This is a genomic window from Bacillus sp. MN7755, from assembly GCF_054771475.1.
Map to the genome: position 1 here is coordinate 173014 of NZ_BTRL01000013.1, position 56481 is coordinate 229494.

General features: G+C 33.9%; 68 protein-coding genes, 5 pseudogenes and 1 riboswitch (2 of these 74 cut by a window edge). Of the genes and pseudogenes, 65 read left to right on the forward strand and 8 right to left on the reverse strand.

What is annotated here, in order from left to right; all coding sequences use genetic code 11:
- Positions 1-486, forward strand: the 3' portion of a protein-coding gene (locus ACYVEC_RS15720) for a LysR substrate-binding domain-containing protein (protein ID WP_063224912.1). The gene continues 414 nt to the left of window position 1, outside the view; only the last 486 of its 900 coding nucleotides appear in the window; its start codon lies off the left edge, out of view; the stop codon is at positions 484-486.
- Between the two features lie 79 nt (positions 487-565).
- Here the strand turns inward: ACYVEC_RS15720 and ACYVEC_RS15725 are convergent, their stop codons facing one another.
- Positions 566-1555: an aldo/keto reductase family protein gene (locus tag ACYVEC_RS15725; RefSeq protein ID WP_063224913.1), complete on the reverse strand. Its 990-nt coding sequence runs from the start codon at positions 1553-1555 to the stop codon at positions 566-568.
- Positions 1556-2070: 515 nt separating this feature from the next.
- Here ACYVEC_RS15725 and abc-f point away from each other — a divergent pair.
- The 6 genes and pseudogenes from abc-f to ACYVEC_RS15755 all read left to right on the forward strand — a co-directional run bounded on the left by abc-f (position 2071) and on the right by ACYVEC_RS15755 (position 8961).
- The gene (gene abc-f, locus ACYVEC_RS15730; RefSeq protein ID WP_063224914.1) at positions 2071-3699 is read left to right on the forward strand and encodes a ribosomal protection-like ABC-F family protein; all 1629 of its coding nucleotides are present in this window, start codon (positions 2071-2073) and stop codon (positions 3697-3699) included.
- A gap of 20 nt (positions 3700-3719) precedes the next feature.
- The gene (locus tag ACYVEC_RS15735; protein ID WP_063224915.1) at positions 3720-4313 is read left to right on the forward strand and encodes a GNAT family N-acetyltransferase; all 594 of its coding nucleotides are present in this window, start codon (positions 3720-3722) and stop codon (positions 4311-4313) included.
- A 384-nt stretch (positions 4314-4697) separates the two neighbouring features.
- A pseudogene (locus ACYVEC_RS15740) lies at positions 4698-5241 on the forward strand (DUF3267 domain-containing protein).
- Positions 5242-5550: 309 nt separating this feature from the next.
- Positions 5551-6321, forward strand: coding sequence for an ABC transporter ATP-binding protein (locus ACYVEC_RS15745; protein ID WP_063224916.1), 771 nt, complete (start codon positions 5551-5553; stop codon positions 6319-6321).
- Positions 6296-8221 (forward strand): ABC transporter permease, encoded by a 1926-nt coding sequence (locus ACYVEC_RS15750; protein WP_199677729.1) that lies wholly within the window; start codon positions 6296-6298, stop codon positions 8219-8221. The genes ACYVEC_RS15745 and ACYVEC_RS15750 overlap by 26 nt, the downstream gene beginning before the upstream one ends.
- 68 nt (positions 8222-8289) lie before the next feature.
- Complete coding sequence (locus ACYVEC_RS15755) at positions 8290-8961, forward strand: lipoprotein BA_5634 family protein (protein ID WP_063224962.1); 672 nt, start codon at positions 8290-8292, stop codon at positions 8959-8961.
- 76 nt (positions 8962-9037) lie between these two features.
- Here ACYVEC_RS15755 and ACYVEC_RS15760 read toward each other — a convergent pair whose 3' ends face one another.
- Positions 9038-9379 (reverse strand): DUF3914 domain-containing protein, encoded by a 342-nt coding sequence (locus tag ACYVEC_RS15760; RefSeq protein WP_460507206.1) that lies wholly within the window; start codon positions 9377-9379, stop codon positions 9038-9040.
- 277 nt (positions 9380-9656) lie between these two features.
- Between ACYVEC_RS15760 and ACYVEC_RS15765 the strand changes: the two genes are divergently transcribed.
- The 10 genes and pseudogenes from ACYVEC_RS15765 to ACYVEC_RS15810 all read left to right on the forward strand — a co-directional run.
- The gene (locus ACYVEC_RS15765) at positions 9657-10898 is read left to right on the forward strand and encodes an esterase/lipase family protein (RefSeq protein ID WP_063224919.1); all 1242 of its coding nucleotides are present in this window, start codon (positions 9657-9659) and stop codon (positions 10896-10898) included.
- Positions 10899-10985: 87 nt separating this feature from the next.
- Positions 10986-12011: a homoserine dehydrogenase gene (locus tag ACYVEC_RS15770; RefSeq protein ID WP_063224920.1), complete on the forward strand. Its 1026-nt coding sequence runs from the start codon at positions 10986-10988 to the stop codon at positions 12009-12011.
- A gap of 89 nt (positions 12012-12100) precedes the next feature.
- Complete coding sequence (gene pdxR / locus ACYVEC_RS15775; protein ID WP_063224921.1) at positions 12101-13549, forward strand: MocR-like pyridoxine biosynthesis transcription factor PdxR; 1449 nt, start codon at positions 12101-12103, stop codon at positions 13547-13549.
- Between the two features lie 4 nt (positions 13550-13553).
- On the forward strand, positions 13554-14468 hold the full coding sequence (ddlB, locus tag ACYVEC_RS15780) for a D-alanine--D-alanine ligase (protein WP_063224963.1): 915 nt from the start codon (positions 13554-13556) through the stop codon (positions 14466-14468).
- Positions 14469-14540: 72 nt separating this feature from the next.
- Positions 14541-14646: riboswitch (TPP riboswitch) on the forward strand.
- Positions 14647-14769: 123 nt separating this feature from the next.
- Positions 14770-15459: a thiaminase II gene (gene tenA / locus ACYVEC_RS15785; RefSeq protein WP_063224922.1), complete on the forward strand. Its 690-nt coding sequence runs from the start codon at positions 14770-14772 to the stop codon at positions 15457-15459.
- A gap of 168 nt (positions 15460-15627) precedes the next feature.
- The gene (locus tag ACYVEC_RS15790) at positions 15628-15747 is read left to right on the forward strand and encodes an N-acetylmuramoyl-L-alanine amidase C-terminal domain-containing protein (protein WP_142332667.1); all 120 of its coding nucleotides are present in this window, start codon (positions 15628-15630) and stop codon (positions 15745-15747) included.
- A gap of 239 nt (positions 15748-15986) precedes the next feature.
- Entirely contained in the window at positions 15987-16307 is a 321-nt protein-coding gene (locus ACYVEC_RS15795) for a heterocycloanthracin/sonorensin family bacteriocin (protein ID WP_063224923.1), read from the forward strand.
- 17 nt (positions 16308-16324) lie between these two features.
- Positions 16325-16475 (forward strand): annotated as a pseudogene (locus ACYVEC_RS15800) (site-specific integrase); the annotation flags it as partial.
- A gap of 213 nt (positions 16476-16688) precedes the next feature.
- A complete protein-coding gene (locus ACYVEC_RS15805; protein ID WP_180230791.1) occupies positions 16689-17147 on the forward strand; it encodes a homoserine dehydrogenase in 459 nt (152 codons plus the stop codon).
- A gap of 307 nt (positions 17148-17454) precedes the next feature.
- Positions 17455-18123 (forward strand): annotated as a pseudogene (locus ACYVEC_RS15810) (pPIWI_RE module domain-containing protein); the annotation flags it as partial.
- Between the two features lie 71 nt (positions 18124-18194).
- Here the strand turns inward: ACYVEC_RS15810 and ACYVEC_RS15815 are convergent.
- The gene (locus ACYVEC_RS15815; RefSeq protein ID WP_431113435.1) at positions 18195-19304 is read right to left on the reverse strand and encodes a site-specific integrase; all 1110 of its coding nucleotides are present in this window, start codon (positions 19302-19304) and stop codon (positions 18195-18197) included.
- A 544-nt stretch (positions 19305-19848) separates the two neighbouring features.
- On the opposite strand from ACYVEC_RS15815, the gene ACYVEC_RS15820 reads away from it, so the two are divergent.
- The 3 genes from ACYVEC_RS15820 to ACYVEC_RS15830 all read left to right on the forward strand — a co-directional run bounded on the left by ACYVEC_RS15820 (position 19849) and on the right by ACYVEC_RS15830 (position 21468).
- Positions 19849-21000, forward strand: a complete 1152-nt coding sequence (locus ACYVEC_RS15820) for an AimR family lysis-lysogeny pheromone receptor (protein ID WP_431113436.1) — start codon at positions 19849-19851, stop codon at positions 20998-21000.
- A gap of 37 nt (positions 21001-21037) precedes the next feature.
- Complete coding sequence (locus ACYVEC_RS15825; RefSeq protein WP_000720288.1) at positions 21038-21184, forward strand: hypothetical protein; 147 nt, start codon at positions 21038-21040, stop codon at positions 21182-21184.
- A gap of 155 nt (positions 21185-21339) precedes the next feature.
- Positions 21340-21468 carry a hypothetical protein gene (locus ACYVEC_RS15830; protein WP_000836785.1) on the forward strand — a complete coding sequence of 43 codons (129 nt, stop codon included), beginning with the start codon at positions 21340-21342 and terminating at the stop codon, positions 21466-21468.
- A gap of 34 nt (positions 21469-21502) precedes the next feature.
- Here ACYVEC_RS15830 and ACYVEC_RS15835 read toward each other — a convergent pair whose 3' ends face one another.
- Positions 21503-21856, reverse strand: a complete 354-nt coding sequence (locus ACYVEC_RS15835) for a helix-turn-helix domain-containing protein (RefSeq protein WP_053564396.1) — start codon at positions 21854-21856, stop codon at positions 21503-21505.
- Between the two features lie 199 nt (positions 21857-22055).
- Here ACYVEC_RS15835 and ACYVEC_RS15840 point away from each other — a divergent pair, with 199 nt between their 5' ends.
- The 12 genes from ACYVEC_RS15840 to ACYVEC_RS15895 are packed head-to-tail and all read left to right on the forward strand — an operon-like array spanning position 22056 to position 26441.
- Positions 22056-22247 carry a helix-turn-helix domain-containing protein gene (locus ACYVEC_RS15840; protein ID WP_000854271.1) on the forward strand — a complete coding sequence of 64 codons (192 nt, stop codon included), beginning with the start codon at positions 22056-22058 and terminating at the stop codon, positions 22245-22247.
- A gap of 56 nt (positions 22248-22303) precedes the next feature.
- Complete coding sequence (locus tag ACYVEC_RS15845; RefSeq protein WP_229138006.1) at positions 22304-22570, forward strand: helix-turn-helix domain-containing protein; 267 nt, start codon at positions 22304-22306, stop codon at positions 22568-22570.
- Positions 22570-22734: a hypothetical protein gene (locus ACYVEC_RS15850; protein ID WP_088122880.1), complete on the forward strand. Its 165-nt coding sequence runs from the start codon at positions 22570-22572 to the stop codon at positions 22732-22734. The genes ACYVEC_RS15845 and ACYVEC_RS15850 overlap by 1 nt, the downstream gene beginning before the upstream one ends.
- A gap of 29 nt (positions 22735-22763) precedes the next feature.
- Complete coding sequence (locus tag ACYVEC_RS15855) at positions 22764-22940, forward strand: hypothetical protein (protein ID WP_071735813.1); 177 nt, start codon at positions 22764-22766, stop codon at positions 22938-22940.
- A gap of 6 nt (positions 22941-22946) precedes the next feature.
- The gene (locus tag ACYVEC_RS15860; RefSeq protein ID WP_431113437.1) at positions 22947-23831 is read left to right on the forward strand and encodes a DnaD domain-containing protein; all 885 of its coding nucleotides are present in this window, start codon (positions 22947-22949) and stop codon (positions 23829-23831) included.
- A complete protein-coding gene (locus tag ACYVEC_RS15865; RefSeq protein ID WP_087985226.1) occupies positions 23770-24645 on the forward strand; it encodes a P-loop NTPase family protein in 876 nt (291 codons plus the stop codon). The genes ACYVEC_RS15860 and ACYVEC_RS15865 overlap by 62 nt, the downstream gene beginning before the upstream one ends.
- Before the next feature lie 15 nt (positions 24646-24660).
- Positions 24661-24855, forward strand: a complete 195-nt coding sequence (locus ACYVEC_RS15870; RefSeq protein ID WP_431113438.1) for a hypothetical protein — start codon at positions 24661-24663, stop codon at positions 24853-24855.
- Positions 24856-24871: 16 nt separating this feature from the next.
- Positions 24872-25150 carry an AbrB/MazE/SpoVT family DNA-binding domain-containing protein gene (locus ACYVEC_RS15875; RefSeq protein WP_431113439.1) on the forward strand — a complete coding sequence of 93 codons (279 nt, stop codon included), beginning with the start codon at positions 24872-24874 and terminating at the stop codon, positions 25148-25150.
- Positions 25143-25502 (forward strand): cell division protein SepF, encoded by a 360-nt coding sequence (locus ACYVEC_RS15880; RefSeq protein ID WP_431113440.1) that lies wholly within the window; start codon positions 25143-25145, stop codon positions 25500-25502. The genes ACYVEC_RS15875 and ACYVEC_RS15880 overlap by 8 nt, the downstream gene beginning before the upstream one ends.
- An 18-nt stretch (positions 25503-25520) precedes the next feature.
- Complete coding sequence (locus ACYVEC_RS15885; protein ID WP_098649251.1) at positions 25521-25688, forward strand: DUF3954 domain-containing protein; 168 nt, start codon at positions 25521-25523, stop codon at positions 25686-25688.
- Positions 25689-25714: 26 nt separating this feature from the next.
- Entirely contained in the window at positions 25715-25966 is a 252-nt protein-coding gene (locus ACYVEC_RS15890; protein ID WP_098649252.1) for a helix-turn-helix domain containing protein, read from the forward strand.
- A 19-nt stretch (positions 25967-25985) separates the two neighbouring features.
- Positions 25986-26441, forward strand: coding sequence for a nucleoside triphosphate pyrophosphohydrolase family protein (locus ACYVEC_RS15895; protein WP_098649253.1), 456 nt, complete (start codon positions 25986-25988; stop codon positions 26439-26441).
- A gap of 72 nt (positions 26442-26513) precedes the next feature.
- Here ACYVEC_RS15895 and ACYVEC_RS15900 read toward each other — a convergent pair whose 3' ends face one another.
- The gene (locus ACYVEC_RS15900; RefSeq protein ID WP_063224936.1) at positions 26514-27044 is read right to left on the reverse strand and encodes a GNAT family N-acetyltransferase; all 531 of its coding nucleotides are present in this window, start codon (positions 27042-27044) and stop codon (positions 26514-26516) included.
- A gap of 299 nt (positions 27045-27343) precedes the next feature.
- Entirely contained in the window at positions 27344-27808 is a 465-nt protein-coding gene (locus ACYVEC_RS15905; RefSeq protein ID WP_106081245.1) for a hypothetical protein, read from the reverse strand.
- Positions 27809-28049: 241 nt separating this feature from the next.
- Here ACYVEC_RS15905 and ACYVEC_RS15910 point away from each other — a divergent pair, with 241 nt between their 5' ends.
- From ACYVEC_RS15910 to ACYVEC_RS15920, 3 genes and pseudogenes are all read left to right on the forward strand, one after another.
- Positions 28050-28223 (forward strand): hypothetical protein, encoded by a 174-nt coding sequence (locus ACYVEC_RS15910; RefSeq protein WP_431113441.1) that lies wholly within the window; start codon positions 28050-28052, stop codon positions 28221-28223.
- Positions 28220-28522, forward strand: a complete 303-nt coding sequence (locus ACYVEC_RS15915) for a hypothetical protein (RefSeq protein WP_431113442.1) — start codon at positions 28220-28222, stop codon at positions 28520-28522. Before ACYVEC_RS15910 ends, ACYVEC_RS15915 begins: the two co-directional genes overlap by 4 nt.
- A 964-nt stretch (positions 28523-29486) precedes the next feature.
- A pseudogene (locus ACYVEC_RS15920) lies at positions 29487-30003 on the forward strand (DNA cytosine methyltransferase).
- 790 nt (positions 30004-30793) lie between these two features.
- On the opposite strand, the gene ACYVEC_RS15925 reads toward ACYVEC_RS15920, so the two are convergent.
- On the reverse strand, positions 30794-30958 hold the full coding sequence (locus ACYVEC_RS15925) for a hypothetical protein (RefSeq protein WP_431113443.1): 165 nt from the start codon (positions 30956-30958) through the stop codon (positions 30794-30796).
- A gap of 128 nt (positions 30959-31086) precedes the next feature.
- Between ACYVEC_RS15925 and ACYVEC_RS15930 the strand changes: the two genes are divergently transcribed.
- The 29 genes and pseudogenes from ACYVEC_RS15930 (at position 31087) to ACYVEC_RS16070 (ending at position 54935) form a co-directional block, all read left to right on the forward strand.
- On the forward strand, positions 31087-31209 hold the full coding sequence (locus tag ACYVEC_RS15930) for a DUF3983 domain-containing protein (protein ID WP_081085923.1): 123 nt from the start codon (positions 31087-31089) through the stop codon (positions 31207-31209).
- 115 nt (positions 31210-31324) lie between these two features.
- Positions 31325-31495: a hypothetical protein gene (locus ACYVEC_RS15935; protein ID WP_098112097.1), complete on the forward strand. Its 171-nt coding sequence runs from the start codon at positions 31325-31327 to the stop codon at positions 31493-31495.
- Between the two features lie 27 nt (positions 31496-31522).
- On the forward strand, positions 31523-32005 hold the full coding sequence (locus ACYVEC_RS15940; RefSeq protein WP_431113444.1) for an ArpU family phage packaging/lysis transcriptional regulator: 483 nt from the start codon (positions 31523-31525) through the stop codon (positions 32003-32005).
- Complete coding sequence (locus ACYVEC_RS15945; RefSeq protein WP_431113445.1) at positions 32005-32547, forward strand: site-specific integrase; 543 nt, start codon at positions 32005-32007, stop codon at positions 32545-32547. The genes ACYVEC_RS15940 and ACYVEC_RS15945 overlap by 1 nt, the downstream gene beginning before the upstream one ends.
- A gap of 213 nt (positions 32548-32760) precedes the next feature.
- Positions 32761-33723, forward strand: a complete 963-nt coding sequence (locus ACYVEC_RS15950; protein WP_431113446.1) for a hypothetical protein — start codon at positions 32761-32763, stop codon at positions 33721-33723.
- Between the two features lie 363 nt (positions 33724-34086).
- On the forward strand, positions 34087-34230 hold the full coding sequence (locus ACYVEC_RS15955; RefSeq protein WP_431113447.1) for a hypothetical protein: 144 nt from the start codon (positions 34087-34089) through the stop codon (positions 34228-34230).
- Positions 34227-34439: a hypothetical protein gene (locus ACYVEC_RS15960; RefSeq protein WP_429704154.1), complete on the forward strand. Its 213-nt coding sequence runs from the start codon at positions 34227-34229 to the stop codon at positions 34437-34439. The genes ACYVEC_RS15955 and ACYVEC_RS15960 overlap by 4 nt, the downstream gene beginning before the upstream one ends.
- 132 nt (positions 34440-34571) lie before the next feature.
- Positions 34572-34826, forward strand: a complete 255-nt coding sequence (locus ACYVEC_RS15965; RefSeq protein ID WP_431113448.1) for a hypothetical protein — start codon at positions 34572-34574, stop codon at positions 34824-34826.
- The gene (locus ACYVEC_RS15970; RefSeq protein WP_460507230.1) at positions 34823-35176 is read left to right on the forward strand and encodes a hypothetical protein; all 354 of its coding nucleotides are present in this window, start codon (positions 34823-34825) and stop codon (positions 35174-35176) included. Before ACYVEC_RS15965 ends, ACYVEC_RS15970 begins: the two co-directional genes overlap by 4 nt.
- The gene (locus ACYVEC_RS15975; RefSeq protein ID WP_431113450.1) at positions 35166-35543 is read left to right on the forward strand and encodes an HNH endonuclease; all 378 of its coding nucleotides are present in this window, start codon (positions 35166-35168) and stop codon (positions 35541-35543) included. The genes ACYVEC_RS15970 and ACYVEC_RS15975 overlap by 11 nt, the downstream gene beginning before the upstream one ends.
- Positions 35544-35671: 128 nt before the next feature.
- Positions 35672-36175, forward strand: coding sequence for a phage terminase small subunit P27 family (locus tag ACYVEC_RS15980; RefSeq protein ID WP_431113451.1), 504 nt, complete (start codon positions 35672-35674; stop codon positions 36173-36175).
- Between the two features lies 1 nt (position 36176).
- The gene (locus ACYVEC_RS15985; RefSeq protein WP_431113452.1) at positions 36177-37871 is read left to right on the forward strand and encodes a terminase large subunit; all 1695 of its coding nucleotides are present in this window, start codon (positions 36177-36179) and stop codon (positions 37869-37871) included.
- Positions 37872-38059: 188 nt separating this feature from the next.
- A complete protein-coding gene (locus ACYVEC_RS15990; RefSeq protein WP_431113453.1) occupies positions 38060-39313 on the forward strand; it encodes a phage portal protein in 1254 nt (417 codons plus the stop codon).
- Positions 39300-40010 (forward strand): head maturation protease, ClpP-related, encoded by a 711-nt coding sequence (locus ACYVEC_RS15995; RefSeq protein WP_080468745.1) that lies wholly within the window; start codon positions 39300-39302, stop codon positions 40008-40010. Before ACYVEC_RS15990 ends, ACYVEC_RS15995 begins: the two co-directional genes overlap by 14 nt.
- 37 nt (positions 40011-40047) lie before the next feature.
- Positions 40048-41220: a phage major capsid protein gene (locus ACYVEC_RS16000; protein WP_460507237.1), complete on the forward strand. Its 1173-nt coding sequence runs from the start codon at positions 40048-40050 to the stop codon at positions 41218-41220.
- Positions 41221-41240: 20 nt separating this feature from the next.
- Complete coding sequence (locus ACYVEC_RS16005) at positions 41241-41519, forward strand: head-tail connector protein (protein WP_000244596.1); 279 nt, start codon at positions 41241-41243, stop codon at positions 41517-41519.
- A complete protein-coding gene (locus tag ACYVEC_RS16010) occupies positions 41516-41839 on the forward strand; it encodes a phage head closure protein (RefSeq protein ID WP_431113455.1) in 324 nt (107 codons plus the stop codon). The genes ACYVEC_RS16005 and ACYVEC_RS16010 overlap by 4 nt, the downstream gene beginning before the upstream one ends.
- Positions 41832-42266: an HK97-gp10 family putative phage morphogenesis protein gene (locus ACYVEC_RS16015; RefSeq protein WP_431113456.1), complete on the forward strand. Its 435-nt coding sequence runs from the start codon at positions 41832-41834 to the stop codon at positions 42264-42266. The genes ACYVEC_RS16010 and ACYVEC_RS16015 overlap by 8 nt, the downstream gene beginning before the upstream one ends.
- Complete coding sequence (gp17, locus tag ACYVEC_RS16020; RefSeq protein WP_460507242.1) at positions 42263-42622, forward strand: tail completion protein gp17; 360 nt, start codon at positions 42263-42265, stop codon at positions 42620-42622. The genes ACYVEC_RS16015 and gp17 overlap by 4 nt, the downstream gene beginning before the upstream one ends.
- Complete coding sequence (locus ACYVEC_RS16025; RefSeq protein WP_431113458.1) at positions 42623-43231, forward strand: major tail protein; 609 nt, start codon at positions 42623-42625, stop codon at positions 43229-43231.
- 48 nt (positions 43232-43279) lie between these two features.
- Complete coding sequence (gene gpG / locus ACYVEC_RS16030) at positions 43280-43594, forward strand: phage tail assembly chaperone G (RefSeq protein WP_431113459.1); 315 nt, start codon at positions 43280-43282, stop codon at positions 43592-43594.
- A gap of 29 nt (positions 43595-43623) precedes the next feature.
- On the forward strand, positions 43624-43800 hold the full coding sequence (locus ACYVEC_RS16035) for a hypothetical protein (protein WP_000344045.1): 177 nt from the start codon (positions 43624-43626) through the stop codon (positions 43798-43800).
- A gap of 15 nt (positions 43801-43815) precedes the next feature.
- Positions 43816-45096, forward strand: a pseudogene (locus ACYVEC_RS16040) (phage tail tape measure protein); the annotation flags it as partial.
- A 211-nt stretch (positions 45097-45307) separates the two neighbouring features.
- Positions 45308-47926: a phage tail tape measure protein gene (locus ACYVEC_RS16045; protein WP_460507247.1), complete on the forward strand. Its 2619-nt coding sequence runs from the start codon at positions 45308-45310 to the stop codon at positions 47924-47926.
- A gap of 5 nt (positions 47927-47931) precedes the next feature.
- Entirely contained in the window at positions 47932-49431 is a 1500-nt protein-coding gene (locus tag ACYVEC_RS16050; protein WP_431113461.1) for a distal tail protein Dit, read from the forward strand.
- Positions 49428-53360 carry a phage tail spike protein gene (locus ACYVEC_RS16055; RefSeq protein ID WP_431113462.1) on the forward strand — a complete coding sequence of 1311 codons (3933 nt, stop codon included), beginning with the start codon at positions 49428-49430 and terminating at the stop codon, positions 53358-53360. The genes ACYVEC_RS16050 and ACYVEC_RS16055 overlap by 4 nt, the downstream gene beginning before the upstream one ends.
- A gap of 38 nt (positions 53361-53398) precedes the next feature.
- On the forward strand, positions 53399-53635 hold the full coding sequence (locus tag ACYVEC_RS16060; protein ID WP_431113463.1) for a hemolysin XhlA family protein: 237 nt from the start codon (positions 53399-53401) through the stop codon (positions 53633-53635).
- Complete coding sequence (locus ACYVEC_RS16065; protein WP_431113464.1) at positions 53635-53874, forward strand: holin; 240 nt, start codon at positions 53635-53637, stop codon at positions 53872-53874. The genes ACYVEC_RS16060 and ACYVEC_RS16065 overlap by 1 nt, the downstream gene beginning before the upstream one ends.
- On the forward strand, positions 53871-54935 hold the full coding sequence (locus ACYVEC_RS16070) for an N-acetylmuramoyl-L-alanine amidase (RefSeq protein WP_431113465.1): 1065 nt from the start codon (positions 53871-53873) through the stop codon (positions 54933-54935). Before ACYVEC_RS16065 ends, ACYVEC_RS16070 begins: the two co-directional genes overlap by 4 nt.
- Before the next feature lie 257 nt (positions 54936-55192).
- Here the strand turns inward: ACYVEC_RS16070 and ACYVEC_RS16075 are convergent, their stop codons facing one another.
- Positions 55193-55618: a hypothetical protein gene (locus ACYVEC_RS16075; RefSeq protein ID WP_431113466.1), complete on the reverse strand. Its 426-nt coding sequence runs from the start codon at positions 55616-55618 to the stop codon at positions 55193-55195.
- Between the two features lie 714 nt (positions 55619-56332).
- Here ACYVEC_RS16075 and ACYVEC_RS16080 point away from each other — a divergent pair.
- Positions 56333-56481: the beginning of a hypothetical protein gene (locus ACYVEC_RS16080; RefSeq protein ID WP_431113467.1), read on the forward strand. It continues 895 nt past the right edge of the window; only the first 149 of its 1044 coding nucleotides appear in the window; the start codon lies at positions 56333-56335; its stop codon lies off the right edge, out of view.

The following is a 56481-nucleotide window of genomic DNA, read 5'->3' on the forward strand; positions in this document are numbered from 1 at the left end:
ATTCACATTGGATTTATTCGTTCTATGCAAAATAATGAAATATTATCTTCCGAAGTTTGTTCTGAGGAGCGCTTAAAATTGGTTTTACATCATGATCATCCGTTAGTTTCGTTACCTAATATTTCAATTAAAGCACTAGTGGATGAACCATTTGTTTTATTTCCTCGCCATTTCGGTACAAATTTTTATGATTTAATTATTAGTTACTTTTGGGAACATGGAGTAAGTCTAAATATTGTTCAAGAGGCGATTCAAATGCAAACGATTGTGAATTTAGTTGCAGCAGGTATGGGGATTTCTGTCGTTCCGTCATCTGTGGAAAGTTATAAAAAATCGGGAGTTATATATAAAGAAATTCAAGAGAACACACCAATAATAAATTTATATGCCGGATGGAGGCAAGATGAAAAGTCTGTCGTGTTAGAGAACTTCTTAGCAGTTGTTAGAGAGGTTTATTCGACTTCACAATGTGAACTTAAAAGATAAAAGCCCATCTTTATAGGATGGGCAGTGGGGAATTTGGAAAGGGAAGCTTCATAGTATATAGGTAGAACTTACTCATGTTTCAACCTGTTTTGCTAGGATCATACTCAGTGAAACCTTTTAGTACACTATCAATCTTATCCATAATTTCAGGTTGTAATGTAACACTAGAAGCAATTACGTTTTCTCTTATTTGTTCCGGATTTGAAGCGCCAATAATTGCAGATGAAACAGCTGGATTTTGTAATACCCAAGCAACTGCGAGTTGAGATAGGGTAAGGTTAATTTCTTGCGCGATAGGTTTAATTTCCTGGATAGCGGTAAGCACATCATCACTCATCCAACGTTGCACGAGTTTGTCAAAAAACGGTTTTCCAGCATCTGAGTTAGCACGAGATTGATTCGGTAATGGTTTACCAGGTTGATATTTTCCTGTGAGAATACCTTGTGCGAGTGGGGACCATACGATTTGGCCAAGTCCCTCACGTTGACATGTTGGAATCACATCAGTTTCAATAACTCGCCATAACATCGAATATTGAGGTTGGCTAGCAATAAGAGGGATTTTCAATTCTCGTGCAAGTGCTGCACCGCGGGTGATTTGTTCCGATGTCCATTCACTTACACCTAAATAAAGGACTTTACCTTGTCTTACAAGATTTGAGAAAGCTAACATTGTTTCTTCAAGAGGAGTTGTTGTATCGAATCGGTGTGCATAATAGACATCAATGTAGTCTGTATGTAGTCGTTGTAACGATGCATTACAATTTTCTATAATATGTTTTCGTGATAAACCTCGATCGTTTTTTCCAGGTCCGGTCGGATGGCATACTTTTGTACAAAGTTCTATACTCTCTCGGCGTATGCCCTTCAAAGATCGGCCGAGTACTTCTTCGGCTATCGTGTCTGAATAAACATCAGCAGTATCGAACGTTGTAATTCCGACATCTAGTGCGGCTTTTACACAATCATTTGCAGTATCTTCATTTACTTTTCCACCATGGTTTATCCAGTTCCCATATGCAATCTTGCTTACTGTTAATCCACTGTGTCCTAGTTTGCTAAATTCCATTGTAGAATCCCTCCTAAAAAATGATAACTTTATTATAAGAACTGAAATGTAGTATGTATAATATATAATTAATCATAAATTTATATAAAAATTATATAAGAGAGGGTGCTTAGAATTTTATTACTAGGGAAATCTAAAGGAAGTAGTACAACAAATGTAATTTATGCTTGTTTAATATGAAGTTAAGAAATGATAAATAGACCTATAAGAAAGTGATCTTTTTAGCAACACAAATAATTGCATTTACTCATACAGTACTATCATGGTACAATATGGTTATTAATGACGGAAAGGAATGATGGGTGGACGATGATTAACTAATCTTATTTTTAAATGTTGAAATGAAATGAATTTCAATTTATAAAAAATAGGATTAGTCTGCCCAATTCCAAACAACGGTTTTGCTATTTGATTTGCGTAATAGCTTATTTGGGTATAAATAATGTAATGACTAATCCTGCCAAATTTATTTGGGAGGATTTTTTTATTCTCCCTTAACGAAAGGGATCGGTATTATGAAAGAAATTTTAAAATTAAATGATGTTTATGTTGAAATAAAGGAAAATACTTTGTTAGAGAAAATGAATGTGACAGTAAAACAAGGGGATGTTATCGGATTAATCGGTAAAAATGGTGCTGGTAAATCAACGTTACTTCAATTAATAAATGGTAAAATTGAGCCATCAAAAGGCATTGTTGAATGGCAGCAAGTGAATATGACAACTGCATATGTAGAACAAGAAATAGAATCTTTTATTAGTAACGATGTGATTGCAAAAGAAGCAGAACTTCTTGCGAAATGGGGCGTGCCAACGAACGATTTTCATACTTTAAGTGGTGGTGAAAAGCTGAAAGTTCGGTTAGCAAAAGGATTTGCCGAAAATCCTAATGTCTTAATATTAGACGAACCGACAAACCATTTAGATGAGATGAGTACGGAATTTCTCATTAAGCAAATTAAAAATATGAAAGGTACAGTTATTGTCGTATCGCATGATCGATACTTTTTAGATGTTGTCGCGACTAGAATATGGTCAATTGAGGATAAGAAATTAATTGACCATAGCGGTAATTATACAAGTTATATGAAAGTACGTGAGCATAAAAGAATGACGCAGCAGCGTGAATATGAAAAACAACAAAAAAAGATAGAACAAGTAGAAACTCATATAAAAGAATTAAGTTCATGGTCACAAAAGGCACATGCGCAGTCTACAAAACAAGAAGGAGTTAAAGAATTTTATCGTGTAAAAGCGAAGCGCATGGATGCACAAGTGAAGTCAAAACGAAAGCGTCTTGAAAAAGAGCTAGAGAAAACGAAGGTAGAACGTGTGAAAGAGGAATATTCAGTTGAATTCTCTATTCAAGCGAGTAAAAAAGTAGGAAAACGCTTTTTAGAAGTAAAGCAATTAAAAAAAGAATTTCATGGAAAAACATTATTTGAAAACGTTAATTTTACAATTCAACATGGTGAGAAGGTTGCGATTGTTGGACCAAATGGTAGCGGGAAAACAACATTACTGAAGATGATTATGGGAGCGGAAACTGCTGAAGGAGAAGTATGGATTTCACCATCAGCAAACATCGGTTATTTAACACAAGAAGTATTTGATTTACCGCTGGAAAAAACACCAGAAGATTTATTTTTCAAAGAGACGTTTGAAGAAAGAGGAAAAGTCCAAAATTTAATGAAACATTTAGGATTCCAAGCCTCTCAATGGAAAGAGCCAATTGAACATATGAGTATGGGGGAACGAGTGAAGTGTAAGTTAATGTCTTATATTTTAGATGAAAAAGATGTACTCATTTTGGATGAGCCGACGAATCATCTTGATCTGCCTTCACGTGAACAACTTGAAAATACATTAGCTGAGTATAACGGAACACTCGTTATCGTTTCTCACGATCGATATTTTCTGGAGAAAACAACTAACACAAAACTCGTGTTTATAAACAATACGATAAAAAAGCAGCTTGAAGAACCTACGAAAACAAGAGATGAAATTGAAGAGCTACGTTTAACGTTAGAAACAGAGAGACAAGAAGTATTAGGTAAATTAAGCTTTTTAACTTCTAAAGACAAAGAATATAAAGAACTGGATGAACGGTTTATGGAACTTACGAAGCAGATTAAGGCGCTTTAACGTAAGTAAGGGGGATTAACATGGGAGAAGAGAGTTTGACTAATTTATTTAGAATAGATTGTGGAGATATATACCTGCAAGAGTTTACGGTCAAAGATGCAGAGAGTATTTATAAAATAGCAAATCAACCGGAAATAGAAAAATTTTTACCAGACTGGAAATCAACGAAAGAACAAAGGGTGGATTGGGTTGCAAATTATGAAATACCAGAAAATAAAGCGTTTCTTAATGCAGCGAGAACTACGACTAACATAGATGATCACATATTAAAACTAGGAATATTTAAGAAAACCACAAATGAATTTATTGGATGGTGCTGCACAGGTATGAAAGATGAACTCCCTGCACCGAACAGAGAAATTATGTATGCTATTTCAAGTGAGTATCAAAATAATGGTTATGCTACTAAAGCGACTAAAGGACTGATTGACTATTTGTTTGAAAAAACAAATGTAGATGTTCTTAACGCAATCGCTTTAATTAACAATATAGCATCAAATAAAGTTATTGAAAAATGCGGGTTTATTTATTTGAGTGAACAGGAGATAGAAAATCAACTATATAATCATTATCAATTAAGTAAATCCGAATGGATAAAAAATATTGCTCTGTAAAAGAAATTAAAACGAAATCATTAAAAAGCTTAGAGCTAAAACTCTAAGCTTTTTTACATTCAAATGTATCAGTTAAGCATATTAAAGAGTAGCTTCTGGATAAAGTTGCTTTTTACCAAAAACAGATGCATCAAGTTGTATGTGCGAGGACTATTATATAAGCATCATATCTAAAAAGGCATTTGGAAAATTTTGTCGAATATGTGTACCTATGAAAACAATAAATTCTTACTCAAATCATCCTACAAATGAATGACTTTAGGCTTTAGTAGAAGAATGTATGGCAAAAGTGCAGACGAGCAAAGGTTTGAATTTAAAATTAACGGTTGAGTGTTAGTGGATTACATGTTTTTAAATATGAAATTATTTAAATGAGGGAGGGGAATGTTTATTATAATTTGGTTTCGTCACTTACCACAGATAAGTATGGATTTGTCAGAATGGACTCCTTTTATACAAAATAATTGGCATCGAAAACATTATATGAAATTTGTATATGTACTTCAAATCATTATTTTTCTAGTACCGTATTATTTTGGAGCAAGTTTTACCCATATTAATATATTCTATCTCATCATCATAGGTATTTTTTGTCTTCATCATTCATGAATGTTTACACGTTATTGTTATAAATAAAAAGGGTGATATTAGCTTAACGTGTAGTGGAATATTTTTTTGGATAAACACAAATGCAATCCTATCCAAAACTAGATTTTGGGTCTTTATGAGCTTGCCTACTATTGTATTATCAGTTGTTCCTTCCATTTTATCGTTCTATGTAACAGGAAATATTAAATCAATCTTATTATTTATATGTTGGATAAACGCAATAATTTCCTCTTCAGATATATACAATTCATTTTTAATTGCGATTAAACTGAAGAACTCAATTTTTTGTCGAGGTTACTATAAAGTGAAAGAGAATTAAAAGGGTAACTCAAAAACATTTCAACTAAAGGGATTAGTTAAAAATATAAATTTAGTAAGTAAAAGACCGATAAAGTAATCGGTCTTTTTTCATTTATATAATAAAGAATTGATATACATTGTATTTCCTGGCACTATACAATTATTATAAGATAGTTATGGGTTAATTTTAGTTTGAAATTAGCTATATTGTCAGTTTTTTTTAGAAATCTTACAAGTGTGTAAGATAAATGAAAGATGAATCAATATGAGCTATAAGACAATTCATTTACACTCTACTATGAGAAGTGCAAATGAAGGGAGAATATACATGAAAATTTTACATGCAAAAAGTATTAGTAAAGTATATAAAGGGAAAGTGCCTTATAAAGCATTAGTAGATATTGATTTATCCATTCAAGAAGGCGAATTTGTAGGGATTATGGGGCCATCTGGTAGTGGGAAAACAACGTTATTGAATATGGTATCTACAATTGATTCTCCATCATCGGGAGAAATTTTAATTAATGGCACAAATCCTTTTCAATTATCATCAGAAGAATTAGCGTTATTCCGCAGAAAACAATTAGGATTTGTTTTTCAATCATTTAATCTTCTTAGTACACTTACTGTAAAAGAAAACATCGTATTACCGATGACTTTAGATGGTGTGTCTGTACAAGAAATGAACAAACGAGTGGAAGAAATTGCAGAGAAATTAAATATTACAGATATATTGAGTAAAAGAACGTTTGAAATATCAGGGGGACAAGCTCAAAGAACGGCAATCGCACGTGCTATTATTCATAAGCCACAATTATTACTTGCTGACGAACCAACAGGGAATTTAGACTCTAAATCTTCAAATGATGTAATGGAGATGCTTGATACTCTAAATAAAGAAGAAAAAGCGACGATGATGTTAGTTACACATGATCCGTATGCAGCGAGTTTTTGCAGTAGAGTAATATTTATTAAAGATGGTCAACTATATAATGAAATCTATTGCGGCGAAAGCAGGCAAGCGTTTTATCAAAAGATTATGGATGTCCTTTCTTTGTTAGGAGGGAAAAGGCATGACTTTTCGTCAGTTCGCATTTAATAATATTTTTCGTAATAAGCGTACATATGCAGGTCATTTTTTAAGTAGTACATTTTCTATTATGATTTTCTTTACGTATGCTCTTTTATTATTTCATCCTGATTTACAAGGGGAATTAAAATCAACAAGTGCAACAATAAGCGCGTATGGTACTATGGGATTTACAATTTCGCAAGGTTTGATTTTTGTATTTTCATTTTTCTTTATTCTATATTCAGTTAGTTCATTTTTAAAAACTCGTAAGAAAGAATTTGGCATATTAATGATGCAAGGTATGTCAATGAAACAGTTTAAGAAATTATTATTAATTGAAAATATGTTGATTGGATTTGGTTCAATTTGTATAGGGATTTTCATCGGACTCATATTTTCTAAACTAGTCTTATTGATAAGCGCAAGTGTATTAATGATTAATAATGGTTTACCTTTTTATACACCAGTGAAGGCTGTATTATTAACAGTTATCACTTTTCTTTTCTTATTTTTAATTGTTTCACTATTTACATTTAAAATGGTAAAAATAACGGAACTTGTGGAACTTATTCGAGCAGAGGAAAAGCCAAAACCTGAACCAAAATCTTCAATTTTATTATCGCTACTTTCTTTAAGTAGTATAGGATATGGATATTTCTCAGTATTTCGCTTCATTTCAAGTTCCAGTTTTACTACGCTTGGAATGGGTGTCCTACTAGTAATTATAGGAACGTACTTTTTATATACACAGTGTAGCGTTTATATATTACATCTTGCTAAAAGGAGAGAATCTTTCTTTTTAAAGAGAACAAATATATTAACGTTTTCTGAATTAATTTACCGTATGAAAGATAATGCAACGATGTTTTTTATAGTTTCTATTGTTTCAGCAGTTGCATTTACAGCGATTGGTACAACAGCTGCAATTGGAAGTAAAGATTTGGTAAGGATGACAAATCCGTATACATTTTTATATGGGGATTTTGAAAACGACAAAGCATTAAATAAAAATCTTTCTATTATTAAAAAACAACTTTCTGATGCTAACATTCCGTATCGAATGGCTTCAGCTTCATATATATACACAGAAAGTAATGTAATTGTAATGAAGTTAAGTGAATATAACGATCTTGCTAAAGCACTTGGGTATCAACAAGAAACGATTGAAAAAGAGGATGAAATTTTATTAATTCCTGGAGTCGTATCACAAAAACAAGAATTTAAAAATGGCGAGTATAAAAAAAGTATAGAAGTCATTCAAGGTGAATGGACAAAGACATTTCAAGTGAAAAAAGCTGTAGAAAATTTAGTTTTACCACATGATACTAGAAATATATATATCGCTGTTCAAGATCATGTATATGATGAAATACCTATTACTAGTGATCCAGATAATCTTGATATTCCATATCGTACTTACGGATTTGTTGTAGACGATTGGATAAAAACGAAGAGAATTTCAAACGAATTAATTAGTACATTTGCGGAAGAAGAAGGTAGTTTTCAGTTTCGAGCTTTAACTATAGATTTGTTAAGTGCAAAACAAACGAATGGATTATTACTTATGGCAAGTGTTTTAGTCGGAATCGTCTTCTTTACATTCGCTGCTAGTTTTATTTATTTCCGATTATATACTGATTTGGATCGTGATCAACAGCAATATAAAATGATTTCGAAAATGGGTTTAAGTAAACGAGAGCTAAAGAAAGTTGTAACGAGACAGTTATTATTAATGTTCTTCTTACCGATTATCATTGCAGTGATACATACTGTAGTCGCTTATATGGCATTACAACAATTAGTCGATTTTTCTATTATGAATAGTTCTATCGTAATTTTAATTTCATTTATTTGTATACAAGTTTTATATTTCTTTATAACCCGTTGGCGTTACCTGCAAAAGCTTTATAAGGTTATGGATGAATAGAGTTTATTAGCTTGTAAGACTATATGAAAGCATGTGAAAAAATCAACTGTATGATGAAAGGAAACGCGATGAAAAGAACTTTAACTATTTTTATGTTAACGATACTACTATTAATAAGTTTTAGTGCATGTTCTAAAAAGGAGAATCTATTTCCTGCAAACGGTATATTAATCATTGGAGATGAAAAAAAATTTTCACCAATTATTAATCGTTATCAGGAAATTACGAAAGCAAATGAAGTGTTTTCTGTGAAAACAGGTATTCATGGAAACGGACACGTATTAATTTTAAATGAGTCTACAGCACAAGCATTGATTAAAGCTAAAGTTTTTCGTGAACGAGACAATGGTTCTAATTTTATACCTGTAAATACGTTACCGAAATTCCCAAAAGGGGGTTCGCTACTGTTTGCACAAGACGACGAAATGACTTTGAAAAGTATTAAACTAGAAGGAAAAGAGATTCCTGTCATATACAATAGTGACGCTTGGATAGGTAACAAACGTATTTATCCAGCACAACAGTATGTGATTGTATCAAAAAACAATGTATATAAGGAAATAAAAGCAAATGAAACAAAAATGCATCTTCTTCAATTTAAAAAATCTATAGGTGACGAAAAACCTAAAATGTCGACAGATAATTCATTGGTTAATGAAAATATCAAAGTAAAAAAGCTAATTAAAGGTTTGGAAGGAGAAGTATCTTTTCAGTTTGTAACGATTGGAGAAAAATCTTAAAAAAGAGTTCGAGCTTGATAGAAACTTTATCAAGCTCGAACTCTTTTTAGTTTATAGACCATTCATATAAAAAAGATTACATTACGTCGTTTAATCGACTCTCGTTTGTTTCTTCAATCGCATTTGAATTTTGAACTGAATTATTTTGAGCTTCTTTTTCTTTACGAACTTTTTGTAGCATTTCAAGTATGATCCATAAAGGGACACCTTTATCTTTCAACATTTTCCATAAATTTAATTCGTTAAATTTATGCTCAGGTTGTTTCATTTCTTTTTCAGATGAACGAATATCGAACTTGATAGGATCATTTACTTTCTTACCTTCAAGTTTAGTAGAAGAGATAGTATTATGCTCAAGAGTAGATGGAGTTATTTTAGTAGGTTGAGATAATGTATGAATGTTTGATCCGATTTGCATGATTTTTCCTCCTTTTCAAGCAATGAAATTAGTTTTCTTATGGTTTTTAAATCTATTTAACATGAGGAAACTATATCTAATTATAAATTCAAATAAACAGATTTACAAGCTGTATTGTAAAAAGTAAATGCTTACTTGAATTAATATTTATCAACATTTGTATATGTTTTCAATATATACAAGGAATATAAAATAATTTACATTATGTTTAAGTTATTAAAGCAGGCTGTGAATTTTTTTAAAGAAAAATGTAAACGTTTTATTAGGGGGAGAAAGTATGGGGAAGTTATTTTTAAAAATATGTTTTTTTACATTAATGACTGTAGGTTTATTCTCAGCGAAAATTATATACGCTGAAGAGGGTCACCAAAATAATTATCCGATCATATTAGTGAATGGATTTGCTGGATGGGGTAGAGAAGAAATGCTTGGCGTAAAATATTGGGGCGGTGTTCATGATATACAGGAGGATTTAAAAAGAAATGGTTATACTGTACATACCGCAGCTGTTGGACCTGTTTCTAGTAACTGGGACCGTGCATGTGAATTGTATGCCCAAATTAACGGTGGAACAGTAGACTATGGTGCCGCACATGCCGAGAAACATGGACATAATCGTTTTGGCAGAACATATAGTGGCTTTGCACCGAATTGGAGTGAAACAAATAAAGTTCATTTAGTTGGGCATAGCATGGGTGGACAAACGACTAGAGCATTAGTACAGCTATTAAAAGAAGGTAGTTTTGAAGAAAAGAATTATGTGAAAAATCACCCGAACATCAAAATATCACCACTATTTGAAGGTGAGAAATCATATGTTCATAGTGTTACAACATTAGCAACCCCTCACAATGGTACAACACTTGCGGATGGTAGTCTTCTGCTACCGTTCGTTAAAGATTTACTCATTACAGCTGCAAGTTTTGGAGGAAACAATAATTTATCGTTATATGATTTCAAATTGGATCAATGGGGTATAAAGAAGAATGCTGGAGAGTCTTTTTTCCAATATACTGATCGCATTATAAATAGTTCACTTTGGAAAAATACAAAAGATATAAGTCAATGGGATTTAAGTACAGATGGTGCAAAGGAGTTAAATAATTGGGTAAAGACGCAACCGGATGTGTATTACTTATCCTATAGTGGACATGCATCACAAGCAGCACCTATAACAGGTTTACATTTACCTCATATAACGATGAATAAAGTGTTAATGGGGAATGCATTTTTCTTAGGTTCTTATGCGAGATATGAAGAAAACCGTCCATTAATTGATACTTCTTGGTGGCAAAATGATGGTGTAGTAAATACAAATTCTATGATTGCACCTTCTTCTAATACAGCTGTAAATAATAATGAGTCTTTACAGGTTGGAAAATGGAATCATATCGAAACGAAAGCAAATTGGGACCATCTCGACATGGTAGGATTAAGTATTTCAGACACGTTAGGTTTTTCTAGCATTCCAGAGTTTTATAGAACAATTGCTGAAAAGCTATCACGTTTACCGAAATAGGTAATAATAAAGCGCTCTCGATGGAATTCGAGAGCGCTTTATATTATATTGAAAGAGGGATTTGGTAGAAAAATATGGGGGGATATTATGAAAATTCAAGTTGTATTATCAGGATATGGAACAGTAGGCAGAGAGTTTATAAAATTATTAAATGAAAAATATTCATATATATATGAAACATATGGGATTCAATTAGTTGTAAGTGGCGTATTAGGGAGAAATATTGCAATACATAATGAAGATGGCTTATCTATTCACCATTTATTGATGTATGGTGGCGGTACCGCTGCAATTGAAAAATATTTAGACTATTATCCGAATGAACGTGCAACAAATGGGATAAATGGTACTGTATTAGTAGAATCAACTGTTACAAACCTTAAAGATGGAAATCCAGGAAAACAATATATAAAACAAGCGATTGAGAAACATATGGATGTAGTTGCAATTTCAAAAGGCGCACTCGTTACAAACTGGAGAGAAATAAATGAAGCAGCAAAGCAGGCAAATGTACGAATTCGATATAGCGGTGCAACTGCTGCGGCATTACCGACACTCGATATTGGTCAATTTAGTTTAGCTGGTTGCCATATTGAAAAAATAGAAGGAATATTAAACGGGACAACAAATTATATTCTTTCGAAAATGAATGAGGAAGATGTTACGTTTGAAGAAGCACTGAAAGAAGCCCAAAGTAAGGGAATTGCTGAAACAAACCCAATATTAGATGTAAGTGGTTCTGATAGTGCGTGTAAATTGTTACTTTTAACAAACAGTTTAATGGGAACAGAGAAGACGCTTACAGATATACATATAAAAGGAATTGAACATGTTACAAAACAACAAATTCGAAATGCGAAGGAACAAAATAAATATATTAAATTAATAGCTTCAGCAAATAAGGATAAGGATGGTAACGTGGTTCTTCATGTAGAACCGTCCGAAATAGACAGAGATCATCCACTAGCAAAAGTAAATGGTACAGAAAAAGGGATTACGTTCTTTACAGATACGATGGGCCAAGTTACTACAATTGGTGGTGCATCAAATCCACGTGGAGCCGCAGCAGCAGCGTTAAAAGATGTAATTAACTTGTACCGAAAAGATTTATAAGAGCGTACCGCCCTTTATAAAAAATACATATGTAGTGGACCTTTTGAGAATGAAATAAATGTGTAAAAATAATTGCAGGGGGGAAGAAATTGTTTAAAGATTTTAAAGTTGTGAAAGATCGTCCCGTTTATATTCAATTGAAAGATTATTTAAAAAAGATGATTATGAAAGGGCATTTGCTCGGAGATCAAAAAATACCTTCAACAAGGGAACTAAGTGAATTATTAAGTGTGAGCAGAAATACTGTACTCGCTGCTTATGCAGATTTGGAGCAAGAAGGGCTCATTTATGCAGTTAAAGGAAAAGGGAATTTTGTTGCGAAGGTTGATATAAGCAACACTTCGTCTGTTGAAATAGATTGGAAAAATAAACTTAATACAGTTACCCTATTAGCGGATGAATTAGATTTAATGAAACATGGTGTTCGCTGGGAAAAAGGAATGATTGTTTTTAACAGCATCGCTCCGGATGAAAAGCTATTTGATGTGGAAAATTTCAAAAGAGCTTTTCTTACTCGTATGTCCATTGAAGGTGATGTCGTATTAAACTACGGATACGCAAAAGGTTATAGACCGTTAATGAATTATCTACTTCATTATATGGAAATGAAAGGTGTAGATATTTCGAACAAAGATATTTTAATTACAAATGGATTTACCGAAGGATTAGACATAGTACTATCCTCATTATCGAAAAAATCAGGTCGAGTTATTTGTGAGAATCCAACTCACCATGCTGCGTTGAAGCTGTTCCGCTTACATGGCCTTGAAGTTCATGGTATTGATATGAATGAGGATGGCCTTGATACGAATCAAGTTGAAAAAAGCTTGCGTGAAAAAGAGTTTGATTTTGCATATTTAATTCCTTCCTATCATAATCCAACCGGTATTGTTACAAGTTCAGAGAAAAGAACGGAACTGATGAGATTATTTTCAAAATATAAGGTTCCTATTATAGAAGATGGATTTAATGAGGAACTACGTTATTCAGGTTCACATTTAGCACCATTATTAACTTTTGCTGGCGCTGGTAATAATGTGATTTATATTAGTAGCTTTTCGAAGGTACTTTTCCCTGGTTTACGTGTAGGATGGATCATTGCAGATAAAGAGCTGATCCATCATTTAGAAAGTGTAAAAAGAGCAAGAACAATTCATACATCTACTTTAGATCAAGCTGTTCTGTTTCAATATTTACATGAAGGATATTTTGAAAAATATTTAAAAAAGGCAAGATCTGTTTATAAGAAAAAATATGAGTTAGCTGTTGGGGCGTGTAACGAGTACATTCCGTTTCAAAGGATGACCGGTGATGGTGGACTTCATTTATTTATAGAGTTAGATGAAAAAATTCATGCCCGAACTCTTTTGCAAAAGTGTTATGAGCAAGGAGTTACATTTTCTCCTGGAGATGTTTTTTACTCTGATGGAGGAGGAGCGAATACTTTTCGATTAGGATTTTCACGTCTGAAAGAAGAAGAAATAGTTCGGGGAATTAAAATAATCGGTGATACAATAAAAAATGAAATTTGGAGTTGAGGAAATGAGAATTGGCGTTATTATGGGAGGAGTATCCTCTGAAAAACAAGTATCAATTATGACTGGAAATGAAATGATTGCACATTTAGATAAAAGTAAGTATGACATAGTTCCAATTACGTTAAACGAAAAAATGGATTTAATCGAAAAAGCGAAAGACATTGATTTTGCGCTGCTCGCATTACACGGAAAATACGGAGAAGACGGGACTGTTCAAGGAACGCTTGAAAGTTTAGGTATTCCTTATAGCGGGAGCAATATGTTATCTAGCGGTATATGTATGGACAAAAATATTTCGAAAAAGATTTTACGTTATGAAGGAATAGAAACACCAGATTGGATTGAACTTACAAAAATGGAGGATCTAAATCTTGATGAGTTAGATAAGTTAGGATTTCCGTTAGTCGTAAAACCAAACTCTGGTGGGTCAAGTGTTGGAGTAAAGATTGTCTATAATAAAGACGAATTAATTTCAATGCTGGAAACTGTGTTTGAATGGGATTCTGAAGTAGTAATAGAGAAGTATATAAAAGGTGACGAGATTACATGTTCCATTTTTGATGGAAAACAGTTACCCATCATTTCAATTCGACACGCGGCGGAGTTCTTTGATTACAATGCGAAATATGATGATGCTGGTACTATTGAAGAAGTTATTGAACTTCCAGTTGAATTGAAAGAACGTGTAAACAAAGCGTCACTGGCTTGCTATAAAGCATTAAAATGTAGTGTTTATGCAAGGGTTGATATGATGGTGAAAGACGGTATTCCATATGTAATGGAAGTTAACACATTACCAGGGATGACACAAGCAAGTCTACTACCAAAAAGTGCAGATGCAGCGGGAATTAATTATAGCAAACTATTAGATATGATTATTGAAACTTCATTAAGAGTAAGGGAAGAAGAAGGGTTTTAAGTAGCAGTATCATGAATACTTTTGACAGTAACATGAAGTATGTTATGATGAATACAATACGAAAATTAAATATTTATCCACTAGGGGGGCCTATTATAGGCTGAGATCAAATGGGGATTTGAGACTCTTAGTACCTGATCTGGTTAATGCCAGCGTAGGGAAGTGGGAAAGACATTGTTATTTCATGAATAAATACTGTCAATTTCACTTTCTTTACGCCTGTAAAGAAAGTTTTTTTATTTTAAAGCGTTAATAACTGTGGATAAATACTTATATTAAATTAATTATTGGAGGAATTCACATGACTTTTTCACAATCGTTACGTAAAGAAGTAGATTCAATTTGGGAAGCTAGTTTTCAGCATCCTTTTGTAAAAAAACTTGGTGAAGGAACATTAGATTTAGCTAGTTTTCGCTATTACGTGCTTCAAGATTCATATTATTTAAGTCACTTTGCTAGAGTACAAACTTTAGGAGCTGCAAAAGCACTGGAATTAGAAACGACAGCTCGTATGGCACACCATGCCCAAAATACATATGAGGCGGAATTATCATTACATGAGAATTTTGCGAAGAAACTAGGGATAACACAAGAAGAAAAAGATAATTTTATCCCTGCTCCAACTGCATACGCATATACTTCACATATGTATCGTGCTGCGTATGAAGGACATTTAGGCGATATCATTGCAGCAATTTTACCTTGCTATTGGCTGTATTATGAAATTGGTGAGCGTTTAAAAGAGTGTCAGCCAGAAGAGCCGATTTATAACGAATGGATTTCTGCTTATGGATCTGATTGGTTCCGAACATTAGTTGAAGAGCAAATTACACGATTAGATGCAATAGCTGAAAAAGTAACAGAGGCAGACCGAAATCGAATGAAACAACATTTTATTATTAGTAGCCAATATGAATATTCATTTTGGGAAATGGCTTATACTTTAGAAAAGTGGCCAGTGAATACAGAAGTAAAAGATGTAATTGGATAAAGAATAGAAGTAATGTTATAGATAGGTATGGATAATACCTATCTATAACATTTTTTCTTGTCAGATTTGTGTAAAGTCGATAGTGCTGCGGATATGGCGAAATGGCATATCGATAAGTTAGTTAATTTAATTTTCTACGCATTAACTGGATAAACTTCTGCCACATGTATTAAACAATCAAATGGATTAACATATTTCGTTACTGTTCCAACTTCAGATGCACAACGTAATGGAATGAATTTCTACCTTGAACGTACAGGATACGGCATTATGGTTATTGAGAAATAAATTGAGCTTAGTAAGCATGAAGATATGACGCTAGAATTCAAATTTTATAATTTCTATTTATAAAAATGAGCCCATAGTAAAAATAGGTATATGAACAAGGTGCATCATCTAGTGATAAGTCATACTTTGTTGGTGTATGTATTTAACTTAGTTTATAGCGCTATTTCTACTTAGATGTAACGAACAAAAATATAGGAAAGCATCGATGGGGTTGTATTTTATAAACGGAGGTCATGAAAATGAATCAGTTTCAACAAGAACTACAAGCGCTAAGCCTTAATGATTACCGGTCTGGAAATATTGTGTATTGGGACCAGCAAAACCAATATCCATATTATTACTATATTGAAGATGCTGCTCGTCGCTGTGGCGGCTGTGGTCGTTGCGGAGGTTGTGGCGGTCGCTGTGGTGGGTTTCGTTGTGGTGGATTCCGTTGTATTGGTTGCTTCGGTTGTTTTGGTTGTGGAAATTGTGGCGGCTGTGGCGGTTGTGGTGGTTGCTCTAATTGTTTTAATGGTACTTCTGATACTACTGGTACTATTGTAACATATGAATATTAACTACATTTATCAATTAAAAAACATTAGCTTTATACATGTACATGCCGACAAAGAATATAGCCATCGCTAATGGATATATTCAATCATTCAAGTGAAAGAGTAACAATAAGATATATTGGTATAAATCAAGATGAGATAGATAAAGCAATGACTAGATTTAAAATCTAATCATTGCTTTTTTCTTATGGTTTTACCATCAAATGTCTGTCTAATTTAAGGAGTGATTTCTTCTAGTTAGTGTATAGCTAATGAAATTATTACAACTGTGTAGGGTTAATCGATAGTAAATTAAGATGCTTGAGTGTATTTTAAATAGGATTAAAAAGTACTGTTTATCTATAGAATAATGGGTAAATAATATTTAATAGGAAGTGTATTAAAATGATTGAATTTAAATCTATTATCCATTCGTACAAACTAAAGAGAAAAATAGCTAAGGATTTATACGGAAAAAGAGATGAATTGACGATGTTATTAAATGAACTTAATAACATTAAATGTACTGTAACATCTGAAAAAAAGAAAAATAATCTATTATCTCGTTTAGAATTAATTTATCAAAATATGAAATTAGATAAACTGTATCCTCTTCCAGTTGCTTTTAATAGTAAATTATTGGAGCGATTAGAAAAAGAATCTCTACATACTATTAAGGATGGTGTAACATGTCTTTACTTAATGTTAGATATAAATTATGAGAAAATAAAACAATACGGATCGAATACAAGTAGGTCAGTTGTTCCATTATCGCAGTCTTCCATTTGTCTTGCTGATTGTGTTTGTTTAACAGGATTTGTATTAGGTTTACTAGGAGCAATATCTATATGTTCAATTACATAATGGTTGATATTTGTAAGGAGAGCACCGACTTAAGGTGTTCTTTTTTAGTTTTATTGTAAAGTTATTGTAAATGATAAATACAATACATTATATGTATTGTATAATTCTAATGTATAAAACTAACGATTTTGGAGGTGCTGTATATGATAATTACTTTTAATTTTAAAAGAGTCGTTTTGGTAATGTTTTATTGGGATAAATAGTTTTTACTTTTATTTTGAATACTTGGTTTAAATTGAATAGATTAAGTAATTATTTTTCTAGTTTTTTGTGATCAAGAAAAATGAAGAAAGGAAGTAATCATTTTATGGGAAAATTAAAGTTGTTATCATTTGAAAATATAGTAGAACCTCTTTTAAACGAAAGCGTATCATTTATATATTTCCCTATTGAATGGCTCGATATTGTAGAGATACATTATAAAACATTTTTATTAACGAGTAAGTTGAAACGATTGAATGAAAGATTATATGATATGTTTTCTGATATATTATTTATTCAGCATAATCCATATGTATTAAATGAAAATACACCATGGATTGTATCGAAAGAACCTATTAGAAAAGAACAACTCGATTATATTTTTCAAAGTTGGTATGAGGTTATTCATGATTGGAAACCTAATAAATTAATAGAATCGCCAAAATATGAATGGCATTACGATTTAATTTCTAATTTAACAGTACTACATGATAATGAAATATATGCTAAGTGGGTGCCAGCTTTAATTTCACATATTTTTTGTGAACGTCCTATACAATTAGAAAACATAAACGAAGAAGAGATATCTTTTTCTCCACTTAGATCACAAAATATTTGTGAGGCTATGTCAGAGCCTATTAAAGATGAAAATACACAAGATTATTTCGCCTACGTATATCGGTTCGAGTATATAACGCGTGGAGGAGAGAACATTCCATTATTAAATGTTTCAATAGGAATTCGGAGATTTTATCAAGAATATAAGATGATAGATCAAACAAACCTTGATATAACAACGTTTGTTTGACCTATTTTTATGAATTGCAAACATTTTGCAAACATAAGTTATCCAAAGATGCTTTTACCAAAGTTTTTAACGGCTTCTTCTTGCATGTTCGGTAAAACATGAGAATAAACACTCAATGTCATTGAAATGTCTGTATGACCTAGTCTTTCACTGATAATTTTAGGATTAACTCCTTGCTTCAATAATATAGTTGCGTGTGTATGTCTTAGATCATGGAATTTAATTTCTTTTACGCCTGCGTTGTGTATAGCTCTAATAAAATTCTTTCTAAAATTTGCTTTTTTTATAATCATTCCAAACTCATTACAATTAATTAAATCAAAATCTTGATAAGAAGAACCAAGCCTTAATTTCTCTTGATTAATTAAAACCTTATGCTTTTTTAAGGATTCTATAGTTTCTTTAGGTACAGGAATGGTGCGTTTTGACGAATTTGTTTTTGCTGTTTTTTTGATTTTATTGTCATGGCCAGATGTTTGGTTTATTGTAACGGTATGTTTTTCAAAATCAACGTCCTGCCATCGTAAGCCTAGAACTTCACCCATACGCATACCTGTAGTTATTGCAAGAAGATACCCAATGTGATATCGTGATTCTTGTGAATGCAAAAGAAACTTTTTTACTTCTTCCTCTGTCCAAGTTTGGATAGAGGTTCTTTCTTTTTTAGGTATCTCAGCAAAATCAGCTGGATTTCGAGAAATAATATTTTGTTTTACAGCGAGATTTAAAGCGCTCTTTAAAATTCTGTGCATAAGCAGAACAGAATTGTTTGCAATACCTCTATCTATCGCGGTTTTATAGCACTTTTGAATGTGCATAACATTTAATTTATGGAGTGCCACCATTCCAATACTAGGTATAACATGTTGGTTGATAAAGGCCCTATAGCCGACAAATGTACTCCTTTCTATACTCATACTTTTAATTTCTAACCAGTGATTTAGGTAGTCTTCTAAGGTAACTTTAGACGGCTCTATAAAAGTTCCTTCATTCAACTCTGTAATCTTCTTCGCAACATCAGCCTGTGCTTCTTTTTTTGTCTTATATCCAGAAAACCATTTCTGTCTTCTTTTTCCTGTCTCTGGATCAGGTCCGATATCAATAACAATACAATACTTATTTCCTCTTTTTCGAATATGTCCTTTCACTTAAAACACTCCTTCATTTGTTTTGAATCATGTTGTATAAGTCTAGTTGTAATTTTGCTGCTATGAAAATTACATGTTTGGACATATCAGCGATGGATATATTTTACCATATAAAAATAAATTCAGTTATAGGGTAGAGTTTTCATTTGTTGTTAAAAAATATTGAAATATCTACTCTAGTTATCAAATGCAATATTGCATATTTTATTGGGGGTCTAAAAAACAAGACGTATATTAATATTTTCAACTTTCTCAAGTATTTTCAGAATATGAGAGAATAGATGTTTGGGTTATTTGTGATAGAATATTCTTAATAATATAATTTGACGGAACGAAAAAGACCCATAGCGTGTGTAATTGTGCTGGGAACACTTTTACACCGTTTGCCCTAATTGTAGTAGGGAAAACATTTGCCATGAGCCTTTCAGTTACGACTATGCGTAACATATACGGCTAGTATAACACAGCCTTTAGATGTAATTCATCATTAAGGTGCGTTTTCAAGATAGGGAAGTGTGTCTTGTTCCAATAAGGGGGACAAAACATGTGGAAAGCTCTAAATCAAATTGAAAAAGAGTTATGTGCAGCTGGAATAAGGAAAAATAAACTAGCAAATTATTGGGGAGTTAAGCCAAGTACTGTTACGAAAATTTTTAAAGGTAATACAGACATGAGTTTTGGCTTTCTTTCCAAAACAGTCATCCTATTAAACAAAGGCATACAGGTTCAAGAAAATCTATTAATGGATTATATATATGTAACGAAACCAAAATCAGAAAACTTACGTGAGGCAATGGAAGATTTAGCTTTAAGAGGAAAGTTTAATCTATTAATTAATATTATAAATAGTGAATCACAATCAAAGGTAGCAGAAAATAGAGAATTTGCTAATGTGTATCGAATTATATATAAACGATATATAGGTGAAATTGATGCTGCACAGTACCATAAGGCATTAAACTTGGAAAGTAAATCAATAAGAACAATAGAGATGGAAGTGTTAATTGAAATTTTATTATGTCAAGCGCAATATCAATCGGGTAACTTTACTTCTTTAATTGAGCGATTAAAATCTCTTGAAATAAAAATAAATAAAATAAGTAATAGGTATATTCGAGAATGTTATAAATTACGATATAAAGAAGCAATTGCCGTTACTTCGTTGCAGGGTGGTGAAGTCATTGAAGCAAGGCATGTTAGTATGGAATTATTAGATAATCTTGAGTGGGATAACTTTTTTTCTTTTCCAAAAGTAAATGCATATTTAAAGTTAGGTGAATCGTATATTTTTTCAGCCAATGAATATGAGAGATCAAAATATTATTTGGAAAAGACTTTAGAAGTGATAGGAGATAGTAAGACTAATGGAATTGAGAAAAAAAGAAAAATGGTACAACATACATTATCATTTCTAAAGATTCATCATGATAAAGAAATTAGTAGCTTAGATGTTGTTCATTCAGGTGAACTAGCATATTTAAAGATTAAACAAGGTAACAAAATGGAGGCGAGAAAACTATTAAATCGATTAAAAGAGAAGAATGGAAGTTTAACAGACATACAGACTGCATATTTAGCTTTAACATATGAAGGTACTAAAAAAGAAGAGTTAATGAAACGATCTCTTTTGATGTGTCAAAAGTCAGGGAATATATTTTATTCGAATTTACCAAAAATACACTTGGGTTTAATTTGAATAATTGGTATAATTGTCTTCGGAAAGAGGTGAAATAATGAAAAAAATAATTAAAATTATTCCTGCACTATTAATAGCTGCTACATTATTCATTAACACTGATTCTATAAAAGAAAAACCTAGTACAAATGATTCAAAACCTACAGTTCAACAAATGATGGTTGACCCTGGTGGCGGTTGGTAAAATACATAATAAAAGTTTATATATATTACAAATGACATCGTCTTAATTGACGATGTCATTTGTAGTTTTGGGAGAAATTTCTTTTTTCGCTAAAAAAAGAAAAAAGAAATTTTTGTAAAAAAAATACAAAAACACAAAGAGGGAGATAGAAGAAGATGAAGAGCAAAGAAGGAGAAGTTAATCTAATTAAACAAGCTTTATTACTTTTGCAAAAAGAGGATGATCCGAAAGAGGCATTATTTTCTATCTGTTTGAGTGAAACAAAAAAAGAAAAAGTTATGTAAAAAGACTATCTAACTTTTTGATAGTCTTTTTACACTACATATTTCCTTTAGATTTCTCGTAATTCACAAACATCTCTAATTGTTCTAATGCTTTTTTTCGTTGTTCTTCGGGTAAGTCATTAATGATTTGAAGAATTTCGTGTGCTTCTTTTGTTAGCTGTAAATCTTGGCCCGCTGTTAAATCTGGTGAATCAGATAAACCTAACAAATAATCTGTTGTTACTTTTAAATAATTTGCTATCTTCTGAAGTGTACGTGTACCGGGTGCTTTTTTCCCTTCGACATAATTATAAACAGAAACATGACTAACACCAATTACATCAGCTAACTGTTGTTGGGTGATGCTCTTCTTTTCAATTAATGATTTTAACCTCTCATGACTAAACATAATAAAAAACACCCCAAGTTTATTTTATATGAAATTATTTTTTTAAATCACTATTATGGTGTCACACTGTCATTATATATTAACTATCAGTTAAGTGGAAAGGTAATTTTTTTTAAAAAAGTTTTGGGAAACACTTGAACTTAACCTAAAGTTAAGTTAATATGTAAATAACAACAAAAACGGAAGAGAGGAGTTGTTTATGAAAACTCTAAAACAGCTACGTGTAGAACAGGGATATACATGTAGGGAAGTAGCTGAAGCCGTGGGTATTACTGAGGTTTATTATTGGTATATTGAAAACGGGAAGCGTCGACCTTATTATGACTTAATTGTGAAAATTGCTGAGTTTTTTAAAGTGAAGCTAGATGCAATTAAAATTTTTTGCCCATAACTTAACTTTAGGTTAAGTTATGTTTGGTTAAGTAAATTAGAAAGGAGCAAAACAAAATGGGATTAGATCAAATCATTAAAGAGTCAATCCGCGAAGTTGTTCGAGAAGAAATTCAAGCAGCTTTAGCTTCATTCCAACAACAATCACAACCAAACAAGGTAATGCGAGTGAAGGAAGCAGCAGCTTTCTTAAACATAGCGGTTTGTAGGGTGTATGAATTAGCAAATCATCCTAAGTTTCCAGTGATACGAGAAGGGCGTAAACTACTTTTTCTACAAAAAGATTTGGAAGCATGGTTAGAAGCACAAAAGGAGGTGATCTAGTGGAAGATACAACATCATTAGCAGTATTCGCAATGTTTATCGCGTGCAGTGCATCGCTACTTTACATTACTTACGAACCAATAAAACGATGGGCTTGGAGTGACGTAAAACAAAATAAAAAGACCCATGGCAGTGGGTCCTTTAAGAAAAACAAGTTGTTATAAGTATACCACGGAAAGTAGGGGAATAGTACATGGATTTAATTGAATATCAAGTGCTATTACCTAATAAATTCTGGGACTTAGCAGAGAGCAAGGATGAATTAAAAAAGATGATTAAACGGTATTTCAAAGTTGGTTATCCGCATTATGAAATTCAACGAATTATCCAAAGTGGACAAGCATATGTGGCGGTTTGTACAAGGAGGTAAATATTTATGTCAAACATAGTAACTGAAATTGGTGGGTTAAATTTCAAAGGTAATGTGGTAGATCATGAATGGTTTAATTACATCACTTTTAGTAATGGTAAACCTCATATTGTAGCGATTATGGTTTTGAGTGAAATTGTTTATTGGTATCGCCCTACAGTTATTCGAGATGAAATAGATGGGAAAGTAACTTACAAGAAAAAATTCAAAGCAGACAAGTTACAAAAAAATTATCAACAGTTAGCCGATACTTTTGGATTTACAAAATTACAAGTGAAAAGAGCATGTGATTTATTAACGGATATGCTACTAATAAAAATCGAGTTTAGGACTATCAACGCTGATGGAAAGATTTTGAATAACGTAATGTTTGTGGAGCCTGTACCAACAGAAATAAAGAAAATTTCTAGTATGTATCAACAAATAGAGGAAGGCCCTGGTTACTTAGAAGTAAATAGGGTGGTTACTTCTAAATCAAGACTCTCCTCACTTACAAGTAAGGAGTCTCCTAATTTCAAAGTAAAGACAAATACAGAGATTACTACAAAGATTACTACAGAGAATGTAAGTAGTAGTATCTTTTCTTTCTATGAAAATAATTTCGGTATTTTAAATTCATTCATAACTGAAAGTATCTCGCAATGGGTAAACGATACAAGCGAAGAACTTGTACAAGCAGCTATGGAACGTGCTTTGAAACAGCAGAAGAAATGGAATTATGCTGAGGGCATTTTAAAACAGTGGGTTAACAAAAACATTCGTACTTTAGCTGATGTGAATGCAGCAGAAATAGATTTTAAAAACAAAGGTAAAAAAGGAGCGAAAAGAAATGGCAACACCAATGAAAAAACTGGCGGAATCCCTGGAATCGAAGGTGACTTACCATTCTGATCAATGTATGAATCACTCTTATGAAATAGGCGGACAAAAAATCATTAAGCCAGTTCAAATGATTGAATACAAAGGACAAGTTGTTTGCCCTAGATGTGTAGTGGAACAAAACAACAAAGTTTTAGAGGAACAGGCTAATGCTCATTATAAAAAGATTAATCGTTTGCAGAAGTTTAACATGCTGGAAAAGGCTAGTGTTATTACAAATAAGAAAATTCCCCTTTCAAGATTATCTGATTACAGAATTGGGTGTGATGAGACGAACAGTCACAAGAAAGCTGTAGAAGAAACTTTGAAGGATTTAAAGAACGGAGAAACTAGAAAAGTTGTATTTACAGGAAATCAAGGGACGGCAAAAAGTTTCCTAGCATACAGCATGCTTCATGAATTAAATCAATATTTCTGGGATATCAGTCAGGAAGAAGAAAATTATCATCTTATGAAAAGTTGCTTGTACGTTGAATTAGAAGCAATAACAAGGATGATTATGGATTCTTTCGATGATAAGAGCAGTAAATATACACTTCAATATTTCGTTCAATTAATTGGACAAGCTGATTTTGTAGTATTAGATGATCTTGGGGCAGAAAGCGGTTCAACAGATTCAAATAGACAAGCCTCTGATTTCATACAACGTCTGTTATATGCGGTCTCAAATGCTAGACAGGGAATGAGTACATTTACTACAACAAACTTTACTGGAAAACAACTTTTTAATAAATACGATGCTAAAACGGTTAGTCGTTTATTAGGTGATTCAAAGGTATTAAAATTTACGACAGCTGATCAAAGGCTTGCTAATTTAGGTTTCTAATAAGGAGGAATAAGCATGTGTGTATTATGTCATGATACAGGAATTATTCGTAAAGAAACTTATCCGGGTGTAATTGAAACGAACGGTTGTAATTGTGAAGTAGCAAAGCAACAGCAAGAAGAAAACGATAAGCGTTGGCAAGCATGGTTAATAAAATTTGAATCAATGAAACGAGAGTTACAACGTAATAAACAACAAAAAGTTAGTTAACAAGGGGGAGCAAGCTATGAAAAATACAGGTGTTGCAAGAAAAGTAGACGAGCTAGGTCGTGTAGTAATTCCAGTTGAGTTAAGAAGAACTTTGGGGATTGCTGAAGGAACAGCATTAGACTTTCATGTTGATGGGGAAAATGTTGTTTTAAGAAAACAAGAAAAGTCATGCTTTGTAACTGGTGAAGTATCTGATTCCAACATCGAATTGTTAGGTGGCCGAATGTTTTTGAGCAAGGATGGTGCAAGTGAGTTATTGGACCTTCTTGAAAAGAGCGTGAAGGTACATGCCTAAGCAACTAAATATTTTCGATGTAGATCCAGCAATTTGTGAGTTCGATGTAATGAAAGCCAATGTTAAAAAAGGAACTGGACGTAATACATACGCGGATGTACGCGTCCAAGTTCCAAAGAATGCAAAGAGTACGGATGAGTTACCACGCACAACTAAACAAGATGATCGTTATGACATCTTTGAACAATATGTAATGGCAATTTGGAGATTCCAACGGGCTGTAGATAAGTTTTTTAATTGGGATACAGCTGAAGAATTGTGTAAGGCAGCAAGGGATAAAAAAGAAATAATTCCGGTAAGGGTTTATTTAGGAAGTGGCTTTAAACCTGATGTTGTCGAGTACATGCGGTAGTAAAAAGGAGAGGGACATATGAAAAAAATAGAAATTGATGTTAGCAGCAACAAGCTTTTAATAGTAAAGGACGGAAAAGTTACAGTAGTTAAACCACCAGAAAGTGGATTTGGTGAGCAAGTAGCTGTTTGGGTTAACGGGAAAATTAAACGTGTGGATACTAAGTTTACTGAAATAATAGAATAATCCTTTTTAAGAAAGTAGGTTCAATTATGAGTGTAGCGAGAAATCATGAAGCGATGAAGGAATCACGGTTGAAGGTATATATCGCTTTAGAAGAAGCTAACTTCATTTGGGATGAAAGAGATGTAATTCGTTTTCGTGAAATGTGGAGTCAAGGTATGAGCTTGCCAAAGATGGCAAAAGCGTTAAAGAGGCACCAAGCGGAGGTTGCGCTCCTTGTAATAGATCAGGCTGATAAGTATTTAATTGAAAATCGTCCGATAGGATTAGGAATTTGCTAAATAGGAAGGGGAAAACAAAATGAACGTTATGGAAAATGGTGTATTGGAAGCAACTAAATTAGTTAGTGAATCAAAGGGAGGACAAGCTGTAATGAATATCAATCAAATTTGTGAATTAGATCAATATCAGGAAGCAACATTACGTACATGGAATACAAATAATGATTTCGGTGGACGTGTTTTAAATGCAGCATTAGGGCTTACGGGTGAAGCTGGCGAGGTTGCTGATATCGTAAAAAAAGCTATCTTTCATGGTCATGGATTTGATCCGGCTCATTGTCCAGGAGAAGAGAACGGGAATACTCATAAATTGGCTTTAGAGTTAGGAGATATCTTGTATTACATTTCAATCATGTCCCACGAAATGGGATATACCTTAGAAGATATTGCACAAATGAACATTTCTAAACTAGCAAAAAGATATCCAGATGGGTTTAGCAGGGAAGCAAGTCAAAAACGTGTTGATGTGAAGTAAGACCAAATTTGAATTTTGTATAAAAATTAAAGAAGCCTATACTTCAATATAGTATAGGCCGAGTGACTAAAATTAATCGGTAATTAATTTCGAATAAATATTTAAATCGATAAGCTTGCCGGCTGATTTTTCGCTTTTTCTTAGAGTCCCTTCAAAAGTGAATTGTGATTTTTGTAATACTTTTATGGAGTTCACATTTTCAGGTTCAACTTTTGCTTCGACACGATTTAGTTTCAGATGTGTAAAAGCGTAATCTAATAGGGCAGAAATCGCTTCAGGGGCATAACCTTTACCCCAAAATGTTTTCGAAATATCATAACCAATCTCTGTTTTTGAGTTTTCGAAATCCAAGGAATTATAGCCGCATGAACCGATAATTTGATTAGATTCTTTTTCAATAATAGTAAAACGGAGAGCTTTGTTATTTTGAGCAAGTTCATTAAGAAAATGAATCATATCTTTCGCTTGGTTTTCATCAGTGAAATTACTTATGTTCATGAATTTTGTAACGTCAGGATCAGACCATATTTTAAACATGCTTAATGAATCAGATTCCTTCATTTGTCTTAAATGTAATCTTTGTGTCTGTAATTCTGTAATCAATACTTTTACCTCCATTATGTTGTTGTGATGGGTAGATTAAAAATATTGATATCTGCGCATAATTCAGTCCCTTCTAGATTAGTTAACTTTTATTATATAAGAAATTACTAAATTGAACAAAAGCGTTATTTTATTATAGATAAATAGATGACTCAGCAATTGTGCTAGCCGAGTCACCTAGTACTATCGAACCAAATAATGTTTTTTTCTATATGTAGTTATATTGAGTTCCTAGAGGCTAGCCCCCAAAAAAACAGTTAAAGGACAAAGAAAATCATTTTAGAGAGTTTTAGATTTTATTATGTTAATGCTACAACAGCAAGAGTTAAGCCCAACGTATTTAATGGACTAGAATATGGTCCTACATTAACAGTAAGTGTACTTGGTAAACCTGGAGGTGTAGTAAAAATTGCGGGTGCTGATACAGAAGTAAATCCTGCAGTATATCCTAGAGAAGTACCTGAACCAATGAGTGCATTATTATTAAGATACATAGTGATACCTGCAGAACTACCTCCTGGCTGAATAATAACTTGCACTTCATAGATTGCCAAATAGGTTCTTCCACCTTCAAGTAAAACAGTTGTTGGTGGTGTGAATGAGATTGCCGTTCCATTAGAATTTACCACGGTATCTAGTGGAATCGCAGAATTTACAGAAACTATTGTTGGGGTAGTTTGAACAACATTTAAACTGTTAGCCGTGGGGGATGGACAAGTGCAAGGTTTGTGAATGTTAGAGTTATTATCATTTTGGTAATTCACAAATAATCAAGCTCCTTTGTGTAAGATAATTTTTTATCCTATATAAAACGTAGCTTTTTTATATCTAAGTTGTTTTTAATAAGTTTTTAAAGATAAGTCGGATATTGTTTGTCAGTCAACTCTTAAAAGTATTTGATATTCTGGGATTTCAAAGTGCATCTGATAAATATATATGAATGTTTTTTTAAGGACATTACTGTAAGTTAGGAAACATAATAAAATAGTTATTTTGGAGAAAAGGGTGGATCGATTGAATTATACAAATAACTTCGGAAAGTTAATTAGAAGAATTCAAGTTGAACTTATTTCAGGGTTAACAACGCATGAGATTTATGAATCGTTAGCAAATGAGGGGCATTGGTCGTCGGATAGTCTACATGAGGCAATGAAATTAGCAATGGAGGGATTACGATGAAAGTTTTTAAAATGAATGATTGTGATTGGGTTTGTGCTGAAACGGAAGAGCAAGCAAAAGAGTTTTACAAAAATGAGTGCGGATTAGAAGATGATGAAGTCAATGAGTATTTCGAAGGAGAGGTAAGTTTAAATACCATGATGCATGTAGATGCAGATGACTTGCCAGAAGAAGAACTTACTAAATGTCAGCAGATGACTAAGTACGGCGATACATTGTTGGTCTTAAAACCATTCAAATGGGTAATTGAACATGAAAAAATTACAAGTCCTTGTGTTATAGCTTCAACAGAATACTGAACAAAATTCTTATTTTAATGAAAAGAGCAGCTAGCAAAAGCTAACTGCAATGAGAACATTACAACCATTAATTTAAGGAGTACAAAATCTTATGGTTGATTATAGTATGGACAAAAATATCAAGTTTATGTAACAAAAATTAAAATCGAGCAGTTAATGCAAATAACTGCTCGATTCGATACAACCTGGGTAAGAAGCAGATTGTATTGTGATTAGTATTAGCGGAATATTGAATTTTATTCAGTTCCTTAACAAAATCCTTATTTTAAAGCTAAAGAGCGCCTTGTAGTGCGCTCCTTATGCCAACTAATTATAAATGTTTATGTTTGTTCTTAGATTTCTTACTTGGAGGAATAAAATGCTCTCAAACAAAGTTTAGATAGACAATACAGCCAATAATTAAAATATAAAACACCGCACAAAAGAAGATTAAAATGTATTTGAATGTCTTGTTCATATTAGTACCGTCCTAAAAGAGGAATATTTGAATTTTAATAGGGTGTGTAAAAAAGGTGCATTTATACAAGGAAAGGGTAGCTAGCAAAAGTAAAACAAAATCTCTATTTGAAAAAACGAACAAAAAGCACTACCAGATCCAGTGAAAGTTCGTGATTTAATACAAAATCGTTATTTTAAATGGTTTAGCCCCTTGAAGGGCGCTCCAAGGGGCTAAGATTCGAGAATTTTTAAACTCTTGTTTAATTACATGAAAACTCCCTAAAGAGTATCTATGGAATTTTAACACTTAACTGATTATTTTTACAGATATATATGGAAACTCGAATGTTAATAAAAGAAACCCCGTTTATTCACGGGGCTTCTAAGGGTAAGTGCCAAGTAATGACGTACTCGACTAAATAACAATATCATGAATTTTTTGGTAAAAATACTGGTAAATGTGTCCAAATGGATGAGGGCATTATTTTTACCAAAAACGCTATTTTATAACAAAGGGGAATAGGAAATGAAAATGTTAGATCTATGTTCGGGAATTGCAGGAATAAGCATGGCAGCGGATTGGGCTGGAATTGATACAGCAGCCTTTTGCGAAATAGAAGAGTTCAATCAAAAGGTACTTAGAAAGAACTATCCTAACATTCCTATTTTCCCGGATTTATATAAACTTACGAAACAATCATTAATAGATGGAGGTGTTGACGTTGATTCAATTGGAGTTATTTCAGCAGGATATCCCTGTCAGGGAGAAAGTCTTGTTGGTAAGCGAAGAGGTGCAGAAGACGAAAGATGGTTATGGCCAGAAGTCTTCCGACTCATTAGAGAACTCGGACCCACTTGGTTTGTTGGAGAAAATGTTGCTGGACACGTCTTGGGAAGAAAATCAACCCGCAATTTGTGGAATGGATGATGGGACTGCCACGAGACTGGACGAAGATAGATTGAGATTTTTAGGGAATGCGGTTGTTCCTCAACAGATCTATCCGGTATTTGAAGGGATAGCAAAGATTGAAGGTTTATTATAAAAATTTCATTTTATTATAAATAAAAGAGCGCCATGTAACAGCGCTCTTTGACCAAGACTCATTGTAAATCTATGACTTGTGAGTGTTCTCGAAATTAATATATGATTCAACAATTATTTGGTGTAGGGAATATTAAAAAAAGAGCACTTCGGAAAGTGCCCTTCTGTAACGACTATCCACTCTAAAAAGAAAGGATGCAATATATCATATGAAGTTACGTTTGTTTAATTGTGTGTCTTTTGTATAAAAATTTCGTTTTATAGAAATAAGGAAACTAAAAAAGAGCACCATGCATCAGTGCTCTTTAAGATAGGAGGTAACACTTTGAGCTGGATAGTTAGGTTAAAAGTATATGATGTAGAAAAGAAATAAGACCTAAATTTTATTATTAACTCAATATAAAAGAGCAATTAGCTTTTGCTAATTGCTCGGCCCAAGGTAATAGCCATAGAGTGGGTATTAGTAAAATTGGCTATTCACGAGCCTGTTTACAGTGTAACCAAGATTATTAAATGTATTCCCTCTTTAAAAACCTTATTCAAACAGTGTTATTTAAAGAGGGAGTGGAGTAATGAAAAAGAATACTTTTCCTTTAAACATGAAATGATTTTTTAATTCTCAGTATTATATGAGTGTTAAGACAAAAATGTGTAATTAAAAGAGCAGCTAGCAAAAGCTAACTGCTCTCCAGAAAAACGTTAAGAAGGAAGTTCAGAACTCAAGTGTATTTATAGTATGAACGGAATATTGAGTTTTATTCAGGAGAGGAAGAGATTATTTACTATGTAAATTACATCAACTTATTTGTTAATAAATATGTAAATCCTATGAGAATCAAAAAATTGAACAAAATCAAAAAGATACTTTTTTGAGGCTTTTTAAACTCTTTTATCAAAGTAGCAAATGCACCAACTACTACAATGATATAAATAATGATTCTTAATGTATCGGGCATATTTAACACTCCTATTAATTACTAAATTGTATTATACAGGAATTCGTTTGTGTGTTAAGGAGTAAAAAGAAGATTTAAGGAAGATTTAAACAAAATAATCCTTTTAATAGAAAGTGAGGTTAGGAGAAATGTCTAAATTAAAGAAAAAGAAAACTAGAAAAGCTATTGCTCGACGTGCGAAATCCTTCGAAAAACATAGAGTTAAAAATGCTTGGAGAAACATTTTTGTACAAGCCGGTATTTTAAAGTGAAAAGAAATTGAATATAGTCCGGCTAGAAAACTAGAGGACACCAATTCATTAAAGCGGCAAATAAAGCTGTTTTGAGAATGGTGTCCTTTTTATTTTGAAAAGGGAGATGAGGAGAATGAAGGTGTTAAGAGATCAATTACGTGAATGGAAAAAGCAATCCAAGAAAGGAAAGAAGAAAAATAAGAAAAAACAAAAAGAGAAATTAAGCACTCGTGATATTGAAGATTTAATGGGCATGCATAGACCTTGTTATGAACGAAGACGTGGAGCAATAAGACAAAAGTAATCTAAAAATAAAAAGGAGTGGTCTTACATGACTGAACAATTATCATTTTTACCAAAAATCGATAGAGTAGCAACACAAAAAGAATTAGAAGGTGTTCTTGAAAATGTACGTTTATATAGACAGTTTGGAATGATGCGCGAAGAAATGAAAGTCACTCCTTCTTATGAAATTAGATATCACGGACCTACTAATGATGTAGGAAAGCCCTTGGAAGATGTAGCGATGGCTAACATACAACAAAGTAAACGAGAAGAGTGGATTAAGCAAACGTCATTTCGTATTGACCAGTTCCTTAGTCGTTTGGGTAATGGTCGTGCAGGAAAGGATCAAAGAAACATAATCATTAAACGTTATTTGGAAGATGAAGATGTATGTGATTATATGGTCTATAACGAAATTGGCATGAGTGAGCGTACTTATCGACGCGTTAAAGCTAGAGTGTTTTATAAACTTGCTTTTGCTCTTAGATTAGAAGTTTATGAGACAGAAGAAACTGGAGGTAATGAATAATGAATTTTGTTCAGCCGATACGTGATCCAGAGCAAATACAACAGCTAAAAGATTATTTTAAGGAAAAGAGCTTACGTAATTACATTCTCTTCATTATGGGAATCAATACAGGCCTGAGAATCTCGGACATTTTGAAATTGAAGGTAGTGGATGTCAAAGGCAGTCATATATCTATGAGGGAAAAGAAAACAGGGAAACAGAAACGAATACAAATTACTGCAGCACTGAAAAGAGAACTTAAATGGTTTATTGAAGAAAGAGAAGATAATGAGTACCTATTGCAAAGTAGACAAGGTAGGAATCGTCCTATTGGTCGTAGTATGGCATATAAGATACTAAGCGGAGCAGCGGCAGAGTTTGGATTAGATGAAATAGGAACGCATACGCTGAGAAAGACATACGGCTATCATATGTACATGCAAACGAAAAACATAGCATTACTCATGGAAATATTCAATCACTCGTCAGAGAAGGTCACATTACGTTATATAGGGGTAAACCAAGATGCAATGGATAAAGCAATGACTAGGTTTAAAATCTAAGCATTGCTTTTTCTTTTGAAAACTATACAGTTACTCATAAATTTCGTACTGTGTAACTCAAAAGGGAAAGTATTGTAAAGTCAATGATATCAAGGGATTTGGTGAAGGGGTCAGTTACACACAATATAAGATATGGGTAACTAATAAATAAATAAATATATTTAACAATTTATTAAAATGTTAAAATAATAGATGAGGAGAGGAGGAGTATTAATGGGAATTGATAATGAAAATACGAATGGACAAAAAAGAGAAGAAGAAAAAACGACTTGTTTAAAATTTGAGTTTAATAATAAAGTAAATAATATTGTTGAGTCAGAAAAGAAGTTTTTTGAAGTTAAGGAATGGGGAAATATAGCAGTAGAAACTCAAAAAAAGATGGCGGAAGCAGTAAAATTAAGGAATGATATAATTAAAAAGGATTTTCAAACTATAAATAAAGTAGCTAAGGAACTGCATTCCGCAGCTAATCAATCATTTCTAGTGCTTTCGGAAATAATTGGTGAATTAATAAATGATATTGATTGGGAAACGGTAAATCGAGAATTAGAAGATGATGCAAGGAATGTAGAGAAGTTTTTAAAAAAGAATGAACAAGATTTTTGGTGTATAGATATGGAACTATTTGCTCTTATAGAAGATAAAGAGTTAAAGCTTGAAGGAGTTCCAAAATATATTGAGGAAAACCTTGAGGTTTACATATCAGAAATCAATAAAGAACCAATTTATAAATTTCATGCTAGCCTTATTAACGAAGCTTATGAAGCGTATAAAGCTGGACTATATAAATTGTGTACTTTTCCACTATTTGCGACATTTGAATATATAATTACATCTTGGTATAGAGGGAATATAACTGAAGACAAACAAAGAGTTGAACAAACAAAGTATGTAAAGGGTTTAAGGTCAAATGTTCATCCTAAAAAGTTAAAAAATTTGGAAGAAGATCCGATGTTAAAAGTTTTTTCGTTGTCAGTTATTCGAGTGTATAGAGAAATGTTTGACACTCGATATACAAGTTCTAAATTGAATAGAAATACAATTGCTCATGGTCTTCATGATTATGATTCGCTAAGTAAAAACGACGTACTAAAACTTTTTCAAATACTTAAGGCAGCTACAGTTTTAAAATTCTTTAATAAAAATAAATTACCTATTAAAAATGTGGCAGAGTAGTGACCGCATTTTGGCAGTAAATGTGCCGTTTGTTTTGGATTCAGCGTGATATATTTGTATTGTGAGAAGTGGCGGAAAACACAACTCATAAAGATTCCTGTATAAACTATATGTTGTCTAAACGGTTTCGTAATAACGGCAAATAAAATCCGAAACCAGCAGATGGTAATGATTGAAGGATACTGTTATTAGGGAGAGCTTTTGCTCTTCTTCCAGTTACTTAATATTGTTGATGCATATCAGCAGATCATCATTAAGTGATTGGAATAAGGATGAAACTTCACGTACCGAAATTAAAGTACAAATTAATAGTCTATAAAAAAAGCATCCATTCGGGTGCTTTTTATTTTGGAGGGATGAAGAGTGAGTCAATATCTTGAGGTAATAATTGATAACTTAGAAAAGAAAGTATCAGTTCAACAAGAAAACATCTACAAATTAGAAAGTAATATGCGGCAATTAGAAGAATGCGTAAGAGCTTTAAATGAAAAGGTGGATAGAAAATGAAGCTAACTAAACAAGAACAAGCGGTTGCAATTGGTACATTCATTTCAATGTTAGGACAGGATCTTGTAAATGAACATATCGATAAACAAAAACTAGAGAGTGCTATTCCATTCTTTAACGAGTTGGAAGATAATACAACACCAAAGCAAAAGAGGGAAGCGACGATCAGTTTGCTCGATAAAACAATGGATGAATTCTTAAAACAATAGCCACAAAAAAGGAAAAGTAACTCGCATGGGGGCGAATCACTTTTCCAGATGGCAATGTTAATTTCATTATAGCAATTTGTATTTATTTGTAAATGTATAATCGAAATATTCTTTCAAATGAGGTGAGGATAGATGCAAGTCTATTGTTCTAATTGTAATAAAGATTACGATATGAAACCACAAATAGAGCAACTTCCAAAAAGAATTGAGAAGTGCTTCTATATTTGTCCTCATTGTAATCACGAACATGTTGCTGCATATGTGAACGATAAGATTCGTAAGCATCAATCAGATATAGCAAAGTATCATGAACGGATTAATAAAAAGAATCTTGCTATCGAGGATGAGATGAAACGGTTGAGAAAGAGGGTGGAGGGAAGTAAATGATGATGATATTAGCCTATCTTATTATTGGTTTACTTTATAGTTCCATTACAATGTATCCAGTTGCGAGAGACGTTGGACAACGAAAGAAACATGATGGTTTATATATAGTAAGTACATTTATTATTTCTATTGCATTTGCCATTTGTCTCGGTCCTTTCTGGATTATTCTTGTTGGGTTTAATGTAGCAAAGTTGTTTTATAAATGGAAGAATAGAAACCAAATGAAGTGTGAATGTTTTAATTGCGGTTATAAATCAATAATAGATATAGTAACAGGTGATGACAAACGTTGTTCTAAATGCAATGGTATAACAATACCTAAAGCGTCAGGTGGTACATATGCCAAGTAAAGCATTCAAGCCTTGTAAGTCGTTAGGTTGCAATGAATTGACACGGGATAAGTATTGCGCTAAGCATATCGAAAAGGAAAAAGAAAAAGTAAGATATTACGACAAACATATTCGAAACAAAAGCTCACGTTCATTCTACAACTCAAGACTGTGGAAGAATATGCGTGAGCTTATTTATCGTAGAGATCATGGTCTATGTGTTCAATGTAGAAGCAAGGACATCATTAAGATAGGTGATGTAGTCGATCACATCATACCTATTCGTGTTGATTGGTCAAAACGATTAGAACCATCTAATTTACAAACACTTTGTCATGCTTGCCACAATAAGAAAACAAAAGAAGATGAAAAGAAAAACAAAAAATAATTCGAAAGAAAAAATTCATAAATACCCCCCACCATGAAAAAGCAAAAGGCGACTCCCTGGAGACCGCCTCCTAGTTTTCCGTGTAAAAAGTTCGTTTTATTCTATAAAAGGGGGTTCAGCCGAGGGAGGTGGTTCTCATAGGAAGGAAAGCGAAGCCGATTCATTTGCATTTATTAGAAGGTAATACAAATCGATTGACAAAAGATGAAATTGAGCAGCGATTAAAAGCCGAAAAACAGTTACAAGCAAAAAAGGACAAGGTAAAGCCACCAACGTGGTTAGATTCAGTTGCAAAGAAAGAATTTAGAAGAATTGCTGGTGCATTACTAGAGCTAGACGTTATCACAAACATAGATGTGAATGCATTAGCAACGTATTGCGATGCTTATTCTGACTATGTTGAATGCACCAAAATTATCCGAGAAGAAGGACTTCTTGTTGAATATACCAACAAGGCAGCTGAAACCAATAAAGTTCCACATCCACTACTTACAAAGAAGAAGCAATTGCATGAACAAATGAAGGCTTTGGCTGTTGAGTTTGGTCTTACACCAAGTGCAAGAGCGAAAATTGTCATTCCGAATATAAAACAAGGACCGAAAACAAATGTAGAAAAGGAGTTTGACGTATAACATGATTAGACAATGGATGTTGGATTACTGTGATGATGTACTAAATGGTGAAGTTGTTGCTTGTCAGAAGCATAAACAGGCTTGTAAACGATTTTTAAGAGATATTGAGCGTGAAGGGTCTGAAGATTTCCCATATATTTTTAAGGAAGAAAAAGCACTTCGTTTCCTAAAGTGGATGTCTCTTTTTAAACATACAAAAGGAAAATTAGCAGGTCAGAGAATTGAACCACATTCGATACAAATTTTTGTATTTAGCAATATTTACGGATGGGTTCATCGTAATACGGGATTAAGGCGATTTAAAAAGGCATATTGGCAAGTTGGACGTAAAAACGCAAAGTCTCAATCTTTAGCGTGTGTAGGTTCTTATGAAGCAATGGCATTTGGTGAAAATATGTCGGAAGTATACATTGGAGCTACGAAAACGGAACAAAGTAAAATTGTTTGGAATGAAATTAAAGCACAAATGAATGGATGTGAAGATTTAAAAGGAAAGTTTAATATTGCGTATGGGAAAATTGAACACCTTAAAACTGATTCTTTTATTTCAGCACTATCAAAAGATGCTGGGAAATCTGGTGATGGACTGAATGTTCAGTGCGGAATTATTGATGAATATCATGCACATCCTACTTCTGAAATTTATGATGTTTTGGTGTCAGGTTCGGGTGCTCGTCCGAATCCACTTATGATGATTATAACGACAGCTGGTTTTAATTTGAGTCATCCTTGCTATCGTGTGGAGTATCAATATGTTTCTAAGATTTTGGACCCTAATATTGATATTGAAAACGAAGAATATTTTGTCATGGTTAATGAATTAGATAAAGATGATGAGATTACGAATTCAGAAGTGTGGGAGAAAGCAAATCCAATTCTATGTAGTTATGAAGAAGGACGTACTTTCTTAAAAGGAGAACTTCAATCAGCCCTTGATGTACCTGAGAAAATGCGTAATTATCTCACGAAAAACATGAATAGATGGGTAGATATGAAAGAAAATGGCTACATGGATATGCAAAAATGGAAAGAGTGCAAAGAAACTGTGGAATTATCCGAATTAAAAGGGTTGGAATGCACAGTAGGTGTCGATTTATCAGCAAAAATTGACTTAACAAGTGTAGATTTTGAATTTAAAAAGGATGATACGTATATCGTAATTAGTCATAGTTTTATGCCGGAAGATACGTTGCATGAGAAAAGAAAGACAGATAAAGTTCCGTATGATCTTTGGATACAACAAGGGTGGATTACAACAACACCTGGTGCGGTAGTTGATTATGAATATATTAAAAAACATATTAAAACCATGGAAAAAGAGAATAAATTCAAAATAAAAGAAATATGTGCTGACCCTTGGAATGCAACGCAATTCATGCAAGACATGGAAGCGGAAGGATATACAGTGGTGGAAATACGTCAAGGAATGGCGACTTTATCAGGTCCTACAAAGGATTTTCGTGAACAAGTGTATCAGAAAAAAGTCATCCATAATAACAACCCTGTATTAAATTGGGCTGTTAGCAATGCTATAACAAAACAGGATGCTAACGAAAACATTATGTTGGACAAGTCAAAAACAACAGAAAGAATTGACCCAATTGCATCTGTTATTAACTCACATGTTCGATGCATGCTCAATTCTGGTGAAATGGACTTAAATTCATATATTTTAAGTCAAGATTTCTCATTTTAGGGGGAATGACATGCGATTCTTTATGTTTTTTATAAGTATTTTAGAAGATGTTCTATTAATTTCAGGATTGTCCATTATTGTAGGGACGACTTTTTTTATTAATCCGATTTATGGATGGTATCTGTTAGGAATTATTCTCACAATGTTGGGGGTGGTAATGATAAGAAGTTAGAAAGGAGGTGAAACCTTTGATTTTTCGGCAGTTATTTAGAAATCAGGATACGACAGATTTAAAAAATCCTTCTCCCTGGTTTAAAAGTTTATTTGGCTATCAAGCCGCAAGCGGTGAAAAGGTAACAGTAGAGTCATCTTTAGGTGTTCCGACGGTTTATCGATGTATTAACATCCTTGCAAATAGTGTTGCGATGCTTCCTTTTCAAACGTTTAAAAAGACAGCGAAGGGAAGAGAACGGGATAAGGCGCATCAAGTGTCGGTTGTTTTGGAAAGACGCCCCAATCCTTACCAAAGCCCATTTAAATTTAAACATCTAATCGAAACACATCGCAATACATGGGGAAATGCTTATATAAATATTCATTGGGGTGTGGATGGAAGACCAAAAGAATTGTGGGTATTGAATCCGGCTGTTACAACCCCCAATGTGGACCTGAAGACAAATAAATTATGGTACTTTACTAGTTTGCCAGACGGTACACCTGTAAAAATACCTGATGATGACATTATTCATCTTACTACATTGTCTACTGATGGTTTAAAGGGGAAACCACCTATCCAAATTGCAAGAGAATCAATAGGTAGCTCACAGGCGGCACAAAAGTTTAAAGGTAAGTTCTTTACAAACGGTGCAGCGCATAGTGGGATATTAAAAACGCAACAAGCACTTGGCAAAGAGGCGAAAGATGTACTTCGTGATGCATGGGAAGAGGCAAATACAGGATTAAATAATGCTCAAAGGATTGCAATTTTAGATGCTGGTTTAGAATTTGAAAAGGTTGGAATGCCTTTGAAAGATGCTCAATTTATTGAAGGTATGAAATTTGATAAAGGTGAGATTGCGAACATCTTTAATATTCCTTTGCACATGATTAATGAGTTAGATCGTGCTACTTTCTCCAATATTGAGCAACAAGCGCTGGATTTTATTCAAAATACATTGAGTCCAATTCTTATTCAATATGAGGAAGAGTTTTCTTATAAAGCATTTTCATTTAATGAGCAAAAACGATATTACTTAAAGTTTAATCTAACAAGTTTATTACGTGCTGATTCTAAATCAAGAGCAGAATTCTACAAAATTATGTTAGATGCTGGTGCTTTCTCAATCAATAAAGTGCTAGAACTAGAGGATATGGATGGGATTGGGGAATACGGTGATAAACATCGTGTTGATTTAAATCATGTATCTATTGAAATTGCGGATGAATATCAATTAGCGAAAGCAAATGGAGGGGCACTACAGAAGGGAGGTGAGGACGATTAAAGACGTATTTACTATTAAAAATCAAACGGAATCATCAGCAGACTTATTTATTTATGGTGACATCATAAATAATACAGGTTGGAAATGGGATGATTCTGACATTATGCCTGATGATGTAAAAAATATCTTAGGGCAATTGGATGATAAAAGTAACCTTAATATCTATGTAAATAGTGGTGGTGGTTCTGTATTTGCTGGTTTAGCCATTTATAACATGTTAAAGCGCAATAAAGCACAAAAAACTGTTTATGTGGATGGTGTTGCAGCTTCTATTGCTTCTGTAATCGCCCTAGCTGGTGATCGTGTTGTTGTTCCTTCTAATGCATTCTTAATGATTCATAAGCCTTGGACATATGCAGCTGGAAATGCAATTGATTTCCGAAAAGCAGCAGAGGACCTTGATAATATCGAATCAGGAATCATGAATGTATACAAAGAGAACTTAAAAGAAGGTATTGAAATTGAAGAAATTCAGCAATTAGTAGATGCTGAGACTTGGTTAAGTGGTGAAGAAGCTGAAAAATACTTCAATATAGAAGTTGTGGAGGCAAAAGAAGTCGCAGCTTGTAGTAGTGATTACTTTGATAAATATCAAAAAACACCAAATAAGATTGTAGCAAAAGCACCTTCTATTCCAAAGAATGATCTGAATGAACAATTAAAAATACAAAATGCACTAGACCTGTTAGAACTATAGGTCTATTTTTTGTGCCAATACAAGGAGGAAATACCGAATGGATAAACATGAACAAGAGTTACGTCAAAAAGTTGCTGATTTAAAAGCAAAGGCAGAAGAGTTCAACAATAGCGGCAAATATGAAGATGCAAAGGCAAAAATTGAAGAAGCAAGAAATGCAAAAAATGAACTGGATAACTATCGAGCGATGAAGCAAATTCAAGTTCCTGACCCTGTAAATTCACAAGCAGGAGTATTACCTCCAGCATCAGTTCAAAATGAAGATAAGTCCTATAAAGAAGTATTTATGAAAGCTATTCGCGGTCAAAATTTAAACCATGAAGAAGCAAGCGTTATGCAGGAATACAAAGCGGCCTTATCTGAGAATACAGGTAAAGATGGCGGTTATATTGTTCCAGAAGATATTACGACAACTATTAATCAGCTAAAACAAACGGTAGATAACCTAGAGCAATATGTAAATGTACAACCTGTCACAACAAATAAAGGTGCTCGTACGTTAGAAAAACGCGCAGCATCAACACCATTTGCGCCGTTATCTGAATATGGGAAACCGAATGCGATGCAAGAAATTGCTTCTCCTGAATTTGATCGTTTATCTTATGCTATTGAAGATTACGCAGGCTTCTTACCGGTGCCAAATGATTTATTAGATGATACAGATCAAGCTTTAGAAGAATATTTACGTCAATGGATTGCTAAAAAATCTATCGCTACTCGTAACTACCTAATTTTGCAAGAACTTAACAAATTGACCAAGGTAGATTTTGTGGATTACAAAGGCATTAAAACAGCATTAAATGTTACATTGGACCCAGCTTTTGCAACCGGAGCTAATATTTTCACTAACCAAGATGGATTCAATTACTTGGATCAATTAGAAGATAAAAATGGTCGTCCGCTTCTTCAACCAGACCCAACAAATCCAACACGTAGTTTATTGTCAGGAAAACCGGTTATTACTTTATCAAATAAGACAATTGCTACAGATAAAGATGGGAAAGCGCCTTTCATTGTTGGTAATTTAAAAGAAGCCATTATTCTTTGGGATAGAAAACAATTATCTATCGACATGACTACAGAAGGTGGAAATGCTTGGAGAACAAATACTTCTGAATTCCGAGCGATTGAGCGTGAGGACGTTACATCATGGGATACAGAAGCAGTTGTGTATGGACAAATTACGGTTGCACCTAAAACAGGAGCTTAATAAAGTAGGAGGTGTCCTTCTTGGTACTAACATTAGAGGAAGCGAAAAAGTATCTTCGTGTGGATGGTGATGAGGAGGACGATCTCATTACATCTTTCGTAATAGCAGCTGAAATGTATATTAAGAATGCCACAAGTAAAAATGTAAATTTAAAAAGCGAGCTTGCTAAATTAGCAGCTCGTATTTTAATTGCTCATTGGCATGAAAATCGGGAAGCGGTTGGAAAAGCTGAACAACTAGCATTTAGTTTGCAGTCAATATTAGTCCAATTGCAATATTGTGTAGGTGATTCCACATGAATCCAGGTAAATTAGATAAACGTCTTACATTCCAAATAAAAGGCGATGATGCAAGGGGCCCAGACGGTGATCCAATAGAAGGTTATAAGGATTCTTTTACTGTATGGGGCTCTTTTACTTTCTTAAAGGGACGAAAATACTTTGAAGCAGCGGTAGCTAATAGCGAAATCCAAGGCGAAACAGAAATTCGATATCGTGCTGATGTGAACGCTGATATGAAGATTAAGTACAAGAACGTAATTTATGACATTATTTCAGCTGTTCCAACTGAAAAACATACATTATCAATCATGTGGAAGCGTGGTGGAATGAATGGCTGATGGTGTGGATTTATTAGGGTTTGATCGTTTGATTTCCGAATTAGAACAAATGGGTCTACGTGGGGAAAAGATTGAAGATAAAGCCCTTGCAGCAGGTGGTGAGCCTATTCGAAAAGCTATTTCTGAAATAGCACCAAGAAGTGATAGCCCTAAAAAAGCAACAAAAAGCGAACCTTGGCGTACAGGACAACATTTGGCTGATAATATTCGTGTTACAAAAGCAAAAATGGAAGGCGGCATAAAAACTATCAAGATTGGGATAGATAAAGCAGATCGTTCTCCATATTTTTATGGGAAATTCTTAGAATGGGGAACTTCTAGAATGCCAGCTCAGCCATTTATAGAACCAGGATTTAATTCTTCAAAACAAGCAGCAATTCGTGCTATGACAGACATACTGAAGAATGAAATGAGGTTGAATTTATGATAAACTTACGCCCCAAAATTGTACAAGCTCTTGAAAAAAATCAGGAGCTTGTTTCTTTATTAGGTGGAAAACGTATTTATTATCGTAAAGCCAAAAATGCTGAAGAGTTTCCACGGATTACATTTTTTGAATTAGACAATAGACCAGATGGATTTGCAGATAATGAAGAAAGTGAAAGTGAAATCACATTCCAAATCGATATTTGGTCAAAGGGTAGTACAACAGCAATCCATCAAAAAGTGAATGAAATTATGAAAGGTATTGGTTTTTTACGTTATAAGGTTGCTGATTTATATGAAGATGATACACAAATTTTTCATTACGCGATGCGATTCGCGAAAGGAGTGGAGTTATAAATGGCTGGTGAAATTATAAAAATTAGTTCGACTGTCGGTGTAGATAGTCTTGTTTATGCAAAATTATTGAAAGATGATGCAACAGGTGTCAACTACGACACAGTAAAGGAAATGGAAGGCGCAGTAAAGATTAAAACTTCTAAAAAGGTAGCTTCCGAAATTATGTGGAGTGATAATAAGAAATCGGAAATTGCTGAGTCTGATGGAGAAGTAGAGGTAGAAATTGAACTTCGTAGTATCTCGCTATCAACAAAAGCAGATATTGAAGGCTATCCAGAAGTTAAGGATGGTGTATTAGACGAAAAACGTGAGGGTGAAAAGCCATATTTAGCAATCGGATGGCGATTCTTAAAGGCTAATGGAAAATATCGATATGTTTGGTTATTAAAAGGGAAGCTTTCACAAGAGGAAGAAGAAGGTGAAACTAAGAAGGATAAACCAAACTTCCAAACAACGAAACTGAAAGGTTCATTTATTGAGCGTGATTTTGATGATAGACCCAAATTTACAGCAGATGCCGATGAACCTACATTTACAAAAGCTGTGGGAGATAATTGGTTTAAAAAGGTGTATGAGAAGCCTGTGGAACAACCACCTGCAGGAAAGTAAGAGGGAGCAAAAGCTCTCTCTTTTTTATTAAATAAGGAGGAATAAATTATGAAATTAACTTTACGAATCAATAAGGAAAAGAAAACTTTTAATTTGCCGGAGTTCATTCCAGCTCGTTTAATCCGTCAAGCACCTGAGCTGGCTGAAATTCCAAATAATCCTGGTCCAGAAGATATGGATAAAATGGTTCGATTCGTTGTGAAAGTGTACGACGGCCAATTTACATTAGATCAATATTGGGATGGTGTGGATGCTCGTAAATTCTTATCGACAACTTCAGATGTAATTAACGCAATTATAAATGAAACTGTGGAAGCGGCTGGGGGTAGTACTGGATCTGGAGAAGAAAACCCAAACGCGTAGAGGGAGGAGGGCTAACGTTCAGTGAGTTTATGGACGAGCTCTACCTCTCTTTATTACGTCAAGGGTATAAACATCATCATATCGATAATGAAATGGATATTTGGCATTATTTAAAGCTAAATCAAAAGAATCGTGAACAAGGTGATTCAAATAGGGAAAATGCAAGCTCTAATGAAATAGAAGTTCCGGCAGAAAACATTATTTAATGAGGGGGTGAGACTATGGCAAATGAAATGAATAATTTGGTCGTTAGGCTTTCACTTGATAATGTAAACTTCCGACAAGGTATCGCGAATTCAGGACGTGCAGTCAGAACATTACAGAACGAATTAAAATCTGTAAGTACAGGTATGGGTGGTTTTGCTAACGCTAGTCAACAAACGCAAGCGAAAATGAATACACTCAGTAGGCTCATCGATGCGCAAAAAGAGAAAGTTAAAGCATTACGACAAGCCTATGATCAAAATAAGGCTAAATTAGGTGAAAATGATGCAGCAACCCAGCGATACGCTTCACAAGTTAATAAAGGAGTTGCTGATTTAAATAGATTTGAAAATGAATTAAAGCAAGTAAACCGTCAAGCTGAACAAAAAGGGATGGATAAGTTAAACAACTCTTTAAAATCTCTACAGGCTGAATTTCAGTCTATTACAACAGGCATGGGCGGTTTTTCTAATGCGACAGAACAAACACGAGCTAAAGTAGATGTTTTATCCCGTATGGTAGATAAACAAAAAGAGAAGATTAGGGAACTTCAACAAGCCTATAATCGTGCTAAAACAGAAGAAGGCGAAGCGAGTCAATCAGCACAAAGATACGCTGAACAAATTCATCGGGCAACAGCTGAACTGAATCGATTTGAAACTGGATTACAGCAGTCAAATCGTGAATTAGAACAGCAAGGCAATCGTCTATTGAACTTTGGTAATCGCATGGAGACATTAGGTAATCATTTGCAAAATGCTGGTATGCAAATTGGTATGGTATTTGGTGGTATGACTTACGCAATAGGTCGGGGCTTAAAATCAGCAATCACTGAATCGATGAATTTTGAGCAACAGATGGCCAATGTAAAAGCTGTTTCTGGATCTACTGGAGCAGAAATGAAAAAGTTAAGTGAATTGGCTGTTAATATGGGGGAAACAACAAAATACTCCAGTGTTCAAGCAGGTCAAGGTATCGAGGAATTAATAAAGGCTGGTGTTAGCTTACAAGATATTATTAACGGCGGATTGGCAGGTGCCCTTAACTTAGCGACGGCAGGGGAATTAGAGTTAGGTGAAGCAGCCGAAATTGCTTCCACAGCTCTGAATGCATTTAAAGCAGACCATCTTTCAGTTGCGGATGCAGCCAATATTTTATCTGGTGCAGCCAATGCTTCCGCAACTGATGTAAGAGAGTTAAAATATGGACTTTCAGCTTCATCAGCAGTAGCAGCGGGAGCCGGAATGACGTTTAAGGATACAGCTACAACTTTAGCGGTATTTGCACAAAATGGGTTAACTTGTAGCCCCGTTGTGGAGAAATTTGCAGCGTAAAGGACGTGAATTCGGTGGAAGCTAAGGTGAAGCTATGCCAATACCGAGCCAAGCTGGATAGGAATATTCAGAAGGTGTAGAGACTAGAGGAAGTAAACGAGAACCGTCGAAACCTCCACGAGCGCGTCCCATCCTAACGATAAAGACGAGGATGATGATATAGTCCGATACTCCAATGAAAATTGGAGAGTATGAGATAAAGAGCTCATATATAACGAATGTAAAAGGTTCAGATGCAGGTACATCTTTAAAAACAATGTTAATGAGGTTAAATCCTTCAACAAAAGAAGCATATAACAAAATGAGAGATTTAGGACTTATTACTTATAATGCGCAGGCTGGTTTTGATTTCTTAGTTAAAAACGGTATTCAACCAGCTTCTAGAAATGTAGGGGATATAGAAGTAGCTTTAGAACAATATGTAATGAAAACTGAAGGAGTAACGAAATGGAATGATAAATGCGACACCACATTCCGAGAATTAGCAACAAGTTCAGCTTTCTTATCATCAAAATTTTACGATCAACAAGGGCATATTCAAAGTCTAGAAAATATTTCAGGGACACTTCATGAATCAATGAAAGATTTGACAGACCAGCAACGAAGCATGGCTTTAGAAACATTATTTGGTTCGGATGCCGTACGTGGTGCGACTATTCTCTTTAAAGAAGGAGCAAAGGGTGTTAATGAGATGTGGGATTCCATGTCTAAAGTTACGGCAGCTGATGTTGCAGCCACAAAGATTGATACGTTAAAGGGACGTCTTACATTACTAGATTCAGCGTTTTCTACAATGAAAAAAACAATTGGTGATGCACTAGCTCCTGTAGTTCGTGTTTTTGTTGCTGGTCTACAAAAACTTGTAGATGGATTCAATGCATTACCTGGTCCTGTACAAAAGGCAATTGCAATTACAGGCGGTATCGTTCTTGCTTTAACAGCTGTGGCTACAGCGATAGGTGTTGTTTTAGCAGCGTTTGGAATGATTGCCTCAGGAATTGGTTATTTATCTATTGCATTAGCATCAGTCGGTGGGATTGCTGGAATTGCGGCTGGGGCAGTTGGATTCTTAGGAAGTGCGCTTGCCGTTTTAACAGGTCCAGTTGGATTGGTAGCAGCCGCTCTTATCGGGACTGGAGTTGTTGCATATAAAGCATATCAAAAAGCAACAGAAGACAGTATCGCTTCAGTAGATCGCTTTGCTACAAATACAGAAGGGAAAGTAAGCTCTTCAACAAAGAAGGTTCTTGGTGAGTATTTCAAGCTGTCCGATGGTATTAGACAAAAGTTAACTGAAATTAGATTGAATCATGAAGTAATAACAGAAGAACAGTCGCAGAAGTTAATTGGTCAGTATGACAAACTAGCTAATACAATCATTGAAAAAACCAACGCAAGACAGCAAAAAGAAATTGAAGGACTTAAAAAGTTCTTTGCTGATTCGTATGTATTAACCGCTGAAGAAGAGAATAAACGAATCGAACAGTTAAATCAGCACTATGAACAAGAAAAGCTAAAAACACAAGAAAAAGAAAATAAAATTAAAGAAATTCTACAAACAGCCGCTAGGGAAAATAGAGAATTAACAACATCCGAGCGGATCTCGTTACAAGCATTACAGGATGAAATGGACAGAGTTGCAGTTGAGCATATGTCTAAAAATCAAATGGAGCAAAAGGTTATTCTTGAAAATATGCGTGTGCAGGCTAGTGAAATTTCAGCTAGACAGGCAGCGGAAGTTGTAGAGAATAGCGCCAAAGCAAGAGATAAAGTAATTGAAGATGCGAAAAAGACCCGTGATGAAAAAATTGCAGAGGCGATTCGCCAACGTGATGAAAATAAAACAATCACTGCTGATGAAGCGAACGCAATCATTGCAGAGGCAAAACGTCAGTATGATAGTACAGTTTCTACAGCTCGAGATAAGCATAAAGAAATTGTGAGTGAAGCAAAAGCGCAAGCTGGTGAACATGCAAATCAGGTAGATTGGGAAACTGGCCAAGTAAAATCGAAATATCAAGTTATGAAAGATGATGTTGTCCGAAAAATGAAAGAAATGTGGTCAGATGTTACCAACAAATATGAAGATATGAAAACCTCTGCAAGCAATAAGGTAGAGGAAATAAAAAATACAGTTTCAAGGAAATTTGAAGAGCAGAAAAGAGCTGTTACTGATAAAATGCGGGAGATCAAGAACGATATTGAAGACAAGTGGAACACAGTTGAAAAATTTTTCAGCACTATAAATCTACGTTCCATCGGTAAATCAATTATAGAAGGTCTTGGAAAAGGAATAGATGATGCTTCAGGAGGTTTGTTTAGTAAGGCAGCTGGAATTGCAAATGATATTAAAAAGACTATTTCTGGGGCGCTAGAAATTAATAGTCCATCTAAAGTTATGATTCCAATTGGTAGTGCGGTTCCAGAAGGTGTTGGAGTTGGTATGGATAAAGGGAAACGATTTGTTGTTAATGCAGCAAAAAATGTAGTCGGAACTGTTAAGAAACAAATGGGGAATATGCCATCTGTGTTTGATTTTGGATTCCAAACGAATCAATATAGTATCCCACGTAATACATTTGGCGATTTCAATGGATATACGCAACCGCAATTATCTTATAACAATCCATCTATGGCAAAAACTATATTCCCAGATAGATCGAGTAGAGAACAAGAATTGAAATTAACTTTAAACATGACAAATGTTTTAGATGGAAAAGAGCTTGCAAATGGAAGTTACACTTACACTACAAAACTTCAAGATCGTGAACAAAAAAGAAGAGCGGAATTTTAAAGGGGATGAGCACGTTGGGGAAACTCAGTTTTACTTTTAATAATATTAGAAAAGATTATATTCAAATGCTAGTTGGAAGAAAACGTCCTTCATGGGCTCCAGTAAAAAGAAGATTAGTAAGAGTCCCTCATCGCGCAGGGGCTCTTTTACTTAATACAGAAACGGAGGAACGTCGTATTGACGTTCCTCTTGTTATTAAAGCGAAAAAAGATATGGCGGATTTACAAAAGGTAAAAGAGGATTTAGCAGATTGGTTATATACAGAACAACCCGCTGAGCTTGTTTTTGATGATGAATTAGACAGGACGTATATAGCATTAATCGATGGGGTTGTAGACTTAGATGAAATAGTCAATAGAGGAAAGGGCATCATTACTTTTGTTTGTCCAATGCCGTATAAATTAGGGAAAACAAATACTCACAAGTTTACTCAAGAGTGGTCTACAGAAACAACTTCTTATTTTACTAATAAAGGAAGTGTAGAAGCTCCAGCGTTAATTGAAATGACTGTAAAAAAACCAAGTACCTTTTTAGATGTATGGTTTGGAGAGTATCCGCATAATCGTGATTATTTTAGAATAGGCTACCCTCTGACTGTGGAAGAAACCACAGTACAAGAACGAGAAAGAGTCATGTGGGATGAAATGGCTATTCCTATAGGATGGACACCTGTTACTGGACAATTTGAGGAGATGAAAGGGACAGGTAGTTTTAAATCAAGAGGTGGTCATGCACTATATTGTGAAGATTACGGAAAAGAGACAGGATTCTACGGTGCTATAGCCAAGAAAAACATTCCGGGCGGCCCATTACAAGACTTTGAAATGGAGGCATGGGTGACTTTAAAGTCCAAAAACATAGGTGAAATGGGACGTGTTGAAGTTCTTCTTTTAGATGAGTCGAGTAATGTGGTATCCCGCATCAATATGAATGATCTATATGCAACTGCTGAAATTACAAGGGCGCATATGAAAATTGGAAATAGCGGAACACCCAATAGTTTTCGAAAATTAGTTGATACAAGTGGATATTATTCGACTACATTTAACCAATTCCGAGGGCGTTTGCGTATCGCTAGGCGGGGTAAGGTGTGGTCTGTATATGTGGCTAAGTTTATAGATGGTACAGAAAAAGATGGCGCTTCGCTTGTAGAACGTTGGATTGATGAAACAGGAAATCCGATGACAGAACGTAAAATTGCACAAGTTATGATTGCGATTTGCAAGTGGGATAATCACCAGCCTATTAACGAAATACAAATTGATGATTTAAAGATTTGGAAGGTAAACAAAGTTCCATCTAATGCACAACCATATATCTTTGATACTGGAGATAAAATTGTTATCGATACTGAGAAAAGTCTTGTCACGATCAACGGGGAGAATGCAATCAATATAAAAGAAATCTTTAGTAATTTTCCTATCGTAATACGTGGTGAAAATCGTATCGATATAATGCCACCTGATGTAAATGCAACAATCAGTTATAGGGAGAGATATAGATGAGAACACCAAGCGGGATTTTGCATGTTGTGGATTTTAAAACGGATCAAATCGTCGCAGCTATCCAGCCAGAGGACTATTGGGACGACAAACGACATTGGGAACTAAAAAATAATGTTGACATGTTGGATTTTACCGCTTTTGATGGAACAGACCATGCAGTTATGTTACAACAACAGAATCTTGTTTTAAAAGAAGTTCGTGATGGAAGAATCGTACCATATGTTATTACAGAGACTGAAAAAAATTCTGATAAACGATCTATTACGACATACGCTTCAGGAGCTTGGATTCAAATTGCTAAATCAGGGATTATAAAACCACAGCGGATAGAGAGTAAGACGGTTAATGAGTTTATTGATTTAGCGCTTTTAGGTATGAAGTGGCAACGTGGAATTACTGAATATGCTGGATTTCATACAATGACCATCGATGAATATATTGACCCACTCACTTTTTTAAAGAAGATTGCATCTTTATTTAAATTGGAAATTCGATATCGTGTTGAGATTAAAGGTTCAAGAATCATTGGTTGGTATGTAGATATGATTCAAAAACGTGGGCATGATACAGGCAAAGAAATAGAACTAGGAAAAGATTTAGTCGGTATTACGCGTATTGAACATACACGTAATATTTGCACTGCTTTAGTTGGCTTTGTAAAAGGTGAAGGTGACAAAGTAATCACTATCGAAAGCATTAATAAAGGTCTACCCTACATCGTAGATGCAGATGCGTTTCAAAGATGGAATGAACATGGACAACATAAATTCGGTTTTTATACACCAGAAACAGAAGAACTAGACATGACTCCAAAACGTTTACTGACGCTTATGGAAATAGAATTGAAAAAGCGTGTCAATTCCTCAATCTCTTATGAAGTGGAAGCGCAATCGATTGGTCGTATTTTCGGCCTAGAACACGAATTAATTAACGAAGGCGACACGATCAAAATTAAAGATACAGGGTTTACACCAGAATTATATCTTGAAGCGCGAGTAATAGCTGGAGATGAATCTTTTACAGACCCGACACAGGATAAATATGAATTCGGTGATTATCGTGAGATAGTTAATCAAAATGAGGAATTAAGAAAAATTTACAATCGTATTCTTAGTTCGCTTGGTAATAAACAAGAAATGATAGATCAGCTAGATAAACTAGTGAACGAAGTTAATGAAACCGCTAGTAATGCAAAGAAGGAGTCAGAAGCAGCAAAAGCACTAGCTGAAAAAGTACAAGAGAATATTAAAAATAATACCGTTGAAATTATAGAATCCAAGAATCCACCAACAACAGGTCTTAAACCTTTTAAAACGCTTTGGCGTGATATTAGTAATGGAAAGCCCGGTATTTTAAAAATATGGACAGGTACAGCGTGGGAATCGGTTGTTCCCGATGTTGAATCTGTAAAAAAAGAAACATTAGATCAGGTTAATAAAGATATTGAGTCTACAAAAACAGAGCTAAATCAAAAGGTTCAAGAAGCACAGAATCAAGCTACAGGACAATTTAACGAAGTACAGGAAGGTTTACAAGGTGTAAATCGTACAATTTCTAATATCGAAAATAAACAAGGTGAAATTGATAAGAAAGTAACTAAGTTTGAACAAGATTCTAGTGGATTTAAAACTTCTATTGAATCGTTAACGAAAAAAGATACTGAAATTAGTATTAAATTAAATACGGTTGAGTCCACTGTGGAAGGTACAAAGAAGACTATTTCTGATGTGCAGCAAACAACAAGCGAGCTTAAGAAAACAACAACTGAAATTAAAGAAGAAGCTGGGAAAATCAGTGAGAAGTTAACAAGTGTAGAAACGAAAGTTGATAGTATGGAAATTGGTATCCGAAATCTATTATTAGAAACGGCTACTAAATCGCACTCAGTGAAGAATGGAGAGAATAAGCCACATACCTATTTTGGTGTAGCGAAGGATGCAGTTACTCTAATGCAGGGTAAGAATCTTGCTATGAGCTTTCTATTTACAGGTAAAGTTACTGCATGGGGTACAACGAATAAATGGGCTGGTTTCGAAGTGAAGATTACTTTCACAGACAATACATTTCAGTATACAAGTTGCCGTGTAGAAAATCGTCTAACACTAGGTAAACAGTATAAACAGGAAAGGTTTACAGCGAGTGCTGTAGTAATGGATAAGCCTATTAAAGAGATTTCAGTTTATGCTTTAGCGCGTGATTTCACGGGAGACGTGTTAATTGAAAAGCCTAAATTAGAAATTGGTACAGTACCGACTGCATGGACACCAGCACCTGAAGATCAGGTAACAACAGATGAATTTACAAAGAAAACAACTGATATTGAAAGAAGTGTGGAGGGTGTAAAAACCACTGTAACAAATGTTCAAAATAGCCAAGTTGGATATGAAAAACGTATGAGCAATGTAGAGCAAACAGCAAGCGGATTGTCCTCCACAGTTAGTAATTTAAACAATGTAGTATCAGATCAAGGCAAGAAACTTACTGAAGCAAATACAAAAATCGAACAACAGGCAACAGCAATCAATGCAAAAGTTGAGCTTAAACAAGTAGAGGATTATGTTGCTGGGTTTAAGATTCCTGAGTTGAAACAAACAGTTAATCAAAATAAACAAGATTTATTAGATGAATTAGCTAACAAGCTTGCAACTGAACAATTTAACCAGAAGATGACTATGATTGACAACCGTTTCACTATTAATGAACAGGGTATCAATGCCGCAGCAAAAAAGACAGAAGTATATACGAAGACGCAAGCAGATGGACAATTTGCTACAGGTTCTTATGTAAGAGATATGGAAGCCCGTCTCCAATTAACTGAAAAGGGTGTTAGCATATCTGTAAAAGAAAATGATGTCATTGCAGCCTTTAACATGAGTAAAGAAAACATTAAGTTAAATGCTGCACGAATAGATTTAGTTGGTAAAGTTAATGCTGAGTGGATTAAAGCTGGATTGTTAACTGGTTGCCAAGTTCGAACATCAAATACGGATAACTACGTAAGCTTAGATGACCAATTTATACGTCTCTATGAAAAAGGGGTGGCTAGGGCGTTTCTGGGGCATTACAGAAGAGCAGATGGTGCAGTGCAACCGACTTTTATCTTAGGTTCAGATGAAAAGACTAACGCTCCTGCAGGCACGTTATTTATGTCTCAAGCAGGTGCAGGATGGCCTGGGGCTTATGCGAGCATTGGTATTAGCGATGGCATAGAAAATAATGAAATTCAAAAATCTGTGTATTGGGAGTTGCAAAGAAATGGACTAAGTGTTCTAAACGCTAATGATTACCATGTTTTTTATGCTGGAAATGGAAGTTGGTATTTCAGAAGAGGAAAAGCGGGGTTGTATCAAACTTCGTTAGTCGTTGAAGATAATAGTACAGATTCTGATTTAAGATTACCTAATGTAACTTTACGTAATAGCCGTGTAGCAGGATATACAGGAGTTATCCAACTGAAATCATCTGTTACTCAAAATGGCTGGGGCGCTGTTCAAGGGAATTTTATGACTCCTTCACTACGGGAATATAAATCTAATATCCGTGATATTTCTTTTTCGGCCTTAGAAAAAATTAGAAGTCTTAAAATTAGACAATTTAATTATAAGAATGCTGTAAACGAACTATACCGGATGAGAGAGGAAAAAAGTCCCAATGATCCACTATTGACAACAGAAGATATTAAAACATACTACGGTTTAATCGTAGATGAATGTGATGAAATGTTTGTGGATGAAAGTGGGAAAGGGATTCACTTGTATTCATATGCATCCATTGCAATGAAAGCTTTACAGGAAGTTGATGCAACAGTACAGGAACAGGAGGTAGAAATAGCAAATCTAAAATCACAAGTAGCTAGTCAAGAAAATCGGATAGCCCAATTAGAAGAGTTATTACAACAATTAATTGATAAGAAACCAGAGCAGCCATAAGCTGGTCTTTTTTTATTGTCTAAAAAGGGGGGGTTAAAGTGGAAGGATTACAAGAAGTAAGAAGTGATGTTCAAGAAATCAAGCAAGAAATTAAAGAAATAAGATTAGAAGTGAAAAGCTTAGAAATACGAACAACAGGTAATGAAAAGGACATTATTAATATCAACAAACAGTTAGATAAAATCAGCGCCAATACTACCTGGATTTTACGACTTGTAGTTGGTGGAATTGTTGGGGGTATTCTCACTTTCTTAATGAAAGGAGGTGGGATGTAATGGTGAGTTTAGCTGTAATGATTGGAATTGTAGTTGGTCTTTCACAAATCGTAAAAACAGTTGGATTACAAACAAAATATATTCCGTTATTGAATTTAACGCTTGGCATTGTGCTAGGCGTTTTATTTTTGGATGGAGATATCAAAACAAATGTATTTCAAGGAATCATCATTGGTCTATCAGCAAGTGGATTATTTGACCACACAAAAATAATGAAAAAGGATGCTGATATAAAATGAAAAAAACATTAAAACATATTTCTTCTGTACTCTTTGCTGTTATTTTAGCTTTATCCGTTGCAACAAGTGCTTTTGCGGATAGAACACTTATTATTCCTAATTTACCGAAACAACCATACCGAAATGGTGTAGGTGCTTATGAGGGCGTTGTAGCACATTCTACAGCAACACCAGAAGCACCAGCTATTAATATTCAAAAATATGAGTCTCGTACATGGCGTTCAGCATTCGTACATTATGCAGTTGATTGGAATGAAACAATCCAAATTGCCGATACGAAATACATTGCTTATGGTGCAGGACTAGGAGCAAATAAACGATTTGTTCATGTGGAATTATGCGAAACAAGAGATTATGAGAAATTCAAACGCAGCTATGATAAATACGTTAAGTTATTAGCTAAAATCTTACGTGACCGTGGGTTATCAGTAGAAAAAGGATTATGGACTCACTACGATGTTACAAAATATCTTGGCGGTACAGATCATGAAGATCCACTTGATTATTTACGTAGTCATGGAGTTTTAGAAGCGCAATTTAGAGCAGACGTACAACGAGCATACAATAATTCTAGTGTGGATGTTTCTGTACCTGAAAAGCCATCTAAACCAGCAGAAGTACCGACAGCAGTAACAGACGGAATTGCTTATATTGAAGGCTATAACGTTAATTTACGTAAAGGACCAGGTACAAGCTATTCTAAAATTCGTCAGTTAAACAAACCAGAAGCTTATGTTGTATGGGCTGAAAAAGATGGGTGGTTAAACCTTGGCGGTGAGCAATGGGTTAAAAATGACCCATCTTATGTAAAGTTTAGTAAGAAAAGCACTGTGGATTCTTCAATTGTAGGTAAGCGCGTTGTTTCTAAAGTTAATAATCTACGATTCTATGATGCTCCATCTTGGCAGGATAAAGATGTTGCGGGTTCTGTAGATGCAGGATTAGGATTTACAATTGATGCGAAAGTAAGCGTTAATGGATCTACACAATATAAAGTACACAATAGTAAGGGTAAAACATATTATGTTACTGCAAATGAAGCCTATGTGTATGTGAGGTAGAAGGGCTATCTTTAATTGAGATTTATCCCAATTGTTAAACCAAAATAACGATTGGGATGCATTTTTTATTTTCAACTATTCTCATGAAGAATAATTGAAAATATTAAGTTATTATTATGAGGTTGTGGAAGATGGAGAATGTGATTTGAACACGCTTTCGGAACATTTTTTCTCAAGATTAAAAACATTATTTATACTACCATGTTCCTTCTAATTTGTTATTATATAAAAAAGAAGACGGTAAATCCGTCCTCTTATTACCATTTATCATCAGCTGCTTTATAGGCGTAGTAAACTTTTAATGGTTTTTCACCGCTACTAAGTGATAAATTATAATCACCAGCTCCCACTCCGTCCGGATAATAATCATTGCTTATCCAATTAAAAGTCTGACCTGGCTTAATTACTTCATCCTCTATGTAATACTCTTTGGTTTTCTTGTGTTTAAGATTTACTTTTACGTCAGATTTCCCTCTATTTATAAGTTGTATTTTAAGGTGACCATATCCTGGAGAAACTTTTACATTTATAGTCTTTGCACTGCCGGAGATATCTATTTCTCCTTTAGCATGGTCTTTTACCTCTGCGCTCGCACCTGTAGGAAATGATAGTGTAGTAACCCCACTCATCCCTAAGGCTAAACCTAAAGAAAGTAATATTGGAAATAGTTTTTTCTTCTTCATAATTTCATCTCCCTTTGTTTTATTTAATACAATTCAAATATAAACTAAATTACATAAAATGGTAACATTATAATATATTTCTCATTTTTGGTCGGAATATTCTAAATTTAAATCAAGGAGATATATGAAACACACTAAAAATAGTAGAAGTCATGAAAAAGGAAATTTGAGATGACTCAGATTTCCTTTTTCATGATGATCTCTTGATTCCTATGTTTTATCATTATTTAATTAGATAAACTTTCTTTTTAGAGTGTAAATTTGCAATAAAAAAACACCATTTTTATGTCTTTTCACTTCCATAAATTTAGTTTCTCTTTCTTTGCGAAGAATAACATCTTTTCCACCATTATTAGATTGAGGAGTAACAAGTTGCAAGGAAATAGATATCTAATTTTGTATGCGTATTAAAAGATAGGAAAGTTTATAGATTTAACAAGAATTATAAAATATAATTATATAGATTTTTAAAAAAGAAGTAATTTTATTACATATTATATTTAATAATTTGAGTCTAATTAAAAATGTATTATTCTAGATTTTTGTTAATTTAATTGGATAAATCATTTAAGGGCAATTCGTTTAATGAAAAGATTTTTTTATAAAAAATTCCTTTTTTTGCTATAATTAAGTGGTATCAATAAATACACTCTAGGTAAGAACGTACGTTTGAATATTAGTGCTAGAAATGATAACATAGGAGGAAGAAAGTTAATGAATGATGTAATTGAACAAATTGAAATTTCACAATTAGATGTAAATGATCGCTTTTTCGAAAGTCTGATAGAGGATTATGAGGGTTTCGAAAGATGGTTCGAGAAGAAAGCATATCAAGGTGAAAAAGCTTATGTTTTAAGAGAAAA

Excerpts from the sequence above, each read along its gene's own strand:
- ACYVEC_RS15750 (WP_199677729.1), top strand. The coding sequence starts at position 6,296 with ATGACTTTTCGTCAGTTCGCATTTAATAATATTTTTCGTAATAAGCGT.
- ACYVEC_RS15960 (WP_429704154.1), top strand. The coding sequence starts at position 34,227 with ATGAAGCTAACTAAACAAGAACAAGCGGTTGCAATTGGTACATTCATT.
- ACYVEC_RS15870 (WP_431113438.1), top strand. The coding sequence starts at position 24,661 with ATGTGTGTATTATGTCATGATACAGGAATTATTCGTAAAGAAACTTAT.
- ACYVEC_RS16025 (WP_431113458.1), top strand. The coding sequence starts at position 42,623 with ATGGCTGGTGAAATTATAAAAATTAGTTCGACTGTCGGTGTAGATAGT.
- ACYVEC_RS15725 (WP_063224913.1), bottom strand. The coding sequence starts at position 1,555 with ATGGAATTTAGCAAACTAGGACACAGTGGATTAACAGTAAGCAAGATT.
- tenA (WP_063224922.1), top strand. The coding sequence starts at position 14,770 with ATGACTTTTTCACAATCGTTACGTAAAGAAGTAGATTCAATTTGGGAA.
- ACYVEC_RS15830 (WP_000836785.1), top strand. The coding sequence starts at position 21,340 with ATGAAGAGCAAAGAAGGAGAAGTTAATCTAATTAAACAAGCTTTATTA.
- ACYVEC_RS15825 (WP_000720288.1), top strand. The coding sequence starts at position 21,038 with ATGAAAAAAATAATTAAAATTATTCCTGCACTATTAATAGCTGCTACA.
- ACYVEC_RS16055 (WP_431113462.1), top strand. The coding sequence starts at position 49,428 with ATGAGAACACCAAGCGGGATTTTGCATGTTGTGGATTTTAAAACGGAT.
- ACYVEC_RS15795 (WP_063224923.1), top strand. The coding sequence starts at position 15,987 with ATGAATCAGTTTCAACAAGAACTACAAGCGCTAAGCCTTAATGATTAC.
- ACYVEC_RS15945 (WP_431113445.1), top strand. The coding sequence starts at position 32,005 with ATGAATTTTGTTCAGCCGATACGTGATCCAGAGCAAATACAACAGCTA.
- ACYVEC_RS15935 (WP_098112097.1), top strand. The coding sequence starts at position 31,325 with ATGAAGGTGTTAAGAGATCAATTACGTGAATGGAAAAAGCAATCCAAG.
- ACYVEC_RS15745 (WP_063224916.1), top strand. The coding sequence starts at position 5,551 with ATGAAAATTTTACATGCAAAAAGTATTAGTAAAGTATATAAAGGGAAA.
- ACYVEC_RS16000 (WP_460507237.1), top strand. The coding sequence starts at position 40,048 with ATGGATAAACATGAACAAGAGTTACGTCAAAAAGTTGCTGATTTAAAA.
- ACYVEC_RS15895 (WP_098649253.1), top strand. The coding sequence starts at position 25,986 with ATGAACGTTATGGAAAATGGTGTATTGGAAGCAACTAAATTAGTTAGT.
- ACYVEC_RS15855 (WP_071735813.1), top strand. The coding sequence starts at position 22,764 with ATGGATTTAATTGAATATCAAGTGCTATTACCTAATAAATTCTGGGAC.
- ACYVEC_RS15940 (WP_431113444.1), top strand. The coding sequence starts at position 31,523 with ATGACTGAACAATTATCATTTTTACCAAAAATCGATAGAGTAGCAACA.
- ACYVEC_RS15735 (WP_063224915.1), top strand. The coding sequence starts at position 3,720 with ATGGGAGAAGAGAGTTTGACTAATTTATTTAGAATAGATTGTGGAGAT.
- ACYVEC_RS15755 (WP_063224962.1), top strand. The coding sequence starts at position 8,290 with ATGAAAAGAACTTTAACTATTTTTATGTTAACGATACTACTATTAATA.
- ACYVEC_RS16075 (WP_431113466.1), bottom strand. The coding sequence starts at position 55,618 with ATGAAGAAGAAAAAACTATTTCCAATATTACTTTCTTTAGGTTTAGCC.
- ACYVEC_RS15820 (WP_431113436.1), top strand. The coding sequence starts at position 19,849 with ATGTGGAAAGCTCTAAATCAAATTGAAAAAGAGTTATGTGCAGCTGGA.
- ddlB (WP_063224963.1), top strand. The coding sequence starts at position 13,554 with ATGAGAATTGGCGTTATTATGGGAGGAGTATCCTCTGAAAAACAAGTA.
- ACYVEC_RS15835 (WP_053564396.1), bottom strand. The coding sequence starts at position 21,856 with ATGTTTAGTCATGAGAGGTTAAAATCATTAATTGAAAAGAAGAGCATC.
- ACYVEC_RS15840 (WP_000854271.1), top strand. The coding sequence starts at position 22,056 with ATGAAAACTCTAAAACAGCTACGTGTAGAACAGGGATATACATGTAGG.
- ACYVEC_RS15765 (WP_063224919.1), top strand. The coding sequence starts at position 9,657 with ATGGGGAAGTTATTTTTAAAAATATGTTTTTTTACATTAATGACTGTA.
- ACYVEC_RS15880 (WP_431113440.1), top strand. The coding sequence starts at position 25,143 with ATGCCTAAGCAACTAAATATTTTCGATGTAGATCCAGCAATTTGTGAG.
- gpG (WP_431113459.1), top strand. The coding sequence starts at position 43,280 with ATGAAATTAACTTTACGAATCAATAAGGAAAAGAAAACTTTTAATTTG.
- ACYVEC_RS16050 (WP_431113461.1), top strand. The coding sequence starts at position 47,932 with ATGAGCACGTTGGGGAAACTCAGTTTTACTTTTAATAATATTAGAAAA.
- ACYVEC_RS16015 (WP_431113456.1), top strand. The coding sequence starts at position 41,832 with ATGGCTGATGGTGTGGATTTATTAGGGTTTGATCGTTTGATTTCCGAA.
- ACYVEC_RS16035 (WP_000344045.1), top strand. The coding sequence starts at position 43,624 with ATGGACGAGCTCTACCTCTCTTTATTACGTCAAGGGTATAAACATCAT.
- gp17 (WP_460507242.1), top strand. The coding sequence starts at position 42,263 with ATGATAAACTTACGCCCCAAAATTGTACAAGCTCTTGAAAAAAATCAG.
- ACYVEC_RS15930 (WP_081085923.1), top strand. The coding sequence starts at position 31,087 with ATGTCTAAATTAAAGAAAAAGAAAACTAGAAAAGCTATTGCTCGACGT.
- abc-f (WP_063224914.1), top strand. The coding sequence starts at position 2,071 with ATGAAAGAAATTTTAAAATTAAATGATGTTTATGTTGAAATAAAGGAA.
- ACYVEC_RS16010 (WP_431113455.1), top strand. The coding sequence starts at position 41,516 with ATGAATCCAGGTAAATTAGATAAACGTCTTACATTCCAAATAAAAGGC.
- ACYVEC_RS15885 (WP_098649251.1), top strand. The coding sequence starts at position 25,521 with ATGAAAAAAATAGAAATTGATGTTAGCAGCAACAAGCTTTTAATAGTA.
- ACYVEC_RS15860 (WP_431113437.1), top strand. The coding sequence starts at position 22,947 with ATGTCAAACATAGTAACTGAAATTGGTGGGTTAAATTTCAAAGGTAAT.
- ACYVEC_RS15950 (WP_431113446.1), top strand. The coding sequence starts at position 32,761 with ATGGGAATTGATAATGAAAATACGAATGGACAAAAAAGAGAAGAAGAA.
- ACYVEC_RS16070 (WP_431113465.1), top strand. The coding sequence starts at position 53,871 with ATGAAAAAAACATTAAAACATATTTCTTCTGTACTCTTTGCTGTTATT.
- ACYVEC_RS15890 (WP_098649252.1), top strand. The coding sequence starts at position 25,715 with ATGAGTGTAGCGAGAAATCATGAAGCGATGAAGGAATCACGGTTGAAG.
- ACYVEC_RS15925 (WP_431113443.1), bottom strand. The coding sequence starts at position 30,958 with ATGCCCGATACATTAAGAATCATTATTTATATCATTGTAGTAGTTGGT.
- ACYVEC_RS15770 (WP_063224920.1), top strand. The coding sequence starts at position 10,986 with ATGAAAATTCAAGTTGTATTATCAGGATATGGAACAGTAGGCAGAGAG.
- ACYVEC_RS15865 (WP_087985226.1), top strand. The coding sequence starts at position 23,770 with ATGGCAACACCAATGAAAAAACTGGCGGAATCCCTGGAATCGAAGGTG.
- ACYVEC_RS15875 (WP_431113439.1), top strand. The coding sequence starts at position 24,872 with ATGAAAAATACAGGTGTTGCAAGAAAAGTAGACGAGCTAGGTCGTGTA.
- ACYVEC_RS16045 (WP_460507247.1), top strand. The coding sequence starts at position 45,308 with ATGAAAATTGGAGAGTATGAGATAAAGAGCTCATATATAACGAATGTA.
- ACYVEC_RS15970 (WP_460507230.1), top strand. The coding sequence starts at position 34,823 with ATGATGATGATATTAGCCTATCTTATTATTGGTTTACTTTATAGTTCC.
- ACYVEC_RS15845 (WP_229138006.1), top strand. The coding sequence starts at position 22,304 with ATGGGATTAGATCAAATCATTAAAGAGTCAATCCGCGAAGTTGTTCGA.
- ACYVEC_RS15985 (WP_431113452.1), top strand. The coding sequence starts at position 36,177 with ATGATTAGACAATGGATGTTGGATTACTGTGATGATGTACTAAATGGT.
- ACYVEC_RS15965 (WP_431113448.1), top strand. The coding sequence starts at position 34,572 with ATGCAAGTCTATTGTTCTAATTGTAATAAAGATTACGATATGAAACCA.
- ACYVEC_RS15760 (WP_460507206.1), bottom strand. The coding sequence starts at position 9,379 with ATGCAAATCGGATCAAACATTCATACATTATCTCAACCTACTAAAATA.
- ACYVEC_RS15805 (WP_180230791.1), top strand. The coding sequence starts at position 16,689 with ATGATTGAATTTAAATCTATTATCCATTCGTACAAACTAAAGAGAAAA.
- ACYVEC_RS16065 (WP_431113464.1), top strand. The coding sequence starts at position 53,635 with ATGGTGAGTTTAGCTGTAATGATTGGAATTGTAGTTGGTCTTTCACAA.
- ACYVEC_RS15975 (WP_431113450.1), top strand. The coding sequence starts at position 35,166 with ATGCCAAGTAAAGCATTCAAGCCTTGTAAGTCGTTAGGTTGCAATGAA.
- ACYVEC_RS15915 (WP_431113442.1), top strand. The coding sequence starts at position 28,220 with ATGAAAGTTTTTAAAATGAATGATTGTGATTGGGTTTGTGCTGAAACG.